The sequence below is a fragment of the Nitrosomonas sp. genome (assembly GCF_040240425.1).
Classification (GTDB): domain Bacteria; phylum Pseudomonadota; class Gammaproteobacteria; order Burkholderiales; family Nitrosomonadaceae; genus Nitrosomonas.
Window position 1 is genome coordinate 1 of sequence record NZ_QPHG01000009.1, and the last position, 57,142, is coordinate 57,142.

The 57,142-nt window shown below is 50.1% G+C and carries 57 protein-coding genes, 2 tRNA genes and 1 other RNA gene (1 of these 60 cut by a window edge); 30 read left to right on the forward strand and 30 right to left on the reverse strand.

Annotated elements, in window-relative coordinates; translation table 11 throughout:
• Positions 1–146 precede the first annotated feature (146 nt).
• Positions 147–299: a hypothetical protein gene (locus DU481_RS15560; RefSeq protein ID WP_502889914.1), complete on the forward strand. Its 153-nt coding sequence runs from the start codon at positions 147–149 to the stop codon at positions 297–299.
• Positions 300–431: 132 nt separating this feature from the next.
• A complete protein-coding gene (locus DU481_RS04785; protein ID WP_350133052.1) occupies positions 432–647 on the forward strand; it encodes a hypothetical protein in 216 nt (71 codons plus the stop codon).
• Positions 648–789: 142 nt separating this feature from the next.
• Here the strand turns inward: DU481_RS04785 and DU481_RS04790 are convergent, their stop codons facing one another.
• Positions 790–3,540 (reverse strand): multicopper oxidase domain-containing protein, encoded by a 2,751-nt coding sequence (locus tag DU481_RS04790; RefSeq protein WP_350133054.1) that lies wholly within the window; start codon positions 3,538–3,540, stop codon positions 790–792.
• Between the two features lie 32 nt (positions 3,541–3,572).
• On the reverse strand, positions 3,573–4,616 hold the full coding sequence (locus tag DU481_RS04795; RefSeq protein ID WP_350133056.1) for a multicopper oxidase domain-containing protein: 1,044 nt from the start codon (positions 4,614–4,616) through the stop codon (positions 3,573–3,575).
• Positions 4,617–5,109: 493 nt separating this feature from the next.
• Here DU481_RS04795 and DU481_RS04800 point away from each other — a divergent pair, with 493 nt between their 5' ends.
• The 6 genes from DU481_RS04800 to DU481_RS04825 all read left to right on the forward strand — a co-directional run bounded on the left by DU481_RS04800 (position 5,110) and on the right by DU481_RS04825 (position 9,956).
• Entirely contained in the window at positions 5,110–5,268 is a 159-nt protein-coding gene (locus DU481_RS04800) for a hypothetical protein (RefSeq protein ID WP_350133058.1), read from the forward strand.
• Positions 5,269–5,329: 61 nt separating this feature from the next.
• Positions 5,330–6,520 carry an ADP-forming succinate--CoA ligase subunit beta gene (gene sucC, locus DU481_RS04805; RefSeq protein ID WP_350133060.1) on the forward strand — a complete coding sequence of 397 codons (1,191 nt, stop codon included), beginning with the start codon at positions 5,330–5,332 and terminating at the stop codon, positions 6,518–6,520.
• Positions 6,521–6,538: 18 nt separating this feature from the next.
• Entirely contained in the window at positions 6,539–7,414 is an 876-nt protein-coding gene (sucD, locus tag DU481_RS04810) for a succinate--CoA ligase subunit alpha (RefSeq protein WP_350133062.1), read from the forward strand.
• Between the two features lie 29 nt (positions 7,415–7,443).
• Positions 7,444–7,776: a hypothetical protein gene (locus DU481_RS04815; protein WP_350133064.1), complete on the forward strand. Its 333-nt coding sequence runs from the start codon at positions 7,444–7,446 to the stop codon at positions 7,774–7,776.
• A complete protein-coding gene (dacB, locus tag DU481_RS04820; protein WP_350133066.1) occupies positions 7,709–9,241 on the forward strand; it encodes a D-alanyl-D-alanine carboxypeptidase/D-alanyl-D-alanine endopeptidase in 1,533 nt (510 codons plus the stop codon). The genes DU481_RS04815 and dacB overlap by 68 nt, the downstream gene beginning before the upstream one ends.
• Positions 9,242–9,365: 124 nt before the next feature.
• Positions 9,366–9,956, forward strand: a complete 591-nt coding sequence (locus DU481_RS04825; protein ID WP_350133068.1) for a CBS domain-containing protein — start codon at positions 9,366–9,368, stop codon at positions 9,954–9,956.
• 94 nt (positions 9,957–10,050) lie between these two features.
• On the opposite strand, the gene trpE is transcribed toward DU481_RS04825, so the two are convergent.
• From trpE to rpe, 3 genes are read right to left on the reverse strand one after another with little or no spacing between them, the layout of a single operon-like run.
• Positions 10,051–11,523, reverse strand: coding sequence for an anthranilate synthase component I (gene trpE, locus DU481_RS04830; protein WP_350133070.1), 1,473 nt, complete (start codon positions 11,521–11,523; stop codon positions 10,051–10,053).
• 10 nt (positions 11,524–11,533) lie between these two features.
• Entirely contained in the window at positions 11,534–12,262 is a 729-nt protein-coding gene (locus tag DU481_RS04835) for a phosphoglycolate phosphatase (RefSeq protein WP_350133072.1), read from the reverse strand.
• A gap of 30 nt (positions 12,263–12,292) precedes the next feature.
• Positions 12,293–12,970, reverse strand: coding sequence for a ribulose-phosphate 3-epimerase (gene rpe, locus DU481_RS04840; RefSeq protein ID WP_350133074.1), 678 nt, complete (start codon positions 12,968–12,970; stop codon positions 12,293–12,295).
• A gap of 158 nt (positions 12,971–13,128) precedes the next feature.
• Here rpe and apaG point away from each other — a divergent pair, with 158 nt between their 5' ends.
• Entirely contained in the window at positions 13,129–13,512 is a 384-nt protein-coding gene (gene apaG / locus DU481_RS04845; protein ID WP_090320560.1) for a Co2+/Mg2+ efflux facilitator ApaG/CorD, read from the forward strand.
• A gap of 58 nt (positions 13,513–13,570) precedes the next feature.
• Entirely contained in the window at positions 13,571–14,275 is a 705-nt protein-coding gene (locus DU481_RS04850) for an SAM-dependent methyltransferase (RefSeq protein WP_350133076.1), read from the forward strand.
• 41 nt (positions 14,276–14,316) lie between these two features.
• On the opposite strand, the gene gloA is transcribed toward DU481_RS04850, so the two are convergent.
• Together gloA and DU481_RS04860 are read right to left on the reverse strand one after the other, a co-directional pair.
• Entirely contained in the window at positions 14,317–14,712 is a 396-nt protein-coding gene (gene gloA, locus DU481_RS04855) for a lactoylglutathione lyase (RefSeq protein ID WP_107802462.1), read from the reverse strand.
• Positions 14,713–14,901 (reverse strand): rubredoxin, encoded by a 189-nt coding sequence (locus DU481_RS04860; protein WP_350133078.1) that lies wholly within the window; start codon positions 14,899–14,901, stop codon positions 14,713–14,715.
• A 52-nt stretch (positions 14,902–14,953) separates the two neighbouring features.
• On the opposite strand from DU481_RS04860, the gene thiD reads away from it, so the two are divergent.
• From thiD to hemL, 3 genes are read left to right on the forward strand one after another with little or no spacing between them, the layout of a single operon-like run.
• Entirely contained in the window at positions 14,954–15,802 is an 849-nt protein-coding gene (gene thiD, locus DU481_RS04865; protein WP_350133080.1) for a bifunctional hydroxymethylpyrimidine kinase/phosphomethylpyrimidine kinase, read from the forward strand.
• Between the two features lie 3 nt (positions 15,803–15,805).
• Entirely contained in the window at positions 15,806–16,435 is a 630-nt protein-coding gene (thiE, locus tag DU481_RS04870; protein WP_350133082.1) for a thiamine phosphate synthase, read from the forward strand.
• A gap of 56 nt (positions 16,436–16,491) precedes the next feature.
• Positions 16,492–17,772 (forward strand): glutamate-1-semialdehyde 2,1-aminomutase, encoded by a 1,281-nt coding sequence (gene hemL, locus DU481_RS04875; protein WP_350133084.1) that lies wholly within the window; start codon positions 16,492–16,494, stop codon positions 17,770–17,772.
• An 87-nt stretch (positions 17,773–17,859) separates the two neighbouring features.
• On the opposite strand, the gene DU481_RS04880 is transcribed toward hemL, so the two are convergent.
• On the reverse strand, positions 17,860–18,513 hold the full coding sequence (locus tag DU481_RS04880; RefSeq protein ID WP_350133086.1) for a c-type cytochrome: 654 nt from the start codon (positions 18,511–18,513) through the stop codon (positions 17,860–17,862).
• 131 nt (positions 18,514–18,644) lie between these two features.
• Between DU481_RS04880 and DU481_RS04885 the strand changes: the two genes are divergently transcribed.
• The 4 genes from DU481_RS04885 to rdgB all read left to right on the forward strand — a co-directional run bounded on the left by DU481_RS04885 (position 18,645) and on the right by rdgB (position 21,472).
• Positions 18,645–19,238, forward strand: a complete 594-nt coding sequence (locus DU481_RS04885) for an SPOR domain-containing protein (RefSeq protein ID WP_350133088.1) — start codon at positions 18,645–18,647, stop codon at positions 19,236–19,238.
• Between the two features lie 68 nt (positions 19,239–19,306).
• Complete coding sequence (gene map, locus DU481_RS04890) at positions 19,307–20,113, forward strand: type I methionyl aminopeptidase (RefSeq protein ID WP_090320534.1); 807 nt, start codon at positions 19,307–19,309, stop codon at positions 20,111–20,113.
• 37 nt (positions 20,114–20,150) lie between these two features.
• Entirely contained in the window at positions 20,151–20,873 is a 723-nt protein-coding gene (gene rph / locus DU481_RS04895) for a ribonuclease PH (protein WP_292666411.1), read from the forward strand.
• The gene (rdgB, locus tag DU481_RS04900; RefSeq protein ID WP_350133090.1) at positions 20,870–21,472 is read left to right on the forward strand and encodes an RdgB/HAM1 family non-canonical purine NTP pyrophosphatase; all 603 of its coding nucleotides are present in this window, start codon (positions 20,870–20,872) and stop codon (positions 21,470–21,472) included. Before rph ends, rdgB begins: the two co-directional genes overlap by 4 nt.
• 68 nt (positions 21,473–21,540) lie before the next feature.
• On the opposite strand, the gene DU481_RS04905 is transcribed toward rdgB, so the two are convergent.
• The 11 genes from DU481_RS04905 to DU481_RS04955 all read right to left on the reverse strand — a co-directional run bounded on the left by DU481_RS04905 (position 21,541) and on the right by DU481_RS04955 (position 30,487).
• Positions 21,541–23,166, reverse strand: coding sequence for a formate--tetrahydrofolate ligase (locus tag DU481_RS04905; protein ID WP_350133092.1), 1,626 nt, complete (start codon positions 23,164–23,166; stop codon positions 21,541–21,543).
• Positions 23,167–23,257: 91 nt separating this feature from the next.
• Positions 23,258–23,476 (reverse strand): type II toxin-antitoxin system HicB family antitoxin, encoded by a 219-nt coding sequence (locus DU481_RS04910; RefSeq protein WP_350133094.1) that lies wholly within the window; start codon positions 23,474–23,476, stop codon positions 23,258–23,260.
• 8 nt (positions 23,477–23,484) lie between these two features.
• On the reverse strand, positions 23,485–23,673 hold the full coding sequence (locus tag DU481_RS04915) for a type II toxin-antitoxin system HicA family toxin (RefSeq protein WP_350133096.1): 189 nt from the start codon (positions 23,671–23,673) through the stop codon (positions 23,485–23,487).
• Between the two features lie 83 nt (positions 23,674–23,756).
• The gene (locus tag DU481_RS04920; RefSeq protein WP_350133098.1) at positions 23,757–24,158 is read right to left on the reverse strand and encodes a hypothetical protein; all 402 of its coding nucleotides are present in this window, start codon (positions 24,156–24,158) and stop codon (positions 23,757–23,759) included.
• 179 nt (positions 24,159–24,337) lie between these two features.
• Positions 24,338–25,180 (reverse strand): S-formylglutathione hydrolase, encoded by an 843-nt coding sequence (fghA, locus tag DU481_RS04925; RefSeq protein ID WP_350133100.1) that lies wholly within the window; start codon positions 25,178–25,180, stop codon positions 24,338–24,340.
• Positions 25,181–25,182: 2 nt separating this feature from the next.
• A complete protein-coding gene (locus DU481_RS04930) occupies positions 25,183–26,289 on the reverse strand; it encodes an S-(hydroxymethyl)glutathione dehydrogenase/class III alcohol dehydrogenase (RefSeq protein ID WP_350133102.1) in 1,107 nt (368 codons plus the stop codon).
• 5 nt (positions 26,290–26,294) lie between these two features.
• Positions 26,295–26,795 (reverse strand): low molecular weight protein-tyrosine-phosphatase, encoded by a 501-nt coding sequence (locus DU481_RS04935; protein WP_090318689.1) that lies wholly within the window; start codon positions 26,793–26,795, stop codon positions 26,295–26,297.
• 237 nt (positions 26,796–27,032) lie between these two features.
• Positions 27,033–28,343: a S8 family peptidase gene (locus DU481_RS04940; protein ID WP_350133104.1), complete on the reverse strand. Its 1,311-nt coding sequence runs from the start codon at positions 28,341–28,343 to the stop codon at positions 27,033–27,035.
• Complete coding sequence (locus DU481_RS04945) at positions 28,343–29,056, reverse strand: zf-HC2 domain-containing protein (protein ID WP_350133106.1); 714 nt, start codon at positions 29,054–29,056, stop codon at positions 28,343–28,345. The genes DU481_RS04940 and DU481_RS04945 overlap by 1 nt, the downstream gene beginning before the upstream one ends.
• A 3-nt stretch (positions 29,057–29,059) precedes the next feature.
• Positions 29,060–29,662, reverse strand: a complete 603-nt coding sequence (locus tag DU481_RS04950) for an RNA polymerase sigma factor (RefSeq protein ID WP_350133108.1) — start codon at positions 29,660–29,662, stop codon at positions 29,060–29,062.
• Between the two features lie 99 nt (positions 29,663–29,761).
• Positions 29,762–30,487 carry a TorF family putative porin gene (locus DU481_RS04955; RefSeq protein ID WP_350133110.1) on the reverse strand — a complete coding sequence of 242 codons (726 nt, stop codon included), beginning with the start codon at positions 30,485–30,487 and terminating at the stop codon, positions 29,762–29,764.
• Positions 30,488–31,184: 697 nt separating this feature from the next.
• On the opposite strand from DU481_RS04955, the gene DU481_RS04960 reads away from it, so the two are divergent.
• Positions 31,185–31,493, forward strand: a complete 309-nt coding sequence (locus tag DU481_RS04960) for a hypothetical protein (RefSeq protein WP_350133112.1) — start codon at positions 31,185–31,187, stop codon at positions 31,491–31,493.
• A gap of 110 nt (positions 31,494–31,603) precedes the next feature.
• On the opposite strand, the gene DU481_RS04965 is transcribed toward DU481_RS04960, so the two are convergent.
• Together DU481_RS04965 and tadA are read right to left on the reverse strand one after the other, a co-directional pair.
• Positions 31,604–32,092 (reverse strand): L,D-transpeptidase family protein, encoded by a 489-nt coding sequence (locus DU481_RS04965; protein ID WP_350133114.1) that lies wholly within the window; start codon positions 32,090–32,092, stop codon positions 31,604–31,606.
• A complete protein-coding gene (gene tadA, locus DU481_RS04970) occupies positions 32,082–32,600 on the reverse strand; it encodes a tRNA adenosine(34) deaminase TadA (RefSeq protein ID WP_350133116.1) in 519 nt (172 codons plus the stop codon). The genes DU481_RS04965 and tadA overlap by 11 nt, the downstream gene beginning before the upstream one ends.
• A 109-nt stretch (positions 32,601–32,709) precedes the next feature.
• Between tadA and prmB the strand changes: the two genes are divergently transcribed.
• From prmB to DU481_RS04985, 3 genes are all read left to right on the forward strand, one after another.
• Positions 32,710–33,609 (forward strand): 50S ribosomal protein L3 N(5)-glutamine methyltransferase, encoded by a 900-nt coding sequence (gene prmB / locus DU481_RS04975; protein ID WP_350133118.1) that lies wholly within the window; start codon positions 32,710–32,712, stop codon positions 33,607–33,609.
• A gap of 382 nt (positions 33,610–33,991) precedes the next feature.
• Positions 33,992–36,814: a methyl-accepting chemotaxis protein gene (locus DU481_RS04980; RefSeq protein ID WP_350133120.1), complete on the forward strand. Its 2,823-nt coding sequence runs from the start codon at positions 33,992–33,994 to the stop codon at positions 36,812–36,814.
• Positions 36,815–36,832: 18 nt separating this feature from the next.
• A complete protein-coding gene (locus tag DU481_RS04985) occupies positions 36,833–38,341 on the forward strand; it encodes a chemotaxis protein CheW (RefSeq protein ID WP_350133122.1) in 1,509 nt (502 codons plus the stop codon).
• Positions 38,342–38,538: 197 nt separating this feature from the next.
• Here the strand turns inward: DU481_RS04985 and rluB are convergent, their stop codons facing one another.
• From rluB to ffs, 4 genes are all read right to left on the reverse strand, one after another.
• Positions 38,539–39,369: a 23S rRNA pseudouridine(2605) synthase RluB gene (gene rluB, locus DU481_RS04990; protein ID WP_350133124.1), complete on the reverse strand. Its 831-nt coding sequence runs from the start codon at positions 39,367–39,369 to the stop codon at positions 38,539–38,541.
• Positions 39,370–39,621: 252 nt separating this feature from the next.
• Entirely contained in the window at positions 39,622–39,945 is a 324-nt protein-coding gene (locus tag DU481_RS04995) for a YbaB/EbfC family nucleoid-associated protein (protein ID WP_350133126.1), read from the reverse strand.
• A 14-nt stretch (positions 39,946–39,959) separates the two neighbouring features.
• On the reverse strand, positions 39,960–41,552 hold the full coding sequence (gene dnaX / locus DU481_RS05000) for a DNA polymerase III subunit gamma/tau (protein WP_350133127.1): 1,593 nt from the start codon (positions 41,550–41,552) through the stop codon (positions 39,960–39,962).
• A gap of 75 nt (positions 41,553–41,627) precedes the next feature.
• Positions 41,628–41,726, reverse strand: an RNA gene (ffs, locus tag DU481_RS05005) — signal recognition particle sRNA small type.
• 150 nt (positions 41,727–41,876) lie between these two features.
• On the opposite strand from ffs, the gene DU481_RS05010 reads away from it, so the two are divergent.
• From DU481_RS05010 to DU481_RS05030, 5 genes are all read left to right on the forward strand, one after another.
• On the forward strand, positions 41,877–43,004 hold the full coding sequence (locus tag DU481_RS05010) for an HD domain-containing phosphohydrolase (RefSeq protein WP_350133129.1): 1,128 nt from the start codon (positions 41,877–41,879) through the stop codon (positions 43,002–43,004).
• A gap of 115 nt (positions 43,005–43,119) precedes the next feature.
• Positions 43,120–44,553 (forward strand): TM0106 family RecB-like putative nuclease, encoded by a 1,434-nt coding sequence (locus DU481_RS05015; RefSeq protein ID WP_350133131.1) that lies wholly within the window; start codon positions 43,120–43,122, stop codon positions 44,551–44,553.
• A 134-nt stretch (positions 44,554–44,687) separates the two neighbouring features.
• Positions 44,688–45,749, forward strand: a complete 1,062-nt coding sequence (gene aroG, locus DU481_RS05020) for a 3-deoxy-7-phosphoheptulonate synthase AroG (RefSeq protein ID WP_350133133.1) — start codon at positions 44,688–44,690, stop codon at positions 45,747–45,749.
• Positions 45,750–45,824: 75 nt separating this feature from the next.
• Positions 45,825–46,781 carry an NAD-dependent epimerase/dehydratase family protein gene (locus tag DU481_RS05025; RefSeq protein ID WP_350133135.1) on the forward strand — a complete coding sequence of 319 codons (957 nt, stop codon included), beginning with the start codon at positions 45,825–45,827 and terminating at the stop codon, positions 46,779–46,781.
• A 12-nt stretch (positions 46,782–46,793) separates the two neighbouring features.
• On the forward strand, positions 46,794–48,017 hold the full coding sequence (locus tag DU481_RS05030) for an aminotransferase class I/II-fold pyridoxal phosphate-dependent enzyme (protein WP_350133137.1): 1,224 nt from the start codon (positions 46,794–46,796) through the stop codon (positions 48,015–48,017).
• Positions 48,018–48,125: 108 nt separating this feature from the next.
• Here the strand turns inward: DU481_RS05030 and DU481_RS05035 are convergent, their stop codons facing one another.
• The 3 genes from DU481_RS05035 to DU481_RS05045 form a co-directional block, all read right to left on the reverse strand.
• The gene (locus DU481_RS05035) at positions 48,126–48,380 is read right to left on the reverse strand and encodes a hypothetical protein (protein WP_350133139.1); all 255 of its coding nucleotides are present in this window, start codon (positions 48,378–48,380) and stop codon (positions 48,126–48,128) included.
• Between the two features lie 78 nt (positions 48,381–48,458).
• The gene (locus tag DU481_RS05040) at positions 48,459–49,151 is read right to left on the reverse strand and encodes an OmpA family protein (RefSeq protein ID WP_090318768.1); all 693 of its coding nucleotides are present in this window, start codon (positions 49,149–49,151) and stop codon (positions 48,459–48,461) included.
• Between the two features lie 36 nt (positions 49,152–49,187).
• On the reverse strand, positions 49,188–49,580 hold the full coding sequence (locus DU481_RS05045) for an exosortase system-associated protein, TIGR04073 family (RefSeq protein ID WP_350133141.1): 393 nt from the start codon (positions 49,578–49,580) through the stop codon (positions 49,188–49,190).
• A 1,170-nt stretch (positions 49,581–50,750) separates the two neighbouring features.
• Here DU481_RS05045 and DU481_RS05050 point away from each other — a divergent pair.
• From DU481_RS05050 to DU481_RS05065, 4 genes are read left to right on the forward strand one after another with little or no spacing between them, the layout of a single operon-like run.
• Positions 50,751–52,808: a DEAD/DEAH box helicase family protein gene (locus DU481_RS05050; RefSeq protein WP_502889915.1), complete on the forward strand. Its 2,058-nt coding sequence runs from the start codon at positions 50,751–50,753 to the stop codon at positions 52,806–52,808.
• A 20-nt stretch (positions 52,809–52,828) separates the two neighbouring features.
• Positions 52,829–55,357 (forward strand): N-6 DNA methylase, encoded by a 2,529-nt coding sequence (locus DU481_RS05055; RefSeq protein ID WP_350133145.1) that lies wholly within the window; start codon positions 52,829–52,831, stop codon positions 55,355–55,357.
• On the forward strand, positions 55,354–56,379 hold the full coding sequence (locus tag DU481_RS05060; protein WP_350133147.1) for a hypothetical protein: 1,026 nt from the start codon (positions 55,354–55,356) through the stop codon (positions 56,377–56,379). The genes DU481_RS05055 and DU481_RS05060 overlap by 4 nt, the downstream gene beginning before the upstream one ends.
• On the forward strand, positions 56,379–56,813 hold the full coding sequence (locus tag DU481_RS05065; protein ID WP_107802420.1) for a type II toxin-antitoxin system death-on-curing family toxin: 435 nt from the start codon (positions 56,379–56,381) through the stop codon (positions 56,811–56,813). Before DU481_RS05060 ends, DU481_RS05065 begins: the two co-directional genes overlap by 1 nt.
• 172 nt (positions 56,814–56,985) lie before the next feature.
• Here the strand turns inward: DU481_RS05065 and DU481_RS05070 are convergent.
• Both DU481_RS05070 and DU481_RS05075 read right to left on the reverse strand, forming a co-directional pair.
• A tRNA-Glu gene (locus DU481_RS05070) sits at positions 56,986–57,061 on the reverse strand.
• Positions 57,062–57,104: 43 nt separating this feature from the next.
• Positions 57,105–57,142 (reverse strand) — tRNA-Ala (locus DU481_RS05075); it runs 38 nt beyond the window's last position.

Sequence of the window (57,142 nt, forward strand, 5' to 3'; positions counted from 1 at the left end):
GTATCTGCATAATCTGGCTTTCCGTAAATCGCTGCTTCTTCATCAGTAAAATTCCTCTTCGTCTACGATAGAAAATTCTACTGCTTTACTCGGTTAATTTTGGGGAGGATTACCATTGGACCAAGGGGAATGGAAGATAATGTTATCTGGGTCTTGAGGAAATCGGCCGTTTTGAGGATCATGAGGGATTCGACGGTGTGATGCTGGGAAAGCCCGGATTGGATCATCACTTGGAATTTACTTACTGCCGCCATCATCCGGTTGTTCCAGCGCCGATGCCGGAAGATTTGCTGGTTTGAATCGCCTCGGATTTTCCGGAAATAGAATGACTCGAGAGGAGGGGAAGATGAAGAATCAATCAGTTATTTACTGGAAGTACGGGAACGAGCGGTTAGATTGGTATTAGAGCGGCAGAAAAAGTGTGAATTGCAATGGCTGACGATAAAGTCGATTGCATCGAAGATCGGCTGCGCAGCGGGAAAATTGCGGACGTGAGTAAGAAGAGCGGAGACAGATCGGGGAGTTCGAGGCGGTATGTCGACACCGGATTGGGAACTGCTCAAGGAACTGGAACGGGAAAATCCGGGGAGATTCGCCATTTACCGCTAAAAACTATCGCGATAAACCTCATTGGTGCAGTAGATTAGCCACTCAGTCTTGGTGGATTCTTTGTGTCGTGCTGCACTGTGGTATTTTGAGTGGATGGAGATAGTTGCAAAATAAAACCGCTGGACCGAATATGGTCAGCGGTTTTATCGTTGAAATACAGTGTTATCTTTACTTCATTTATTATGGAACAGGATTAAGCTGAGAAGCGGTCAAATTTGTTTTCCACGAATCTGGCAAGTTTTGAACCCATCCATTATAAATATTTGGAATTGCATAAACACCCTGACCGCCAGTACCTGCCAGCTTTGTGACGGTATCATCGGTCGGCACGCTCTTGTCAGCAACCAACGAGATCCGCCCGGCTATTTTTGAATTGGCGGGATTATCCAAATCCACATCGACAACAATCAACTGATTTGAGAACTTGCTTGTCACATAGGCATAGTAACCTCCGCCCAATTTCGCACCGAAATTGGCTCCATGACACCCTGGATCACAAGGCAGCATCGCAACAACTTTGTCCAATTTAGTATCAATGATTGTGATTGAGCCGCCGGTATTGGCAGTTACTACCACACGGCCGGTTGGATCGACCGGTGTTTGGATAGGAAGTACGCCAACTGTGGCCAAACCATCGCCATCACGATCTTTGACGGTATCAGGACCGGTCGGACTGATAGGATCATAATCAGCGATAAGATTGATAGTTTTCAGTAGCTTTCCATTTAAGTCGCTAACATTCATGGAATGGTCTAACAGATTAGTCGTGTAGACTTTATCCACGCTGACTCCAACAGCAAGCGGGTGAGGTGCTGCAGGAAAAATACCACCCGCAGGTGTTCTTGCAACGATACCACCGGTGGTTGTATCGTAGAGACCAATGTCAGAGGTATTCACATTAGGTGTCACAATCAACTTACCATCCGGTGTAACCCAGTGACCATGCGGTCCTGCTGCTGTTTGACCTGGAAGCTGGGTCATTATCATAGGTTGAGGAGACATTGTTCCTGCTGGAATGATTCGAACTCCATTTTCACCGTTGATAGCTACAGTAAGATCATCATTAGTAGGTAGAGTCACGACATGCGATGGAGTGTTTCCAATCTGAATGTTATTGATTAATTTTCCATCTTCGCGATTAATAAATGTCAGTTTATTATCAAACCATTGTGTTTGAAAGACAATGGTTTGATCGCTGTTACTCCACATATTGTGGGGATGATTCATATTAATTTCAGGCAAAGCGATTTTTCGCTTGATTTTCCAAGTCGAAGCATCCAATACCGTAATCGTGCCCGGTTTAGTTTTGCCGGCAGTTTTCTCAAACTGTGTATTGATCCATACTTCTCCGACACCCGGCGTAGTTGGATTAAAGAGACTTGCTAACTTTATGTCCTGCCCGTACCGGCTCTCCAGGACCGTTTTTAAGTTTGCTACAGCTCCTCCGGTGATACGAACATCGACACTCGGATATTCCAGATGCCAAGGGTTGGGCGAAGTTAAATCTTGCCAATTTTCTTGAGTAGTGGCGACAAAGAAAGTTCTGAGTAAACGCGTTGCTAGATCACTACTGGTCGGAAGGTTGTTGATACCTGTCACGATATCGATCGATTCTCCCAAGTCCAATCCATCTGTTGCAGGATCATCGACGATCACAGCACCGAACATGTAAGGATGTACCTTGCAGGTAAATACATATAAACCCGGCACATCCAGCTGCAAAATAGCCCCACCTTTATAAGCCTTGGTTTGACTGAATGGTATAACACGATGATCACCATGATCGGTATCATTGGCATCACTTGGCCAGAGTAACGATGTAATTGTATGCACAGCGTTAGTATCCGACATAATGAAGTGCACACTGCTACCTGGAGGAATAATCTCCAGTGATCGAGTCTTGGTAATGGGGCTCAGTATATCGCTGCGGACACTTCTGAAAAATTGACCCGGTTCATCGGAGACCTCAAAGGTAACAAGACCAGGTCCGCTGGCAGTCGGATTAAGAAAAATCTTGCCGCTAGGAGATGCGCCAGCAAGACTTTCACCCGATTCACCTTTAGCAGCTACATGAAATTTTCCAGCCATTCCAGCTTCCATATGCGAAACCAGATGACAGTGATATTGCCAATGCCCGGTTCCAACCCCTGCACCCGCTTTGATCGTGAACGAGTGGGTGTCTAAAGTATCTTTCAGTAATTTCACATCAATAATTGAATCGCTGTTATTGTTATCAGGCCAGCGATGCGCGTGCAAATGCCAAGTATGGCCCGGACCTACAGAAAGAATATGAAACCTGACAATGTCATCTTGCACTGCTCCAAGAGTAGGATTGGTCCATAATGGTCTTTGTACGCCATTGACAGTTTCCGATCCCCAGAACGTCGAGCCGACCATGAACATTACAAATTCTTTATCCACATCGCTGCGCTTTACAGCAACGCGATTGCCGATTTCATCGACTAAGTCTTGTACCGAACCATCAGCATGATCAACAATGAGTGCGCCGAATAATCCAAGTAGATGCGAAGATTCGTCACCGTAAGCAAAGGTGCCCACATCATTTGCGGTGTAAGTGTAGGATCTTGTTTCACCATAGGCAACTTCAATGCTGCCAACTGTTAATCCTACTTTGAATTGCGCGCCACCCGGCAGTTGTATATTGTTGGTCAGTGTTACGTTAAGGATGTCGCCTTTTTTTACAAATACGGTTGGGCCTGGAATCGTTGCTTCAGCCGGGTATAACGGGGTTGCGCCGTCACTGCTGGTATGCTTTTCCATTTTAAAAGCATACTGTCCATTGGGGAGAGTGTTTGCGGATAGATGAATGTCATGCGTAGCTGCAAATGTGTTACAGGCAAACCATAAGACAGAAAATAACACAAGCGTCATCATGGTTTTAAAATTTAATCCTGAAATATTTAATTTCATTATTTTATCCTTTGAATTGAGAAATGTGCTTTTTAGGGATTAACAGTGAAACTACCGATCATGTTTTGTGCTATACCCGCAAAAGATGCATCCATGTAGCTGGAATTAGCGCCAGCTGTAATAGCAAAAACATGTTTCTCAAGTGGACCAATTGCTTTTTCCTCAACAATGGTCCGAGTTGCTGGATCAGGCCAGCTATAACCTGGCAGTTTGAATTGATGGAAGTTAGTGCCCATTGCGATCAGATGAAAGCGGACATTTGTTCCAGCCTGAGCCGATAGCGCCGGATTAACCCAAATTGGCGTTTGTTGACCTGTGCGATTGTCAATTTCTGTTCCAACAAAGGCATCGTCTATGACGTATAAAATGTAATCTTTAGCAATACTTGAAAGTGGAACACTGGTAATACCCCCGTCTTGACCAATAGATACGGTTCGCGATGCTGAATTGACAATCAGAGCACCGTATAGACCTTTGTCTTCTGCGCCATTATGGGTGTGCATATTGTGATCATGGTATGCCCAGGTACCGGCTGTGCCGAACGCAGCATCCCAGCGGTATGTATATGACTGAACTAGTGTTGCACCTTCATCTTTAAACAAATTGATGTACTTAAGCGTGCCGTCACTGACGATATCGTAGTGCACACCATGCACATGGAGACTGACGTTTTCATGTAGATCGGGATGATCGACGTTCTCAGGGATAGGAACTTCGCTATAGAGTGTAATCTCGGCTACATCACCTTCATCCATGATAATAGTCGGGCCGGGAATGATAGGAGCCGTACTATAACGGGAGGTAATGTCAGTGGTCAGACCATTTTTATCTGTAATTTCGTGCCGTATCATCCCATAAGCAAGATATTCATAATCTGGATGAGGTTTTTTAGCGTACATCTCGATACGATGGACATTCTGCGCTGCAACATTGCCGATACAAAAGAAGCATGAGATCGCCAGCAGTAAGCCAAAAATAGTAGTCCGCTTTGTATAGCCATTCGATTGAATTTCTACGGGGGTACACAATGAGCTATCTACATTCGGTGGAAATTCTTTATGACACTTACCTTCCATTTTTATAATCCTCCATTATCATCGTTCCTGACTAACATCCATTTGCAGTCAATAAGCCAAATTTTCCCAGCGTTAAATTTGCTTTGTATTGAAGTACACGAAGAAAGTTATGAATTCATCTATCGATATGCTCAAGACACACAGCTGTTCTAGTTACCTTCAGAGCAAGCTTGCTGAAACAGGAATTTTGCTTATCCAGCCCTTTGACTGCTATCAAAGAGAAAGAACCTAAATTATTTCGTCTAACATTTTACAGAGTATTGCATAGTGAGAATTAAGTCATATGTCCCTAATTATATGGATTCTTATGGGTAAAATGTCCCGTCTGGGTGAGTGGCTAGTAAGCAGCTATTGCTACAACACATTGAGAATTCGCATGAATTAAAGGGATCAGAAAATTCCAGAGTGCATTATTTCTTCCTATCAAAATCCGAGGGAATCAAGGAAAACTTAGAGGCCGGTTGATGACTTTTTCCATGCTTGATTAGACTAGATGATTGAGCGGCACCACTTCATGGCGGTGCTGCTCAATGAGTTTGAAATGGCGTCACTCAAGTACTACTGGCAGTATTGCAACCGTGCATTCGAAGTCATGACAATTATCGTGTCGTGCTACCGCAAGCGGCTTGGAGGGTATGTTACAAAATCCTGATCAATGGCAAAGATATACTGCTAGTATTACGGCTTGAAGCCATACTGACAAGGATGTCTACATGAAAATCCACGAATACCAAGCCAAGGAAATTTTACGACAATACGGTGTCGCAACGCCGCAAGGCATCGCGTGTTTTAGCATCGACGAGGCGGTGAATGCCGCCAAGCAGTTAGGTGGCGATGTGTGGGCGGTGAAGGCGCAGATTTACGCCGGGGGGCGCGGTAAGGGCGGCGGTGTGAAGGTGGCGCGGTCGCTGGACGAGGTGCGGCAGCGTGCGGGTGAGATTTTGGGCATGCGGCTGGTGACGCATCAGACCGGGCCGGAAGGGCAGGTGGTGCACCGGCTATTTATCGAGCAGGGTGTGAAGATCGACAAAGAATTTTATGCCGGTATGGTGGTCGACCGGCGGCAGCAGCGCGTGTGTTTGATGGCGAGTTCCGAAGGCGGCATGGAAATCGAAAAAGTAGCGGCGAAAACCCCGGAGAAAATTCATAAAGTGTTTATCGATCCGGTTGCGGGGTTGAGTCAGCAACAAGCCGAGGACATCGCGCAGAAAATCGGCATTCCGGCGCACAGCCTGCCGCAGGCTGTGTCGTTACTGCAAGGGCTGTACCGGGCGTTTGACGAGACCGATGCATCGTTGTTGGAGATCAATCCGCTGACGTTGACTGCGGAAAAACAAATGATCGCACTCGACGCCAAAATGAATTTTGACGACAACGCGTTATTTCGTCACCCCGAAGTCGTCGCGTTGCGCGATCTGGACGAAGAAGATCCGGTCGAGATCGAAGCATCGAAACACGAATTATCGTACATTCCGCTCGACGGCAATATCGGTTGCCTGGTGAACGGTGCGGGGTTGGCGATGGCGACGATGGATATCATTAAACTGTACGGTGGCAACCCGGCGAATTTTCTCGATGTGGGCGGCGGTGCGACGGCGGAAAAGGTCACCGAAGCGTTCAAGCTGATGCTGCGCAATCCCAAATTGCAAGCGATTCTGGTGAATATCTTCGGCGGCATCATGAAATGCGATGTGATTGCGCAAGGTGTGGTCGCTGCGGCGCGCGAGGTGCAATTGAACGTGCCGCTGGTGGTGCGTTTGGAAGGAACCAACGTCGATCTCGGCAAGCAGATTCTCGCTGATTCCGGTTTGCCGATCATCTCGGCGACCGATATGGCCGATGCCGCGCAGAAAGCGGTCAACGCGGCGAAGTCGAAGCCGTCTTCGTGCGGTTGTCAGAGTTAATCATTTCAGGAGCAAAATATGTCTATTCTGATCAATCGCAATAGCCGTGTCATGACGCAAGGCATTACCGGAAAAACCGGACAATTTCACACCCGCATGTGCCGCGACTATGCCAATGGCAAGGAATGCTTCGTTGCGGGGGTGAACCCACGCAAGCCGGGTGAGGATTTCGAAGGCATTCCCATTTATGCCACCGTCAAGGAAGCCAAACAACAAACCGGTGCCAACGTTTCCGTTATTTATGTGCCGCCGCCGTTTGCCGCCGCAGCGATCGACGAAGCGGTGGAAGCTGAGCTGGATCTGGTGATTTGCATCACCGAAGGCATTCCGGTGCGCGATATGATCCGTACGCGCGACAAAATGAAGGGCAAGAAAACCCGCTTGATCGGCCCGAACTGCCCCGGCATCATCACGCCGGATGAGCTCAAGATCGGTATCATGCCCGGTTATATCCACAAAAAGGGCCGTATCGGCGTGGTGTCGCGTTCCGGCACGTTGACCTACGAGGCGGTGGCACAATTGATGGCGCTCGGACTCGGGCAATCCACTTGCATCGGCATCGGCGGCGATCCGGTGAACGGTCTGAAGCATCTCGATGTATTGCAATTATTCAATGACGACGACGAAACCGATGCCGTGCTAATGGTCGGAGAAATCGGCGGCAGCGACGAGGAGGATTGCGCGCGCTGGGTCAAAGATAATATGCGCAAACCGGTGGCCGGATTCATCGCCGGTGTCACGGCGCCACCGGGTAAACGCATGGGACATGCCGGTGCGATCATTTCCGGCGGCAAGGGTACGGCGCAGGAAAAGCTCGATGTGATGGAGTCCTGCGGTATCAAAGTCACGCGCAATCCGGCTGAAATGGGTAAATTGTTGAAATCGGTTTTGTAGTTTATTGAGTAATGAGCAAAGGTACATTCATGCATTTTCGTTTATCGTTTTTCGTCATTTTTTTCACTGTCATCGTTTCCGCGTGCAGCACAATGCCTGATAAGCAGCATCCGTTGTCCGATAAGCAACTTCCATTGCCCGGTAAGAAGCCGGAGCGCCCGGCAGGTCCGCTGCCGGAAAGCGCCAAGCCCAAATACAACCTGACCGGCTATCCGGAAAATACGCAGCAAGGCTATATTGACGGCTGCGAGACCGCGAAAAGAACCAGTTGGGCTTTTAAAGACCTGAGCCGCTATGAAAAAGACGGACAATACCGGATGGGTTGGGACGATGGTTTTGCCTTGTGCACCGGGAAGAAATAATTCCGCACGGTCATTAAGCCGGATGCCGCGTTTTTATCTTTGCCTCAGCCTGCTGATCCTGCAGAGCACGTTGCCTGGCGTTGCTTTTTCGCAAGGATTGCCAGCGGCGGTGAAGCAAAAGTTGCAGCAACTGGCTATTCCAGAGACGGCGACCGGTGTTTACGTTCAGGAAATCGGCAAGAATCAGCCGATGGTGGCGGTCAATGCTGATGCGGCGATGAACCCGGCATCGGTGATGAAATTGCTGACAACGTACGCCGGGTTGGAATTGCTGGGGCCTGCGTATACTTGGCCGACCATGCTGTATGCCAATGGCAAGATCATCGACGGCGTACTGCATGGCGATTTGATCATCAAAGGGTATGGCGATCCCAAGCTGGATCTGGAGAATTTCTGGTTGTTGATTCATCGCCTACGACAAACCGGGTTGCACGAAATCAAGGGCAATCTGATACTTGATCACTCGCATTACGATATTCCGCCCGACGATCCGGGCGAGTTCGACGGTCAGCCCTATCGCACCTATAACGTGCTGCCGGAAGCGCTGCTGGTGAATTACCGCACATCGACCATTCATCTGTTTCCGGAACCGGAAAAAAATGCCGTGCGTGTGGTGGTCGATCCCTTACCGGAATCTTTGCGCGTGCAGAATAATTTAAAGCTGACTCAGGGCAAATGCGGCGATTGGCAGAATTTGCTGACGATCGACGTGACTGCGGACAAGGAAGACAAAAATAATTTTACCGTGGCTTTGAACGGGAGTTTTTCCCGGCAGTGCGGCAAACAGTCGTATATGTTGAGCTTGCAAGACAGCGCCGTGTATACCCGTGATTTGTTTAAGCGCCTATGGGGGCAGCAGGGCGGTGTGTTTCATGGCGATGTCATGTCTGGGCAGACGCCGCAGAGTTTATCGCCCTTGAAGATTTATCAATCCCCGCCGCTGGCGGATATCATCCGCGGTATCAATAAATTCAGTAACAATATCGCTGCGCGCCAATTGTATTTAACGCTGGGAATCGGCGATGTGGTGATCAATAATTCACCGGCCACGCTGGCCAAATCCGAGGTGGCGATCCGCCGATGGTTGGCGAGCAAACAACTCAACTTTCCGGAATTGGTCGTGGAAAACGGCTCCGGGTTATCGCGCAAGGAACAGATTAGCGCGCGGCACATGGGGCAATTGTTGCTGGCCGCGTTTAACAGTCCGGTGATGCCGGAGTTCATTTCGTCACTGCCGATCGCGGCGGTTGACGGCACGCTGAAGAACCGCTTTACCGATACGCCGGTGAAAGGGCTGGCGCATATGAAAACCGGCGCGCTCAACAATGTGCGCGCCTTGGCCGGTTATCTGCTGGATAAATCGGGACGGCGCGTCATCGTGGTCTTTTTTGTCAATCACGAACAGGCTGGACAGTCCCGCGCTGCCATGGATACGCTGGTGCAGTGGGTATATAACCGGCAATAAGCTTTTCCCTACGGTAAATAGGCCTATTGCTTCAGATGCTTTTTCGGCGTAGAGTTTCGACTCAAAGTAGATGATCTATCTTGTAATCAGGTGTTTCCCATCAACCCTTCAGGGAGTGCACAAAATGATGAATGAATATAAATCTCTTTCGGTACAGTACTTAACAGGCACTGTGCAGATCTCTAAGCCCGCTGCACCCAATCTTGTAGCATTCGACTCACCCGCACTTGAAGTCATGACCGATTTACGCCAGATACAAGCGGCCGTAATTACCCCAAGCACGACGATGGAAGTTGCCAATACTTATATGATGCAACGTGGAGTGCGGACGTTGTTAGTCATGAACGACGATAATTCACTGGCTGGCATTATCACAGCCACCGACATTCTGAGTGAGAAACCGATGCGTTTTATTCAGGAAAGAGGTGTCAAACACAGTGAAATTCTGGTGATGGATATGATGACGCCGCTGGATAAGCTGGAAGCCATTCCACTGGAAGAAGTGTCACACGCCCGGGTTGGCAACATTGTCGCCAGTTTGCGCGAAAGCGGCCGGTTGCATGCCCTGGTGATCGACGAAAACACCCTCGGATTACCCCGGATTTGCGGTATTTTTTCCTGGACGCAAATCGAGAAGCAGCTCGGTACTGTTATTCCACCCAACAATGTCGCGAAGAGTTTTGCCGAAATTGAATCGACATTGATTGCCAGTTAGATTCGGAATTCATTCAAGCAAACGAAGAGGCCACGTGATTTGATTCCGTTTACGGCTACTGGAATGGAGCCATGAACGGAATCCCATTTTCTGTTTAGACTTTACTATCCAAGCCATTCTCGGCAATTTCCGCCGCACGAACAATGGCTTTGGCTTTATTCTGTGTCTCAATCCATTCGTTTTGCGGCACCGAATCGGCAACGATTCCCGCGCCTGCCTGAACATGCAGTGTGCCGTCTTTGATAACAGCGGTGCGGATGGCGATGGCTAAGTCCATATCGCCGTTGAAACCGAGATAGCCGACCGCGCCTGCGTAAACACCGCGTTTGGAGACTTCCAGCTCGTCGATGATTTCCATCGCGCGTACTTTCGGCGCGCCGCTGACGGTTCCGGCCGGGAAGGTCGCGCGCAGCACGTCGATGGCGCTAAGCTCAGGTTTTAATTTACCTTCCACGTTGGACACGATGTGCATCACGTGCGAATAGTTTTCGATTTGCATTTTTTCCGTCACTTTAACCGTTCCGGTTTGCGCGACGCGGCCGATGTCGTTGCGGCCTAAATCCATCAGCATGACGTGTTCGGCGATTTCTTTCGGGTCGGCTAACAGATCGGCTGCTAATTCGGTATCTTCCTGTGGATTTTTGCCGCGTGGACGTGTGCCTGCAATCGGGCGGACGGTTACGTTACCGCTTTCAAGGCGCACCAGAATCTCGGGTGAAGCGCCGACGACATGGAAATCGTCGAAGTGATAAAAGAACATGTACGGTGATGGATTGAGGCTGCGCAAAGCGCGGTACAGCGCCAGCGGCGATGCGCCAAAAGGCTTGCTGGTGCGTTGCGACAGCACGACTTGCATGATGTCGCCATCGTAAATATAACGCTTTGCCCGTTCCACCGCGGCTTTGAAATCCGCTTCGGGAAATTCGGGAACGGCCGCAGCGGAAGCAACCGCTTGTTCGGTCGGAATCGTAATCGGCTGACGCAGTTTGGCCAGCAGTGTTCTTAAACGGTTTTGCCCGTCCGCATAAGCGTTTTTATTTTCCGGGTTCACATAGACGATCAAGTACAGCTTGCCGGAAAGGTTGTCTACCACTGCGAGTTCTTCCGATAGCAGCAACAGTATGTCTGGCGTATTCAGAACATCCGGTTTAGCGTGGCCTTGCAATTTGTGCTCGATGTAACGCACGGTATCGTACGAAAAGTAACCAGCCAAGCCGCCGCAGAAGCGCGATTTTCCAGCCGGGCAGGGTGCCGCCTTGAACTGTGCCAGATAGGATTCAACAAAAACCAAGGGATTACTGACAGTAACTGTTTCCGACGAGTCCGGACTGATCGTGGTAACCGAATTTTCACGTGCTTCAATACGCGTTGTCGCCGGTAAGCCGATGATCGAAAACCGGCCGAAACGCTCACCGCCTTGCACCGATTCCAGCAAATAAGAATAAGGCCGGTTCGCCAGCTTCAGATAGATGGAGAGCGGTGTATCGAGGTCGGCAAAAGTTTCCAGCACAACCGGAATGCGGTTGTATCCTTGCTGTGCGAGCTGATCGAATTCGGCTTCGGTCATGTGCGTACAGTCAGGGCAGTTTTGTAATCAATTTTGATGCATCCACCAGCGACTCAACGATGGCATCGCAATCCAATTCATACACGTTACGCCCTTCGTTATACCCGTAGGTCACGCAAAACACGTGGCAACCCGCCGCGCGGGCGGCTATGGCATCATTGAGCGAATCGCCGATCAGCAGTGCTTCGTGCGGTTGGGCGTTGAAGTGCTTGCAGATATGTGTCAGCGGCAGCGGATCCGGTTTTTTCTTCGGTAGGCTGTCGCCGGACAGAATGATCTCGAATTTGTCGAACAATCCGGTGGCGCGCAGCAGCGGGAGTGTGAATGCTTCCGCTTTATTGGTGATGCAGGCCAGCCTAAAACCCGCTTGCTGTAGTGCTTCCACGCCTTCAACCACGCCGGGATAGGGGCGCGTGTTCCGGCTCAGATTGTTGGCATAATGCTGTTCATAAATTGGCAGCGCTTTGGCAAACAAGGCGGCATCCGGTTCGCCGTCGAGCTGGCCGGTCAAGGTGCGTTTGACCAGCTTTTGTATGCCTTTACCGATATATGAGCGGATCGTTGCCGTCGATTGCTCCGGCATATTCAGATCTTTCAACATCAGGTTCGCGGATAATGCGAGATCATCGGCGGTGTCGAGCAGCGTGCCATCGAGATCGATCATGATGACTTGGACCGCTAGCGGAAGCTCGATTTTCCTTGCCGGGGCGTTTTCGTTGCTAGTGAGACTTGGGTTCATTTGAATGCAGGAAACAGATGTTTCAGTGAGTTAAACTTTTGCCAATTCAGCGCGGAATGCAGCCAGGATGGAATCGTAACGATGCGGATCGGCGTCTTTGCCAGCTTGATAAATAGCGGATCCGGCGACAAAAGTATCGGCACCAGCGCGAGCGATTTCGGCAATGTTGTCAACTTTCACGCCACCGTCGATTTCCAGCAGGATGTCTCTGCCGCTGGCGTCGATGAGTTTTCTAACGGCGCGTAGTTTGTTCAGCGCTTCGGGAATGAATTTTTGTCCGCCAAAACCGGGGTTGACCGACATGATCAGAACCAGATCCAGTTTGTCGAGCACATGATCCAGATAATGCAGCGGTGTGGCCGGGTTAAATACCAATCCCGCTTTGCAACCTTGTTCCTTGATCAAGCCAATGGTGCGGTCGATATGGTTGGAAGCTTCCGGGTGAAACGAAATGATGTTGGCGCCGGCTTTGGCGAAGTCGGGAATAATTCTATCCACGGGTTCGACCATCAAATGCACATCGATCATGGCATCGGTAACCGGGCGAATGGCTTCACAAACTAATGGACCGATCGTCAGATTCGGAACATAGTGATTATCCATCACGTCAAAATGAACGATATCCGCACCCGAATCAATCACATCGGTGATTTCTTGACCAAGTTTGGCAAAATTGGCGGAAAGGATACTGGGGGCAATGCGATACATGGAAAAAACCTCTCAATTAGCAAATCCGGTATTTTAACCGCAAATGACAAGCTGCGCGTAACAGAGTGAAAATTATTGCGTAAATTATTCCCATCGATACGCCTTAAACTTTTTCTTGGTAAACTACTGCCAAAAGCAAAAACAACCTGGACTGTGAGATGACCGAAGAGAAGAAGTACGAAATCGATGTTACTGTACGCACGCTATACTTGCCCGATCAATCGGATGAAGAAGCGGACCGGCATGTGTTCGCTTATACCATCACCATCGCCAATAACGGTACGGTGGCTTCCCAGTTGATCAGTCGGCATTGGATTATCGACAATGGCGACGGTACTACCCAAGAAGTGCGCGGACTCGGTGTCGTGGGCGAACAACCCTTGCTGAAGCCAGGTGATAGCTTTGAGTACACCAGCGGAACGGTCATTTCGACTTCGGTCGGATCGATGAAAGGAAGCTACCAGATGGCGGCGGAAGACGGCTATCACTTTGACGTTGCGATACCGGAATTCATTCTGAGCGCGCCGAGAATATTGCATTAGCGCGGCCGGACTTTTCGTTCAATTTCATGTTTGATATTTTCATGCTACCGGTATTTTGATGACCGGAAAACTGTATTTAATCCCAACCCCGATCAGTCAGGAAAATATGGCTTGGGCTTTGCCTGCGGCAGTGCAGCAATGTATCGAGGAATTATCCTATTTCATCGTCGAGCACCCGAAAACTGCGCGGCAGTTTCTGAAACAACTGAACTGCAAATTGCCCTTGCAGGACTTGCATATGCAAACTTTAAACGAACATACGCCCGCAAAAGATGTGCGGGCGTTGCTCGATCCATTGCTGACCGGACATGATGTTGGTTTATTGTCGGAAGCGGGATGTCCGGCGGTGGCCGATCCGGGAGCTGAATTGGTTCGCCTGGCGCACAAAAACAATATTGTCGTGACGCCGTTGGTCGGCCCTTCAGCCATTTTGTTGGCGCTGATGGCTTCAGGTTTGAACGGACAGCGATTCGCCTTTCATGGCTATTTGCCGGTGGAAAGTGTAGCACGGGCAAACAGGATTGTTGAGCTGGAAAAATTATCGATCAGTTTGCAGCAGACGCAGATTTTTATCGAAGCGCCGTACCGCAACCAGAAATTGCTGGAACAGCTGGTTAGCGTGTGCCGTGACAGTACGGATTTATGCGTGGCAAGTCATCTCACCTTTTCCAGTGAGTTGGTTATGACCAAACCGGTCAAGGAATGGCGGCGTTCGCTGCCGGACATCAACAAGATACCGGCCATTTTTTTACTGCACGGATAAAATTTACTGACAGGATAACGTTGAATCGCGGTTCGCGGGAATTACTGACCGGGTTGTTTTTTCTGAATGAATTCGATTTTGTATCCGTCGGGGTCTTCGATGAATGCAATCACCGTTGTGCCGTGCTTCATCGGACCCGCTTCGCGGGTTACTTTGCCACCCATCTTCTTGGTATTTTCGCAGGCTTGGTAAGCATCGTCCACTTCGACGGCAATGTGACCGAAGCCATCACCCAGGTTGTACGATGGTGTGTCCCAGTTGTGCGTCAGCTCCAGAACAGTGCCGCTGGCTTCGTCCTGATAACCGACGAAAGCAAGGGTGAATTTACCGTCGGGATAATCTTTGCGCCGAAGCAGTTTCATACCCAAAACCTGGGTATAAAACTCAAGCGATTTATCTAGATTGCCAACCCGGAGCATGGTATGCAAAATTCGCATTTATAATTTTACCATCTCAAAATCTTCTTTGCGTGCACCGCATTCTGGACAGGTCCAGTTGATCGGTACATCTTCCCAACGTGTGCCTGGTGCAATGCCTTCATCTGGAGATCCCAAGGCTTCATCATAGATATAGCCGCAAATTAAGCACATGTAACGATTGAATTCACGATTCTCTTCGGTAGGCATGATAGATAGCAGTTTCCTTTTAGGTTAAAATGATATTTTACGGTATTAATGTATGTTACAGCCACCCCCAATCGTACTTTCTTTTGCAGCCAATGACCCCACCGGCGGAGCAGGTTTGCAGGCTGATCTGCTAACCATTGCTAGTATGGGGTGCCACCCGTTATCGGTGATGACCGCTATTACGGTGCAAGATACCACCGGCGTGGATGATGTCATGGCGCTGGATCCCGAATGGATTGCCGACCAGGCCCGGGCGGTATTGGAAGATATGCCCGTGCATGCATTTAAAATCGGTTTATTGGGCAGTGTTGAGATTATCGCAGCGATCGCCGAAGTGATTTCCGATTATCCGCATATTCCGCTGGTTATGGATCCGGTACTGACCTCCGGGCGCGGGGATGAGCTGGCGAACGATGAAATGATCGATGCGATGCGGGAATTATTGTTGCCGCAAGTCACCATATTGACGCCCAATAGCCTGGAAGCCAGGCATCTCGCGCAGCAGGATAATGATAGCAGCGAAAAGAAACTGGATTTAAGTCTTTGCGCGCAGCGATTACTGCATATGGGGTGCGAATATGTGCTGATAACCGGCACGCACGAGAATACCGCCCAGGTGACGAACACGCTCTTTGCCGCGGATGGCATCGTGCGTGCGGATCATTGGGAAAGGCTGGAACATACCTATCACGGTTCGGGTTGCACGCTGGCTTCGGCGATAGCGGCTTCATTGGCCAATGGATTATCCATTAGCGAAAGCGTGCTGGAAGCACAGGACTATACTTGGCATACACTGCAAGCAGGATTCCGTCCCGGTATGGGGCAATATATCCCCAACCGGCTTTTTTGGGTTAGAGATGTCGAAGACGACCATGACCACGATCATGATGAAAAGAGCTAGTCGTTGAGAAACCCTAGAATTAGCGGGCTGTACGCGATAACGCCGGATCTGAGCAATACAGACGATTTGCTGAATAAAACGCAGCAGGCGTTGGAGGGTGGCGCGCGGCTTGTGCAATACCGCAATAAATCAGCGGATAAGATGTTGCTGAAGGCACAAGCTAAGTCATTGCTGCAACTGTGCAAGTCGTACGAAATTCCCTTGATTATCAACGATCATGTTGATTTGGCGATGGCAATCGATGCGGATGGCGTGCACGTGGGGCTGGGCGATATACCGGTTAGTGCTGCACGCGAACGGTTTGGGCCAGGAAAAATTGTCGGTGCATCGTGTTATAACAATCTGCACCTGGCGCTTCAGGCAGAAGAATCGGGTTCGGATTATGTGGCTTTCGGCGCATTTTTTCCTTCGGAGACTAAAACAGATACAGTACCGGTTTCAACCAATCTGGTTGATTATGCCAAACAGAAAGTAACGGTTCCCATTGTAGGGATCGGCGGTATCCGGTTAATCAATGCAGCGGCGGTTATCGACAGCGGATGCGACGCGATAGCCGTTTGCAATGATTTGTTCGGTACAGGAAATATCACGGCAAGAGCGCTGCAATACACGCAGTTATTTGCAGAAAAATAAAAACATAATGTAATTTAAACAGCAGTATATCGATTAATTTTTTTAAGAGCGGCTAAATGACATCACGCAATCATCAGTTATTTGAACAATCCCAGCAATATATTCCAGGCGGCGTTAATTCTCCGGTGCGCGCTTTTAAATCGGTCGGCGGCGAACCGGTCTTTTTTCAACGCGGCGAGGGCGCTTATTTTTGGGATGCGGATGGTAAGCAATATATCGACTATGTCGGATCGTGGGGGCCGCTGATTCTCGGCCATGCTCATCCGGATGTGGTCAAGACCGTTCAGGCGGTAGTACAAAACGGTCTGACTTTCGGTGCACCGACCGAAGCGGAGCTGGATATTGCGAAATTGATTTGCCAGCTGCTTCCATCCATAGAGCAAGTCCGGCTGGTCAGCTCCGGCACGGAAGCTGGGATGAGTGTCATCCGCTTGGCGCGTGGTTTTACGGGCAGAAGCAAAATCATTAAATTCGAGGGTTGTTATCACGGTCATGATGATTCCTTGCTGGTTAAAGCGGGTTCGGGCGCATTGACTTTCGGCAATCCGAGCTCAGCCGGTGTTCCGGCGGAAACAGCAGGGCATACCATCGTACTGGATTTCAACGATATCGCCGGAGTGGAAGAAGCTTTCAACAAATGGAGCAAGGAAATTGCGGCGGTGATTGTGGAACCGGTGGCCGGTAATATGAATCTGATCGCTCCCAAAGGGGATTTTCTCGCCAAACTGCGGGCATTGTGCACGCAAAACGGCAGTGTGCTGATATTTGATGAAGTGATGACGGGATTTCGTGTTGGCTTAGGCTGTGCGCAAGGCTTGTACCAGATTAAACCTGATTTGACGGCTTTAGGCAAAGTCATCGGCGGTGGTATGCCGATGGCCGCATTCGGCGGACGCCGCGATATTATGCAGTATCTTGCGCCGCTTGGCCCGGTTTATCAAGCAGGCACGCTATCCGGTAATCCGGTGGCAGTTGCGGCTGGATTGGCTACACTGAAGCTGATTCAAGCCCCCGGTTTTTATGACCGGTTAGCGGACAGAACACGGCAATTGGTCGATGGCCTAAGCGCCGCAGCAAAGAATCACGGCATCGATTTTTGCGCGCAATCGATTGGGGGTATGTTCGGACTGTATTTCAGCAAGGATATTCCCACCAGTTTCGCCGAAGTGATGCAATGCGACAAAGTGGCGTTTAACCGGTTCTTCCATGCCATGCTTGAGGAAGGGGTCTATTTTGCTCCGTCGGCCTTTGAAGCTGGTTTTGTGTCGTCCATGCATGGCGACGCCGAGTTGAACAAAACGTTGTCCGCGGCGGAAAAGATTTTCAAGAGCTGGTGAGAATAAGACATTCACCGAGTTACAGTAACAGCAGAAATAAAAAAGGCGGCATGGCCGCCTTTTTTATTGGTTTCAAACCGGATGCGATTAACGCATGGTAGAAATATAAGCCGACACGGCGCGTTTTTCAGTTGCACTCATGCGGTGAACAACTTTTTGCATGACTTTGTTATCGTTCCCGCGATCGCCGGTATTAAACTGATTTAACTGTGTCAGCGTGTATTCCGCATGCTGACCGGCAACGCCAGGATAGCGCGGCACAATACCAGCTCCGGACGGGCCGTGACAGCTCGCACAGGCAGGGATGCCATTTTCGATGTTACCGCCGTGGTAAAGAATTTTTCCTGTATCCAGCAGTTTTTCGTCAGCGGCTATTTGGCTTGGCACAGTTTTTTGCTGCGCATAGTATTCTCCCAGTTTTTTCATGTCTTCCTGAGAGAGTGCGGCAACCATCGAAGACATTACCGGGCTGTTACGCTTAGCCGGCTCGGTTTCGCTGGCTTTAAAATCCATTAACTGCTTGGTGATATACTCCGCTTGCTGTCCGGCCAGAATAGGATTCATCGGGATGACGCTGTTACCATCCGCATTGTGACAGCCGGCGCAAACGCCGGAAGCGATTTCTTGCGCGCTGGCTGGAGCAGCAGGAGCGGCGCTGGAGTCAGCAGCTGTTTCTTCAGCTGCCAAAGGCGCAGCCATTGCAAGTGCTGCGAGCATTACCATATGTTTAATCATTTTCATATTTCGTGTTCCGTTTAAGAGCATTCAAAAGTTGGTAGATGTGTTGAAAATTAACGCTGTATTTTAACAAGGCGTAAGAGCATTAACAACAAAATTCAAATGGTCTTCATTATTTAATATTTTATTTTTCAATGAAAATAATCTTTGTGCTGTTATTGATTGCTAACATCGCCTATCTGGTTGGCACGCAGCTTTATTTTGACAGACAAAAGGGGGATGCGCCGGTATCGATCAATCCTGAAAAAATCGTGTTGGTTCCGGCGCAGGAAGATTGTTTGCTGTGGGGTGATTTTTATGAAGAGCAGGTACACTACGCCGAAACCGTGCTGACCGATTTATTCCCCGATCTGCTATACGATGCCGAGGAATCCAGTCAAACCACTATGTACTGGCTGTATATTCCACGTTATCCGAATAAAGAAGCAGCCAATCGTGAGATCAACAAGTTGAGGAACCTGGGCATCGTCAGTTTCCGTGTCAAAGACGACAATCAATGGCAGAATGCGGTATCGCTCGGCATGTTTTACGATCAGCAGGATGCGCTCAAGCAGTTACGGGAGATCGAAAAAAAAGGCATTATCAATGCTAAGATAGAAGAACGTAGCGTTATGCTTAAGAAAATTGTCATTCATAATCCGGCGCACATGGTGAAAGAGCAAATGCAAAAACTGGTCGAGCAATTTGACGATACCCGTTTGGCTCAAGGCAAATGTGAACGTTTATAATAGACAGCACTGCTGTAAAGCGGAATAATCAACGCTATCCTTCCATCACGAATAATAACTAAACAATAATGACGGTATCCATCAAAACACCGCAAGAAATAGAAACAATGCGTATTGCCGGCCGGTTGGCATCGGAAGTCCTGGATTACATCACGCCGTATGTTGTAGCGGGCGTTACTACAGAGGAACTGGATACGCTATGCCATCGTTACATGGTGGACGTGCAAAAAACCATTCCCGCGCCGCTGAATTATGCCCCATCCGGGCACACGCCTTACCCCAAATCGATTTGCACTTCGGTCAATCATCAGATTTGTCATGGCGTTCCCGGACCGAAGAAATTAAAGAACGGCGACATTGTGAATCTGGATATCACCGTGATTTATGAAGGTTATCACGGCGATACCAGTCGGATGTTTTATGTCGGCGAGCCGTCGATTCAAGCCAAGCGCTTGTGCGAAGTAACCTACGAAGCCATGTGGCGCGGTATTGATGAAGTGAAACCGGGCGCTCATCTGGGCGATATCGGCTTTGCCATTCAAAAGCTGGCTGAGGGTGTTGGCTATAGCATTGTGCGAGAATTTTGCGGACACGGCATCGGCGCCAAATTCCACGAAAATCCTCAGGTGCTGCATTACGGGCGGCGTGGCACCGGCATGGAGCTCAAACCCGGTATGATTTTTACCATCGAACCGATGATTAACGCCGGTAAAGCAGCGATCCGCCATTTACCGGATGGCTGGACCATCACCACTAAGGACGGCAGTCTGTCGGCGCAGTGGGAACATACCGTTCTGGTGACCGGCGACGGTTACGAGGTGCTGACCGTATCGGCAGGTTCTCCCCCCAAACCGGTTTATCGCTTCGGCAGCTAACCAGTTAAATTCTCTCTTTATCCTGGAATTTCTTACTATGACACGAAGTCATCATCGTACCGCTGCGCAAATCCGCCCGGTCAAAATCACCCGCCGCTACATCAAGCACGCCGATGGTTCCGTGTTGATCGAATGCGGCGATACCAAGGTCATCTGCACCGCCAGCATCAGCGAGCAGATTCCGCCGTTCCTGAAAGGTCAGGGGCAGGGCTGGCTGACCGCGGAATATGGAATGCTGCCAGGTTCGACGCATAGCCGCATGCAGCGCGAGGCGGCTAAAGGCAAACAAACCGGGCGCACCATGGAAATCCAGCGTCTCATCGGACGCGCCTTGCGCGCCGCAGTGGATCTGAAAAAACTGGGCGAGCGCACCATCCAAATCGATTGTGACGTTATTCAGGCCGATGGCGGTACTCGCACCGCCAGCATCACCGGTGCTTTTGTCGCGTTGCACGACGCGATCCAGAAATTACTCGATCAGAAACTCATCGAAGCCACGCCGATCATCGACCACGTTGCGGCGATTTCGGTCGGTATTTTTGAAGGCACTCCGGTTCTGGATTTGGATTACGTGGAAGATTCCGCCTGCGATACCGACATGAACGTCGTCATGACCGGCAGATTGCATCTCATCGAAGTGCAGGGAACCGCCGAAGGCAATGCCTTTAGCCGCGCCGAATTGAACACCATGCTCGACATGGCGCAACAGGGCATCGAAGAACTGATCGCCATCCAGCGCAATGTGCTAATGCAACCATGAGCACGCTGAAAAAACTGGTCATTGCCAGCAATAACTCTGGCAAATTGCGCGAAATCGGCGAATTGCTCGCGCCGCTGGCGATCAATGTTGTGCCGCAATCCGAATTCAACATCAGCGAAGCCGACGAACCGCACATTACATTTGTCGAGAATGCCCTCGCTAAAGCCCGCCACGCCAGCCGCTGCTCGGGTTTGCCTGCTCTTGCGGACGATTCCGGCATCTGCGTCAGCGCGCTCGGCGGCGCACCCGGTGTGAATTCCGCGCGTTACGCTGGAGAACCCAAATCGGATGAGCGCAACAACCAGAAATTGGTTGCAGCGCTGCAAAACCAAGCCGACCGCCACGCCTATTATTACTGTGTGATCGTGCTGGTTCGTCATGCCGACGACCCGCAACCGATCATCGTTGACGGCTCGTGGCACGGCGAAATCATCGATCAGCCGCGCGGCAGCGGCGGCTTCGGCTACGATCCGTATTTTTATCTGCCGGAATTCGGCAAAACCTCCGCCGAACTAACTGCCGAACAGAAAAATCAAATCAGCCACCGTGGCCAGGCATTAGCGAAGTTGGTGGAAATTCTACAAGCTGGGAAGTTTTAAACCGGTACTGCCGAATGCATTGACGTGAGATCGAGCATAAAAAATGCTCGATCTCATAAATCCATCATTCAAACACCCATAATGTCACCATCATCACTCAAATCGATGCGATACGCAGCCGGATCATGCGGTAATCCCGGCATCGTGACGATGTCGCCGGTCATCACCAGCAAGTAGCCCGCTCCTGCGGCAATGCGCACCGATTCCACCGGCAGAGGGAATGCCTCGGGGTGGCCGACTTTGGCGGGATCGCTGCTGAGCGACAGATGGGTTTTGGCGATGCACACGGGTAACCGGTCGTAACCTAACGCGCGGATTCGTTCCAGATCTTTCTTCGCTGCCCGGCTGAATTCGACTTCGCTGGCGCCATAAATGGTGCGGGCAACGGCGGAGATCTTGTCTTCGGGCGAATCGTTTAGATCGTACAGATAACGCACGGGCGGCTGCGGCCGGGTGGTTGCAGCGATCACTGCATCCGCTAGTGCTTCGGCTCCCGCGCCTCCGTCGGCGAAGCCGGTGAACAGGGCGGTGCGCAATCCAAGCCCGGCGCAGTATTGTTCGATGGCGCTCAGTTCAGCATCGGTATCGCCTACGAAGCGATTGATGGCAATGACTGGTTCAAAGCCGAAAGTCCGCACGCTTTCCACGTGATGTTCTAAATGCGCCAAGCCGCGCTCGATTTCTGCGATATCGCCGGGGCGGGAAGGATCGCCGCCGCCATGCACGCGCAGCGCCCGCGCGGTGACGACCAGCACCACCGCGCTCGGCCATAACCCGGAACTGCGGCATTTCAGATCGAAAAATTTCTCCGCGCCCAGGTCGAAACCGAAGCCCGCTTCCGTCACTACCCAATCAGCGCAGGCCGCAGCAGTCTTGGTGGCGATTACACTGTTGCAGCCGTGCGCGATATTGCCGAAAGGCCCGCCGTGGACAAAAGCCGGTACGCCTTCGGTGGTTTGCACTAGATTCGGCAACACGGCATCGTGCAGCAAAGCCGCCATCGCGCCTGTCGCCTGGAGACTTTGCGCCGTGACCGGATTGCCGGAGCGGTCGAACCCAACCAAGATGCGCCCCAAACGCGCTTTAAGATCGGCGAGATCTTCGGCCAGACACAGAATGGCCATGACTTCGGACGCTGCGGTAATGTCGAAACCGGTTTCCCGCGGCACGCCGTTGAGTCGCCCGCCCAATCCGATCACCGCTTGTCGCAGCGAACGGTCGTTCATATCCAACACGCGACGCCAGAAAACCTGGCGATGCTCCAGATCCAACCCGCTGCGGAAATGAACGGCGTTGTCGAGCAAAGCGGCGAGCAGATTGTGCGCCGCGCCGACGGCGTGCATGTCACCGGTAAAATGCATATTGATGCGCGCCGATGGCTCAAGCTGACAACGCCCGCCGCCAGTTCCGCCGCCTTTAATGCCGAAAATAGGCCCCAAAGAAGGTTCGCGCAACGCCAACGCAACACGCTGCCCGATGCATGCCAAGCCTTGCGCCAGCCCAATCGAAACCGTCGTTTTTCCTTCACCCATGCGCGTCGGATTAATCGCCGAAACCAAAACGATTTTACCTTTGGGTTGCGTGCCTTTTTCCGGCAAAACACTCAACCGCAGTTTCGCCATATGCTCACCGAACAGCATGAGGTTATTTGGTTGCAAACCAAGCTGTGCGGCGATGTTTAGTATGGGGCGCATGTTAGAAATCCGGAATCAATGGATCGACAACAAGATTAATCGCTGGTGCGATGAGTGAAAATTTTATGTGATGGAAAATTTTAAAAAGTATTTAAACTTGAACTTGAACTTCAACAAACGAGCTTGAACAATGCGGCACCGGGATTTTCTGGCCTTCTTCTTTAAGGCCTTCAATATGAAATTCGATGGCTTCCTGAATAAGTTGCAATACTTCTTCTACTGATTCGCCGACAGCGATGCAACCCGGGAGATCGGGAACGTAGGCACCAAAGCTCGTCGGACCTTCTTCGATAACAACCATATAACGCATACACACCTCTACTTTTTCAGTCCTGCTTGTTTTAACACATTGATAAGTGTGCCAGACGGAACATCGACGCTGGGTTTTCCGGCAACTGTGACTGTACCGGACTTGACGGGATGATGAAACTGGCGATGACTACCTTTTTGCCGCACTTTCTGCCAACCATCCGATTCAAGTAACGCGATGAGATCTTTAATTTTCATGCCGCGAGTTTAGCATGGCATGTTATTGATTGTGGCGTAAGCTTGTCGAGCTATGGATGTAATCAACTTATCCAGAATTTCCTTTAAAGGTGGGGTAATAAAAAACGCTCAACTAGCCACCCACCAATAATCCAACCGCCAAAGCGAGCGGTTATCAGAATGACATGCGGGTAACCTTGACCTTCAGCGATATTTTGAATTTTCAATTCTTTAAATTTCGATTCGGCAGCATCCTTAACCGTGATGTCCTGACCTTCAATACGTTTTTCGAGTGCTTGGATGGCAGCGAATAGGATTTCGGATTGATTTTCATTAAGAGTATCGCTTTGCAGAAAATAGACTTCGATCATGAACGCCAGCAGCAGAAGGGCGAGTGCAAAAAAAGTTTTTTCAGCGACACCAAACGAAGAATGAAACAGTGCTGTAAATGCACTTATTCCAATTATTATGTCAACAATGAAGATGTATCGACGGAGATAAGTCATTGAAGATCCCATTAATGTAATGTATACGACTAGAATATCTCATAATGTGCAATGATTTACTTGTTGAAAACAACCATGGAGTTAGGTTGCGAATCAGGAATATTATCGATGATTCTTACTAGTAGCGTGAGGATACAAATAATCTTTCCCCGATTCATTTTTGGAATGTAACACACAAGCTACTCAAGCTGCTCTCGATGATAGCTCAAATGCTCTCCAACAAAGGTACTGATGAAGTAATAACTGTGATCGTACCCTTGATGATAGCGCAGCGTCAGCGGTTGACCGGCATCACCACAGGCTTGTTCCAGTGCTTCGGGGAAGAGTTGCGTGGTTAGGAATTGATCGTTGAGTCCTTGATCGACGAGCAGATCCGGTGCGCCGTGTCCGGCTTGGAGCAGCGCAGTGGTGTCGTAGGGTTGCCAGTCTTGCGGGTTTTCGCCGAGGTAGTGGCTGAATGCTTTTTGTCCCCACGGGCAGCGCATCGGTGCGCAGATCGGCGCAAATGCGGAGACCGAACGGAACAATTCGGGGTAGCGCAGCGCCAGAGTCAGCGCGCCGTGTCCACCCATCGAGTGGCCAAAGATGCCGATGCGGTTTTTGTCTGCTGGGAATTGTTCGGTGATGATGTTGCGTAGTTCCTGCGTGATGTAGCTTTCCATGCGGTAATGCTTCGACCACGGCGCTTGCGTTGCGTCGAGATAAAACCCGGCACCGGCGCCGAAGTCCCACGCGTCGGTTTCTCCGGGAATGCCGGTTTGGCGCGGGCTGGTGTCCATGGTGACCAGCATCAAACCGAGCTCGGCGGCGTAGCGCTGTGCTCCGGCTTTGATCATGAACGTTTCTTCGGTGCAAGTCAGTCCGGCGAGGAAAAACAGCACCGGCACGGCGTGGTCTTTGGCTTGCGGCGGCTGATAAACCGAGAAGCGCATCGGCAGGCCGATTACCGTGGATGGATGCTGATAATAGCCTTGAATGCCGCCAAAACAGTGATGCAGGCTGCGGGTTTCGAGTGCCGTCACGATCAGTAAATCACCACGGAGCGAATCGATTCACCGGCTTTCATCAGGCGGAAGCCTTCGTTGATGTTGTCCAGCGTCAACGTGTGCGTGATCAGCGAGTCGATGTCGATTTTGCCTTCCATGTACCAGTCGACGATTTTCGGCACATCGGTGCGGCCGCGTGCGCCGCCGAATGCAGAGCCTTCCCATTTGCGCCCCGTAACCAATTGGAACGGCCGGGTGCTGATTTCTGCGCCAGCCTCAGCCACGCCGATGATGATGCTGCGTCCCCAGCCTTTGTGCGTGCATTCCAGCGCATGGCGCATCACTTTGGTGCTGCCGATGCACTCAAAACTGTAATCCGCGCCGCCGTCGGTCAGTTGCACCACGGCGTCGACGATGTTCGGTACATCGTTCGGGTTGATGAAATGCGTCATGCCGAATTTGCGCGCCATCGCTTCGCGTTCGGGGTTGATGTCGATGCCGATGATTTTGTCCGCGCCGACCATGCGCGCGCCTTGAATGACGTTCAAACCGATGCCGCCCAAACCGAACACGGCGACATTCGCGCCAGCTTCGACTTTGGCGGTATAGATCACCGCGCCGATGCCGGTGGTGACACCGCAACCGATGTAACACACTTTATCGAACGGTGCATCTTCGCGGATTTTCGCCAGTGCGATCTCGGGAACGACGGTGTAATTGGAGAAAGTCGATGTGCCCATGTAATGAAACAGCGGCTTGCCGTCAATGGAAAAACGCGAAGTGCTGTCGGGCATCAGGCCCTTGCCTTGGGTGCTGCGGATGGCCTGGCATAAATTGGTCTTTTTCGACAGGCAGAATTTACATTCGCGGCATTCCGGCGTGTACAGCGGAATCACATGATCGCCCTTGCGCAGCGATTTGACGTTAGGACCGACATCGACGACCACGCCTGCGCCTTCATGACCGAGAATGGCCGGGAACAAACCTTCCGGATCGGCGCCGGACAAGGTGTAATAATCGGTGTGGCAAATACCGGTAGCTTTGATTTCGACCAGCACTTCGCCGGATTTTGGGCCGGTCAGGTCGATTTCTTCAATCGTCAATGGTTGACCGGCTTTCCAGGCGACAGCGGCTTTTGTTTTCATGGGAATTATCCTTGTTGTGTATTGATAGTACGCAGATGCGCCAGCAGACCCTGACTGGCTTCCTCGACCATATCCAGCACCAGCTCAAATCCTTGCTGCCCGCCGAAATACGGGTCGGGGACTTCGGTGTCCGCCTCGGCGCTGGGCGCATATTGCATGAATAATTGGATCTTGTTGACATGCTGCCGCGGGCTGCGTTGCAGCAGTAACGTGAGATTTTCCTTGTCCATTGCCAGAATATAGTCGAATTCCTCGAAGTCGCTGGACTCTACCGCGCGGGCGCGCAGTTCGTGCATTTTGTATCCACGCTGTAATGCCGTGCTTTGCGCGCGATGATCCGGCGGGTCACCGATGTGGTAGGCGTGCGTTCCGGCGGAATCCACGTGAATCAGATGATCAACCCCGGCGGCTTTGACATGGTGCCGGAATACCGCATCTGCCGTTGGCGAGCGGCAAATATTGCCCATACAGACAAATAATACTTTTATTTTTTTATCCTTGTTCATAACCCATCAATTCAAATCAGATTGCAAAAGCAGCAAGTCCAAACGGAATCGTTTGAAAAATGCAGCGCAGAGATTAACACGACACCGCGCAAAACGAAATTCGGCTGCGTTGCGAAGCGCGGAAATACGTTCAGTCTGCTGTGGTTGATTTTACCGGGTGAAGTGGGGTTGTGAAACCGGATGCGGAATGAAATGCTCCGGCGCTGCCGTGCGGAAGCGTTATTTCAGAGGATGAAATTAACTTCCCGTTTGCTGTTGATGGGTTCTTGAGGTTTTTACGCTGATGGTGCTGAACAGTTTGTTTTTGTTGAATAATTGATAGAAAGTGGGCTCGTTGGCTTTTTCCAGCAATTTGGAGATATCTTGATGCGTCAGATTGCGATTGATTTGCAGCAGCAAGGCGGTAAGGCCGGAAACGTGCGCCGTCGCGAGGGAGTTGCCGGACACAAAATCGTACGTGCCCTTGGGTAGCGTCGTCAGTATTTCCTGCCCTGGCGCGGAGATGGTGAGGACATCACTATCATGGGACGATGGCGTGATGGTGTTATGCGTGCTGCGAACCGCGATAACGCCCGGTTGCTGCGCTGGGAACCCGGACTTGCTATCGTTTCTATCCGCTTGCGAAGCGATGATGATCATGCCTTTTTGCACGGCTTTTTCGATTAATCGGGCCAACAGCGGATCATGTGGTCCGGTTAAGCTGAGATTGAGCACATCGACTTTCATTTGTATGGCGGTGTTGAGCGCGAGCGCCAAGGTAAAACTATTGCAAGCCGCTTCGAAACTGCCGGTTTTGATTTCCCAGCAGGCTTTCAATCCGATCACGTGGCTATCCGGTGCGATACCGACGATGCCTTGTCCATTGTTCGGTTTGGCCGCAATGACACCCGCTATGGCGGTGCCATGCAGATCGTTGAGCGATTCCGGAGATTTCCGGGTGACAAAATCTTTAGTCTGCTGAATTTGGCCTTGCAAATCGGGATGTGTCGCGTCGATTCCGGTATCGATAATGGCGATGGTTACATTTTTACCGGTTGCATGATTGTGTATTTCGGCCAGATTCATCGACTGGATATTGAATTGCAGGCGGTAATAAGGATCGCTGTAACTATTCGCCATGACCTTGAAAGTGCTCATCGTTTGAACATTATCAACACGGTCGTCCTTGCTTAAGGCCTTGATGATTGCGTCCACGGATTGGTCTTCATGAATCAGATAGACGACACAGTGCTCACCGATTTCCCGGATTGGCCACTGCGACAGGATCGTCAGTTTGTAATCCGCTTCGATGCTGGAGGCGACTCTTTTTCCCCAGGTTGAACTGCTGTATTCGCCTCGGCGGCGATAGGATTGGTTTGCCACGCCAACGGGGGTGCGGTCGATGTGCTTGTCGGTGTATGTGACTAAGATAATCCGGTCGGCTTGCGTGCTATCGAAAAGCTGAGGATCAACAAAAAATTCCTGCTCGGCACTGGCGGGTAAAACAACCAGCATCGCCATGAGCAACGAAAAGAAAAATGCGTAGATGTGCACGCGCTTAGTTTGCATTAGCGTATATCCTGACCGGCTGGTTGCAATCCTTGAACCAGTTCGGCAAAAATGACCTGAGTATTGTTACGTAAATAGGCGATGGCATCGTCGATCTCTTGCGGGCGCGTATGCCGGTTACCGATTTGAATTTCATAAATGCCATTTTCCGAAGGCCCTTTAACGATGCGGCCCGAGACGCTGTGCAAGATGGCTCCAATTTGTTTGGGATCCGGTTGATCTGCAAAGACGATGCGTACCCGATTCTGTGCCGGTGTATTTTCCGGTGCGCTGGCGAGTGTTCTGTATTCCGCTGTCAAGGCAGGTTGATCTGCCGGTAAATGCAACATGAACGGCATGGCCAGCAATAATAAACTCGCTGCCAAGGCGATGTGTTTTACAAAGCCGAGGGATTGGCCGGAAGAAAGTTTGGATGCTTCGCTGGGCTGGTTATGCTGAGTAAAAGGGCGGATGATAGATTGCCGCTCAATGCGCTTTCTCAGTTGTGCGAAAGCAGCTTGCGAAACCTGCCGCAGAAGATCCGTTTGTTGCATTTCCTCAAAGAGTTGCTGCTGCTGTTGCAGCTCAATTCTACAGGCTATGCACGTCCTTACGTGATTTCTCACCCGATCTTTCTCAACAGTGTCCAGGGAGTGATTAACATACCAGGGAAGGAGATTCCATACTTTCTGATGCTCGTTTTTACCCGTGACATTGATCATTGTAGAGGACATCGTTTAACTCCTGCCTTTAAGCTCTGGAAGTAATTTCGCTAAAATTTTTCGTGCATGAAACATTCTGGTTTTTACTGTATTCTCAGGGCATTGCATGATTTCTGCAATCTCATTGTAATGCAGCCCTTGATAATAGGTCATCTCTACCACAGCACGCTGTTCCGGAGATAAATTATCAAAGCCCGCTTCCAGCCAGTTACTGATCTCCAGCTGCGAAACCCATTGCGCTGCGGGATTGGGAAAGTAATCCAGTTCATCGTTAAATTCAACGGAGCGGTCTTCTCGAATCAGGCTTTGTTCGATACTTTTTAACGCTTTGAAATACGCAATACCGAGAATCCAAGTGGACGGACGGCATGTTTGATCGTAGGTCGATGCTTTTTCCCACACCACATACATCACGTCATTAATAATTTCTTCAATGTAATCATGCCGCCGGGTAATATGGAAAATGAACTGGTACAAGCGGTCAAAATAACGTTGATATAGCTGTTCAAAAGCTTTTCCATTGCCGCCCGCAGCTTCGGCGATCAGATTCCGTTCCTTAACTTGCTGTTCGTTCGAATTAAAAGATTTTCTTGCTTTAGACTCGGGCAATTCACTCATGGTGTTTCATAATCGCTATGACTATTGATTAAGTCTCGGTAAATTTGCCCTGTTTATTCCGCGCGGCGGCTTAAAAGTTCATTGCGGCAGAAATAAAAATCAAAATCCGACGGTGATAGAGAATAAAACCCGGTTATCAACCACATGCGGCCGAAATTGCCAGCCTGCAATATGTTCTTTTTCAGCACCTAAATCCAATCCGGAATAGTAGCGGACATCGACGCCGATATTCGGAGAAAAATGCCAAGTCACACCGGAAGTCCAATACAGGTAATCATAGTGCAGCACTTTCTTCTGCTGGCTGTAGCCGAACGTGCCTGACATTTCGATGGAACTGGTGATCGGGTAGCGTCCGGTGATTTCATAATTGAATGACATATGGTTTTGTTGGTAGCCGTTTTCGGAGAAACTAAAGTTGGCGGATAGCAAATCGCGGAAATGCGTATGCAAGTAAAATTCATTGTAATCAACATTCTGGCCGAATATTTTGCCCGTGAAGATATAACGGGTCCATTCCGCATTAAAGCGCCAGTCATCCGATAGCTGATAGGCCCAACCGGCATAGGGTTTGAATTCCGCATCGGAACGCGCGGCGAATCCCTGATCGGCAAAATTGACCGTCGACGCAAAAGTGCCGAGATAAAGTCCCGATTTAAACCCGTAGTCTATATTGAGCTGCGCGGCGGGCTTTCCATCGCTTTTGGAGTAACCGCGCCAAATATAATCGGTCGTGCCGGTTACGCTGGCGCTTAGCTGAGCATAAGCGCTGCTCGGGTAGCCCAGAATGAACAGCAATCCTAGCAGTCGATGGTTTTTTATTTTCATGGATTATGGACGCGAATGATTAAACCATCGACTGTTTTAAAGTGATCTAGTGCCGGGTGATGAGAACGGGAGTTTAGTGGATAAATTAAAATTCAAAATGGATTTCCGGTCGGAAATTTTAACATCATGGCGTAGTAATATTTGTGATCAATTAATTCATGTGTAATTCAAATAATTGATTATTATTGAATTAATTGCATATTGTTGTGTGTCCATAAGCACACTCCAACCCATGCAGCAAAAAATCTTTAGCAACGTTGAACCTTTTGTTGTTCTGCCAGAATAAACGCACAGAAGAAAAATTATTTTAAGTAGGTTACCTCGTTAGGAGATTTAAAGATTGAAAATACTTTACGGAACACCGGCGCTTATAAGGTTTGATTTGATCATCGCATCAAATGCCTATGAGCAGGGAATGGGAGGTACCGGTTAACTTTTATGAAAATATCTGCTTTGTGAAGTGCACGTTATTTCAATTGAGCTCGATTCTGCTCTCAGGTCATACAGTATAAAAAAATATTTTAAAAATTGACTCAGATAATTCCTACAGTTTGCCGTTATATATAAAAAATTGAGACGTGAGATTCCTGTGTTTTTTATAGAAGAATCCGTAATTCCAGGATATTAAGCTGGGATGAGTCCAATTTTTCAGCTATCAATGAATAATTTATATTGGAAAAGCGTAAGGAGTACTGACATGCCATTAAAAAATTCAATTAAAGGATTTAAAGCTTATTTAGGCGATAAAGAATCGCTACTGGATACGAACTACAAAAGAATTGCGGATATGATCGAACTGCATTGGGGATACAAGGAATTTTATCAGCTCATCCAGAAATTGCTGGTTGTTGAAAAAGACCAGAACAGACAAGGATTTCCACTGGAAGTGCTGCAGGAGATCTATACCTTGCAGGAGTTGCATCAAAAAGAGTTTCCTGCACTCAAGATTTTAATCGATGATGGCACTGCTGCGCGAGCCAGAAACAAGAGCTCGTTGTTGGTATAAGCATTTGCAAAAATGAGAATAACAAAGACGGGGCTGGTGTAAATACTCGATCTATTGCGCTGCGCTTAACGCCAGCAGGTTGCAAAAGTGCGGCGCCCCGTCTCAGGCTGTTACCGGTGAATATTCACTTCGGTTCCCTCCGTTCCTGCGCTGACCCTGTCAAACAACTCCAATAACTCGCTGTTACGCATGCGGATACACCCGATCGATCCGGGTTTACCCATTTCCACGCTATCCGGTGTGCCGTGAATGTAAATATAGCGGCGCATGGTATCGACCGTACCGAAACGGTTAAAACCGGGCTCACAGCCGCATAGCCATAAAATACGCGTCAAAATCCAATCCCTTCTGGGGAATTGCGCGGCAAACTCCGGCGAATAGATTTCACCGGTCGGACGGCGCTTGATAAAAACCGCGTTGACCGGCTGACCAGCGCCGATCTTGGCGCGGATGATGTGTTTCCCGAGTGGTGTGCAAAAACTGCCATTTTCCTGACCGGTGCCGTTCTTGGCCGAGGAAATACGGTATTGCCGCACGATTTGTCCGTGTTCATCCAGTAAATCCAGTTGCTGGGTTGCAATCGTAATATTAATTTTCATGGTTGTTCCGTTCGCTTGCTTTGCGTTTTTGCGCAAAAAACTGTTTCAATAACGTGCTGGCTTCCGCTGCCATCATGCCGGCTTCCACCTGCAAATGATGGTTTAACCGGGTTTCCGTCGGAAGATCGATGACGCTGCCGCACGCGCCGGTTTTCGGGTCGGTCGCCGCATACACCAGACGTTGAATGCGCGCGTGAAAAATCGCGCCGATGCACATTACGCATGGCTCCAATGTCACGTACAAGGTGCAATCCAGCAAACGGTAATTGCCCAGATGCAGCCCGGCTGCGCGCATCGCCATGATCTCGGCATGCGCGCTGGGGTCGGCGGCGGAAATCGGGCGGTTATAACCGCGCCCGATGATGACGCCATTCTGCACTACTACCGCGCCTACCGGTACTTCGCCGCAATCCTGCGCTTTCTGCGCTAATTCCAATGCGGCCTGCATGAAATCGGCATCGGTGGCGGCTTTCGAATCCGCCTCGGCTTCGTGCGCGATGACCGGCATTGTATGATCCTTTCTCTTCACAGTTTTTATGCTACATTGCATCCCGTTTTGATCGAATATGCTGTTTTTCCGGTTGCCTCAACATCACTTTCACTTTTAACCACTATCTATGATCGCCCAAGCACAAGCGCAACTTTATACCATCCGTGATCTTTTACGTTTTGCCGTCAGTCAGTTTAACAAAGCCGGTCTGCATTTTGGCCACGGTTCCGCCACGGCTTACGACGAAGCGGCGTATCTTATTCTGAAAACCCTCTATTTGCCACTGGATCAACTGGAACCGTTTCTGGATGCGCGCGTCACGGATAGCGAATGCCAACAGGTGCTGGAAATCATCGAGCGCCGCGTCAAAGACCGCATTCCCGCGGCTTACCTGACGCACGAAGCATGGCTCGGCGATTTTAGTTTTTATGTCGACGAACGCGTCATCATCCCGCGCTCGTTCATCGCCGAACTGCTGCAAACGCAACTGGCGCCGTGGATCGCCGAGCCCGATCACGTCACTGCGGCGCTCGATCTCTGCACCGGTTCCGGCTGTCTGGCCATCCTGATGGCGCATGCTTTTGAGAACGCAGACATCGACGCCGCCGACATCTCCTCGCAAGCGCTCGCCGTGGCGCACAAGAACGTGCAGGATTACGGCCTGCAAGACCGCATCGGCCTGGTCGAATCTGATCTGTTCTCAGCGTTGCAAGGAAAACGCTACGACCTGATCATCAGCAATCCGCCGTACGTCAACGCCGAATCAATGCAACAATTGCCGCAGGAATACCGCCACGAACCGCAAAACGCATTGGCCAGCGGCGACGATGGTCTGGAAGCAACCCGGAAAATCCTGCAACAAGCCGCGCAGCATTTGACCGATGACGGCATTCTGATCGTTGAAATCGGCCATAACCGTGCCGAATTGGAACAAGCCTATCCGAATTTACCATTTACTTGGCTGGAAACCAGCGCGGGCGAGGAGTTTGTTTTTCTGCTGCAAAAGGACCAACTGCAGAATTGTTAGATTGGCGCCGCGAAAGCGCAGTTTACAATGGGTAATAAGCCTGTTGAGCTGCTTTCAACATAGCATGGTCAAATGCAGTAGTTTTCCAGAATTATCTGCCGAGAAATTACCATCCTATTTTTTCGTAATTATTTTTGAATAATTTACGATCGCACAGCTTTGCACCGGTATTTTTGTACCGTGTTTCACAAATCCATTCCACTTTTTCTCTCCTTAAACAACTTCTTACTGAAGCAGCGAGTGGATTAGATAGGTAAAGACCCTTCTAATCGGTGTTCAACTGAAGAATATTTTTTCCGTAATTGAAATGAACAGCGCTGTCAGAGTATGCCACCTGCCAGCTGCCGGAGTAATACTACTCAATTAAGGAGATTTACAGAGAATGTCAGCGTTACCGTCTATCAAAGCAAAGAGTCCGTCTGAAGCCGATCAACAACAATCGATCAATATTTATCAGGCGATAGAACAAAATCAGGCCATCATCGAATTTAATCTCGATGGAACTATACTGACGGCCAATTCTAATTTTCTTAAGCTATTTGGATATTCACTAGAAGATTTGGCGGATAAGCATCACAGTCAACTTTGTCCTCCCGGTACCGCCGATAGCGAGGAATATAAGAACTTATGGGCAGATTTGCGTACCGGAAAAACTACCTCCGGTGAATTTCGCCGTGTTGCCGCGGATGGACATGACATATACATCTGCGCCATTTACATCCCGGTACTGGATGGCAGCGGAAAACCTTGTAAAGTCGTTAAAGTAGTCAATGACATTACGAAGAACAAAATCAAATCGCTCGAAGATGATGGAAAAATCGAGGCTATCAACCATACGCAAGCAATTATCGAATTTGATCTCGATGGTTATGTGCTGACAGCCAACAAAAAATTTCTGGAAACGTTGGATTACACGCTGCAAGAAGTTGTACGTAAGCATCATCGTATATTTTGTGAAGAGGCTTATGAGAAAAGCCCGGAATATCAAGTTTTCTGGGACGACTTACGCGCCGGTAAACATAAACATGGGGAATTCATGCGGTTAAACCGCCAAGGCCGGCCGGTATGGTTGCAGGCGACTTATACACCGATCCTGGATGTAGATGGAAAACCCTGCAAAATCATCAAATTTGCGAACGACATCACTGGCGCAAAATTGGCATCCCTGTCTAATGAAGGCAAAATCGCAGCCATATCACGTTCACAAGGTGTCATTGAATTCGATTTGGCCGGTAATGTGCTGGACGCAAATGAAAATTTCCTCAAACTGATGGGCTATACGCTGAAAGAAATCAACGGGCAGCATCACCGTGTTTTTGTCGACAAAGAGGAAGCGGCTAGTGGCGCTTACCGTGTTTTCTGGCAGAAACTGGGCGAAGGTGAATTTTATTCAGGTGAATTTCTACGCATAGGTAAGAACGGTAAGCGGATATGGATTCAAGCCACGTATAACCCGATTCTTGATCTGAACGGACAGCCGGTGCGGGTAGTAAAGTATTGCAGTGATATCACCGCGTCTAAGCTGCTGGGAATGGAAATGTCAGCGCGAATGGAGGCTGTATCGATCAGTAGCTGTATTTTGGAGTTATCCGCCGATGGTCATATCCTGAGTGCTAATGAGAAGATGCAGAATGCGTTGGGTTTCGGACTTGAAGACCTCGTCGGCAAATCAGAAAGTCATATTCAATTTGAAGAAGACACCCGTAGTACCATCACTACTAATATTTGGCGTTCCATGCGTGAAGGACATGCAAAGAATATTGAAGTTAGGCGCAAGGGCGCCGGCGGAATAGAGCGCTGGTTTTTGGCTAATTTCAGTCCGGTTATGGGGCTTGACGGGCACTTGGTGAAGGTGTTGATGCTTGCTGACGATGTAACTGATGCCAAACTGAGTCGATTGGATGCTGAAGGTAAAATGAGTGCAATTGATCGTTCGCAAGCGGTAATCGAGTTTGATATGAGCGGTAAGGTTCTGACAGCCAACGAAAACTTTCTCAAGTTGACGGGCTTGAGTTTGGACGACATCAAGGGGCGGCATCATCGCATGTTTGTCGATCCGGAAGAAGCTGCAAGCACGGAATACCATGCGTTTTGGGAGCGCTTGTCTCGAGGGGAATTTGAGTCGGGTGAGTACAAGCGGATCGGTAAAAATAATCGCGAAATCTGGATTCAAGCAACCTATAACCCGATTCTTGACCCACAAGGAAATCCAGCCAAAGTAGTGAAGTTTGCTTCCGATGTCACGGCCAGCAAACTGCATACCTCGGAATTTGAAGCGAAAGTAGCGGCAATCGATCGCGGACAAGCGGTTATCGAATTCGATTTGAATGGCCATGTGATCAATGCCAATCGCAATTTCCTGACGGCAATGGGTTATACATTGCGCGAGATACAGAATCAGCATCATAGTATTTTTTGTTCCGGTGAATATACTCAGAGCAAGGAATACCGCGATTTCTGGTTGCGGTTGAGTGAAGGTGAATTTATCAGCGGCCGTTTTCATCGTGTCGGTAAATTCGATCGCGATGTCTGGATACAGGCAACCTATAACCCGATCTTCGATCTCAATGGGAAAGTGATGAAAATCGTGAAATATGCGCACGATGTCACGAACGAAGTGAAATTGGAAAAACGTATCGCATCAGGTGCTGCGGAAATGAATATTCAGGTTCGTAAACTGATTGAAAGTGTCGATGCGATTGCTGCCAATTCAGGTGTGGCAGCGGAATTGGCGCATGATTCTTCCACGGCGGCGCAATCCGGTTTTGATGCATTGCAAAAATCAATCGCAGCGATTACGTCGATTCAGACCAGTTCTGCGCGTGTATCGGAAATCGTGGGTGTTATCGGGGATATTTCCAATCAAACCAATCTGCTGGCATTCAATGCGGCCATCGAAGCAGCGCGCGCCGGTGAACATGGTGTCGGTTTCTCTGTGGTAGCCGATGAGGTGCGTAAACTGGCTGAACGCAGTTCAGTCGCCGCGCGCGAAATCACCAAACTGATCGACGAGTCGGCGCAGCAAGTCGAGAAAGGAGCGGAGGTGAGTCGGGAAGCGTCGCGCAGTTTTGAAGGCATTATGTCCGGTGTTGCTCGAACCAGTAAGAGTGTGGCGGAAATCGCCGAATCGGCGGAAAGTCAAAGCACAATGGCTAAAGAAGTCAGCTTGTTGATTGAACAAATCGCCAGCACCAAGGCGGAATAAATAGCGATGGTGCATTCGATGATTTCGACAAAGCAAGCGGGATACGGCGGGTTTCGCATTGCCGGTATGGATCTCGCTTTGCCAATGGACATCTTGCGTGAAGTGATTCCCTGCGGCGTATTGGCGGAATTGCCATGCGCCGCGCCGTATGTGATCGGGGGTATTGATTTACGCGGCATCATGGTGCCGGTTGTTGATCTGCGCATCGTGCTTGATTTGGCAGTTACTGATATTTTGTTTCCGAATGTCATTATCATGGTGCACGAGAACAAGCTTCTGGGCTTGCTCACAGAAACAGTAACCGGAATATTCACGGGTGATGAACAGAATACCAATGCTGTCAGCTTTGCTGCGGCCGATCTGCCGATATACTGCGGTTGTATCCGGCGTAACGATGATGGTGTGCTAGTTAATTTGCTATCGCCAGCAGCGTTGATCATGCTGAAAGATGTGCCCATGACCGAAGATCCCGAGTCAATGCGCTTACATAGTGCAACTAGCGTCAAAGATGAAGTTCAGAATGATAAAGCGCAGCCAGTGCTGCTGATGCGCTGCCATTCCATTGCATTTGCTATCGATGCGATGGCGATTCATACGACGCTGTCGGACTTTACGATTGAGCACTCGGCGATAGCAATGGGCGATTGCCGTGGTGTGATTGATTTCAGTGGTAGCAAGGTGCCTGTACTCGATTTGATGAATCTGTGCGGACTCGGAAAGTTGGATTCGACGGCGCATTTACAAGCTTTCCTGATTCTCTTGCCGCAAGGAATGGTCGCTTTTCTTGTGAGCAAAGTCATTGATGTTGTCCGTATTCGCACAAGTGAAATTATCAGTATGCCGGCTTATACCGTACCGAAGCCTTCCTTGTTTCGCGGTGTTTTACCAGGCACCGCTACGCTACATAAATCGGATATGGCATCACACTATTTTGTTTTGGACGATGCAGCGCTTAAAACCGATACGCAAGTGGCTAGCCTAGCGGGCGCCAATACATCCGGCCAATCAGTTGCCAGCCAGCGCTCTGTGCAGAAACATGCGCTGCCCGGCGGGCAATCGGAAAAACGGCGCAATATGATTACTTACCAGCTCAGTGGTGAAACAGCCTCGCCCTTCGAGCAAATAAAAGAAATTTTGCCGTTTACGGATGATATTCCGGTATTTGACCATGGCGGCCCCATGCTGGGAATGGCGGTCGTGCGTGGACACAGCATTCCGGTAGTTTGTCTGAGCCGGCTGGTGACTGGAAAATCCATGCAAAGAACCGTTGCGGCCAGCGTACTGGTTGTAGAAGTCGATAACGAAGCGATGGGATTTGCAATCCCCGCGCTCGAATCAATTGAACCGGCGCAATGGGAACCGGAATTGCCTCAACTGGGCGGAGCTGAGCGAGGCAGCCTGATGCATGCGATACATTCCAACAAACTGGCCCAGATCGGGATAAATGATTCGATCCGCATGCTACCGGTTCTAGATCTGGAAAAAATTGCCAGAGCTTTCCGTGCAAAGCGCTTGGCATCAGCTTGAGGAAACGCTAAAAAATTGTGATTAGTGACTGGTCGAGGTGAGATCGAACGAGAAAAGCGTCACTACAAGCAATTTGAGTTTGATTTCAACGCAGCATGACTGGGTGTGGTAGTTTTTCAGCGCTTCCTAGTATTACTTTCTGGGCAATTGAAGTTTGCTCATGAAAATAAAACAAAAGCAGCGGCCAATAACACACTCTATCCAATCAAACTCAACAACCGCCGCGTTTCCTTTTCATCCAATTCCAGCCACTGTCCGCGTTTGATGCGTGGTGGCAGATTGACCGGGCCGAAACGTACGCGCATCAGGCGGCTGACCGTCAATCCAATGGCTTCAAACATACGCCGTACTTCGCGGTTTTTGCCTTCTTTCAGGATGACGCGGTACCAGTGATTCGAGCCTTCGCCGCCTTGGTCGGCCAGGTAGGTGAATGCCGCTTCGCCGTCGTCCAATGTCACGCCGGTGGTGAGTTGTTGCATTTGTTCTTCGGTTAATTCGCCGAGTATGCGCACGGCGTATTCGCGTTCCATCTCGAAACGCGGGTGCATGAGCCGGTTGGCCAATGTGCCATCGTTGGTGAAAATCAGCAGCCCGCTGGTGTTGAAATCCAGACGCCCGATGGCGATCCATTTGGATGATCGCAGATGCGGTAGCCTGTCGAAAACGGAAGGGCGGCCTTCCGGGTCGTCACGGCTGACGATTTCGCCTTCGGGTTTGTGATACAGCAGCACTTTGGGCAAATCCGCTTCGGCATGAACGCGAATCACGCGTCGGCCAATACGGATCACGTCACCCGGCCCGGCGCGGTCGCCGAGTGTGGCGGTTTTGCTGTTTACGCTGACTGCGCCGGTCGCAATCAGCTCTTCCATTTCCCGCCGAGAGCCCAGTCCTTTTTGCGCCAGCAGCTTTTGCAGCTTGAAGGTGGCCGATGGCGGTTCGTCACGAGCTGTGACCGGCTTCTGGCGCGGCGCGTGTTCAGCGGGCGGTCTTTTTTTCGTTGCCGGTCTGAGCGGTCTCTTAACTTTCATGGATAGTTGGCCTGCGATGTGTGCTGACTGTGAAATGAGTAATAATGCGCGCAAGGGCGGATTTTAAACTATTCCGGCGCCGATCATGCTTGTTCTTTGAATTCATGGCAAAGCATCGCCACATCCGGCGATAATTTGCCTATCAAAGGCTGTGAGATTGTTTGCCGCAAGTGTGTGGCACCCCTGCGGCTTTCTATCGATATCCTGCTGTTCTCTATGCCCGCTGCTTTGCAGTGCGATAACAGAGTACTCTTAAAAGGGAAATTTTATTCCCGGCGGCAGTCCCATTCCGCTGGTCAGCGCCGACATTTTCTCCTGCGTGGTTGTTTCGACTTTGCGGACGGCGTCGTTGAAAGCCGCAGCGACCAAGTCTTCCAGCATTTCTTTGTCGTCACCGATCAAGCTGCTGTCAATGTGGACGCGTTTGACATCATGACGACAGGTCATCGTGATTTTTACCATGCCAGCACCGGATTGGCCTTCGACTTCGATGCTGGCGAGATTTTCCTGCATTTGCCGCATGTTTTCCTGCATCATTTGCGCTTGCTTCATCATGTTTCCGATATTGCCTCTCATTTCTTTTGTCTCCTTTATTTTTCAATGGGTTTAATGGAAGGAACGATCAGTTTTGCGTCAAACTGCTCAATCAATTCTTGTACGACCGGATCCTTCTCAATGGCTGCAATGGCATTGGTCTGCTTCTCTTCTTCTTCGCGTTGTTGCAGTGCCACCGGTGTTAATCCGGTGATGCTGCCGACGGAAAAATTCAAGGTAACGGGCTTGCCAAAATAGCTATTCAGCGCTGCTTGGATTTTATCCTGATATTTTTTTTCCAGCAGGTGCTTATGCACATCCGGTACGCATAATTCTATTTTCTCCCCGGTGATGGTTTTGGCTTCGCTGTGATGCGCCAGCATTTTTGCCATGCCGGTCAGCTTCAATTGCTGGCTCAGTTGCGGCCAATCCAGCAGGGGAGCGGTGGTGTTTTCTGGCGGGGTAGTTTGTTCTGGCGCTGCTTGCGGTTTTTTCTCCGCGGTTACGGACGGTTTGCTGCTCACAGGTGCGGCCTGCGGGCTCTGACGATTTGTTGCCAGATCATCCGGCATGAACGTCAGCATGCGTAACAATGTCATGGTAAAACCGGCATATTCATCGGGCGCCAGACTCAGATCGCCGCGCCCGTGCAATGCGATCTGATAGAACAGCTGCACATCATCGGGCGCTAAGGATTTGGCCAACGCAATGATACGTGCGTATTCCGGAGTATCCTCGCTGATCGCCTGCGGCACGGTTTGCGCCAGTGCGATGCGATGCAATAACGCGGCCAGATCCTGCAAGGCGGAATCGAAGGAAAGGCACTGCGCTTCCATTTCATCAGCCAGCGACAAGAGCTTCGCGCCATCTTGCCGCGTTAAAGCTTCGAGCAGATCGAACAGATAGCTCTGATCGATGATGCCGAGCATATCCCGCACACCGGCTTCCTCGATTTTGCCCTCGCCAAAGGCGATGGCCTGATCCAGCAGGCTGAGCGCATCGCGCATGCTGCCTTGCGCGGCGCGCGCGACCAGCTGCAACGAAGGGATGTCGCAGGGAATGTTTTCCTGTGCCAAGATATGCTTGAGGTGTGCGGCAATTTGCGTTTGCGGAATTTGTTTCAGGTTGAATTGCAAACAACGAGACAAGACCGTGATGGGGATTTTCTGCGGATCGGTGGTCGCCAGCACGAATTTGACATGCGCCGGAGGTTCTTCCAATGTTTTTAACATAGCATTGAACGCCGATTTGGACAGCATGTGCACTTCGTCGATGATGTAAATCTTATAACGCGCGCCGGTGGGCGCATACAGCGCATTTTCCAGCAGTTCGCGCATGTTATCGACTTGCGTGTTGGACGCCGCATCCAATTCGATCAAATCGATAAAGCTTCCCGCATCGATTTGCAAACATGCCGCGCAAGCGCCGCAAGGTGTAGCGGTCACACCGGTTTCACAGTTGAGCGACTTAGCCAGAATGCGGGCGATGGTGGTTTTGCCGACACCGCGCGTGCCGGTCAGTAAATACGCATGGTGTAAACGGTTTTGCTCAAGCGCATTGGTCAATGCTCTGACCACATGCTCCTGTCCAGTCAATTCGGAAAAATTTCTCGGGCGCCACTTACGCGCAAGGACTTGTGTTTGGGACACGTTTTTGATTGGAAAAGCGAATTAGATCCTGTTAAACCAGTAAAAATCCGGAAAGGCAGATCCCAGTTCGTGTTGGGTGGCGAGCCCGACCCCCGGCACTCGCAATAAATAGCTGTGGCTGCTTCCTTCCGGACCTGACCAGATTGACTACCTTGCAATGCGGGGAGGCCCGCCATAAAACTCAATGTGGCGGAAGTATACCAGTTGATGATGGATTACTCCAATTTCAATCACAGCTGAAGTGCGCATTTGCCGGTAAAAGAAAATAAATTCAAACTCAAATTTGATCTGGCCGTTATGTTATTTTTCCCCGGGAATTGCAAAATGTTCCATCATCGCGATCTACTCGACGACTTGAATAAACCATTACCGCTGAAGGATAAAATGATCAGCGCGCATCGTTCTGTTCAGAACAAGTTTCCGTTTATTTCACGGATTGCAATCGCGCTGTATGATCCCGATACGCGCGTGCTGAAAACGTATCTGAATAGCAGCGATGGAGAAAACCCTTTGCTGCACTATCAAACGTCATTGGATAACGCGCCGTCGTTAAAGGAAATCCTTGTCCAAGGCTTGCCGCGAGTGGTCAATAACCTGGTGACTTTTGAGAGCGGTACGCACGAACATACCCAGCGTATCGGCCGCTCCGGTTATGCCGCGAGCTATACCATGCCGATTTTTCATAGTGGTGAGTTTGTCGGATTTTTGTTTTTTAATTCGCATGAAACCGAAGTATTCACTGAGAATGTATTGAGCATTCTCGATATCTACGGCCACCTGATCGCACTGATGATTGTCAATGAGCTGGCCACATTGAAGGTCATGAACGCTGCGCTGAAAACAACCAGCGGCATTACCCATTTCCGCGATCCCGAAACGGGCAGTCATTTGGATCGTATGTCACGCTACAGCCGCATCATTGCCGAAGCACTCGCCGACCGATACGATCTGGACGATGCATACATCGAGCAAGTTTTTATGTTTTCGCCGCTGCACGATATCGGCAAGATCGCCATACCGGACAGTATCTTGCTGAAACCGGGGCCGTTGAATGAGGAAGAGCGAGCGATCATGAATACGCATGCACGAAAAGGTAGGGAAATGATCGACGATATCGTGATGAATTTTGGCTTCGGTAGCATCCATCACATTAATGTACTGCGCAATATTGCTGAATTTCACCATGAAGCGGTGAATGGCAGTGGTTATCCTGCCGGTAAGTGCAATGATGAGATTCCGCTGGAGGCGCGTATTGTCGCAGTCGCCGACGTGTTCGATGCGCTGACTTCGCGCCGCCCGTATAAGGAAGCCTGGAGCAACGAAAAAGCATTCGCCATGTTGCAACAGCTCGCCGGTGAAAAACTCGATGTCGATTGCGTGAATGCGTTGATTGAAAACCGGCAGAAAGTGGAATCGATTCAACAACAGTTTAAGGAAGATATCTACGGCTAGCGGCGCTTGACCGTGGCACCGGAATCAACTAGATTTTTCCCGCAAAATCCAACCAATACGTATCGTTTAAATCCGCTAAAATCAGCAGTTTTATGAGAAGCTCATCAGTAGAGCGATGACTGCCGGTAATTTTTCTCCTATTCTGATCAAACCCAGTGACGCCAGCGCATGGATGACTTGTATCCGGCGTGTCTGGCTGGATAAACATCAACCCGTTGCAGCGGAGCTCGATGGATTTAATCGGCTGCTCAGCGATCTTGGCCTGGAACATGAAGCCGCCATGCTGGCCAAGCTGGGAGATCAATATGCCGTCAGCAAAGCGGTTTCCTTTGAGCATACGCAAGACTTGATGCAACAAGGTGTACCGGTGATCTATCAGGGTCGTTTGCTGGATGAGCAGCAGGGGCTGGTGGGTTATCCCGATTTCCTGATCCGGCATGAAAGCGGGTACTATCAGCCCGCAGATGCGAAGCTTTCCTTGAGTGAAAATAAAAAATCGATTCAGATTCAGCTGGGAATCTATCGCCGTCTACTGGCCAACGATTTACCGGCGATGGTTTTTTTGGGCAATGGCCGTGTTGCGCAATTGGGCGATGAAGTCGAGCCATTGGTCGATGAATTTATTACCAGCATGAGAGCACTGCTAGACTTGCCGCAACCACCCGCAGTCCGCTATAGCCATAGTAAATGCCGTATTTGTCCGCACGAAGCGGCTTGTCGCTCGGAATTCGAAGCCAGAGAGGATATTTCGCTGTTGTACGGCGTGCACGGCAAAGCCGCGGATCATTTGGCGCAAGCCGGAATTGCAACGATCTCGCAGCTTGCCAGGGAGTCGGCCGAATCCCTCCCGGATGTACCGCATCTCAAGGGTAGTAAACGCAAGCACCGCGCCATTTTGCAGGCTCGCTCGATGTTGAACGGTGAAGTATTTCACCTGGATAAAGCCGTTCTACCGCAAGGTACTTGGGTACATTTCGATATCGAAGACAATCCATTAACTCCGAATCGCGAGCGCCATGTTTATCTGTGGGGATTTTTGGTCCCGCCGTATGACCGGGAAAGCTTTGAATACGTCTGGACCGATGATGAGGCCAGTGATTATGCAGGCTGGCTGGGTTTCTTGCAGAAAATGGATGAATATCGTTCGCAGTATCCGGCCCTAGTGCTGGCGCATTATTCCAACCACGAAAGAGCGACGATCGGCAAGTACGCCGAGCGTTACGGTATGGGAAATCATGCCACGGTGAAATGGTTGCTGGGCGCGGATAGCCCGCTGTTTGATATGCAAAATCCGGTGCTGGATTGTCTGGTGTTGCCGCTGCAAGGCTATGGACTGAAGGATATCTGCAAACATCCGGGGTTGGTGAATTTTCAATGGGAAAATGAGGAATCCGGATCGCAGTGGTCGGTGGTGCAATTCAACCGTTTCCGCGCGGAGACAAGCTTGGCCGAGAAGCAAAAACTGCAAGCCGCAATACTGGGTTATAACCGTGATGACGTGATCGCCACGCGCAGACTGGAAGTCTGGCTCCGGGAGTTATTTTCCTGAAATACCGCTCAATCATTTCTTCGGTTCTGATGAAATTCCCTGCTTAGGTTAAAATACGCTTTTTTCCGATCCGCGTTGTGTATTGCAAGGCGAATCTTTGCTGTTAGACCAGAAAGTCTATAAAAGGAATTGTTATGAAATACCAGACCGATGATTTACGTATTGTCGGCGTGCATGAGTTGACTCCGCCGGTTGAGTTGCATCGTGAATATCCGATGACGGAGAATGCGACGCAAACCGTTTATGCCGCGCGGCAAGCCACTCATCGCATTCTGCACGGCGAGGATGACCGCTTGCTGGTTGTGGTCGGCCCTTGCTCCATTCACGATGTCGACGCCGCGCTGGAGTATGCCGCGCGTTTGAAGCATTTGCGCGAAACGCTGAAGCAGCAGTTGCATATCGTGATGCGCGTGTATTTTGAAAAACCGCGCACCACCATCGGCTGGAAAGGGCTAATCAACGATCCCGATCTGGATAACAGTTTTCATATCAACAAAGGTTTGCGGACGGCTCGCCGGTTGTTGCTGGATTTGAATACCATCGGCATGCCATCGGCTACCGAATACCTGGACCTGATTAGTCCGCAGTATTTATCGGATTTGATCAGCTGGGCGGCGATCGGCGCACGCACGACCGAAAGCCAGGGGCATCGCGAACTCGCTTCCGGCGTGTCTTGTCCGATTGGCTTCAAAAACGGCACGTATGGCAATTTGAATATCGCGATTGACGCGATTGCGGCCGCTTCCCGCCCGCATCATTTTCTGTCGGTCACCAAAGAAGGGCATACCGCGATTTTTGCTACCAAAGGCAATGAAGACTGCCACATCATCCTGCGCGGCGGACGTAAACCAAATTACGATGCGGCGAGTGTCGCCTCGGCGGTGGAAGAATTGAAAAAAGCCAAACTGCCGCCGCATTTGATGATCGATTTCAGCCACGCCAATAGCCACAAGGATTACCGCCGTCAAAATGATGTGGCGGCCGATGTGGCGGAACAGATTGCAGGCGGTAGCCATGCCATTTGCGGCGTGATGATCGAAAGCCATCTGGTGGAAGGTAACCAGAAAGCTGACGGTAAAAAACGCGAGGAATTGGTTTACGGGCAGAGCATTACGGACGGCTGCATCAATTTTGAAGCGACCGAGCACGTGCTGCAACAGCTGGCAAACGCGGTTGAAAAGCGCAGAAAGAAATAGCGAAGCTTTCTGATTTCCCTCTGCAAGGCGCTGTAAAGCAGAAGGCTGACAGAATATCGAAGCATGGAGGTGGGAATGCCTAAAATTCTGGTAACCGGCGCGACCGGTCAAATCGGTACGGAATTGACGCTGGCTTTGCGTGAGCGTTACGGCGTGGAAAGCGTCGTTGCCGCCGGATACCGCCGTGAATCTTCCGGCGGCTTGACGCAAGCGGGACCGTATTGCAGTCTCGACGTGCGCGATGCGGCCGCACTGGATGAAGTGATTGCTGGGCAGAGTATTACGGTGATTTATCATCTCGCCGCGATGCTTTCCGCAGTGGCCGAAGAACAACCACTGCAAGCCTGGGATATCAATATGAACGGCCTGCTGAATGTGCTGGAAAGCGCGCGCCAGCACCGTTGCCGGGTGTTTTTCCCCAGTTCCATTGCTGCATTTGGTCCCGGCACACCACCGTACAATACGCCGCAGGATACCGTGCAGCATCCTTCGACGATCTATGGCATTACCAAAGTGACGGGTGAATTGTTGTGCGATTACTATCATCGCCGCTACGGCGTCGACGCACGCGGCTTACGCTATCCCGGACTGATTTCCAATCAAGTGCTGCCGGGCGGTGGTACGACCGATTATGCCGTGGATATTTTTTACGCTGCGGTCAAGCAGCGGCATTACGACTGCTTTCTGCGCGCCGATACGCAGCTGGATATGATGTATATGCCCGATGCCATTGCAGCCGCAATGCTACTGATGGAAACCGATCCCGGTAAATTGACGCATCGCAACGGTTTTAACGTGACTGCGATGAGTTTTACCCCAGCACAGTTGGCAGCGGAAATACAAAAGCATCTGCCCGGTTTTACCATCGGCTATACGGTCGATCCGCTGCGGCAAGCGATCGCCGATTCTTGGCCACGGCATATGGATGACAGTGCCGCGCGGGCCGAATGGGGCTGGCAGCCGAGCTTTGATTTGCCCGGCATGGTGGCCGATATGCTGGCGCACATCAACGCCAAATTACGTAACGGTTAATGGGAGATCTCTATGTCGCTATCGAAAGTGGAACCGCTATTCCTGGCAAAGTTAAACCAATTGCAACAGCAGGGAGTCCGCAAGGGCGATGAGAAAATCATTACCGGCATTCTTGCGCCGGAAGATGGATTTGGGCCGCGCTACCAGTTGCACGGTTACGGCGGACGCGCATTTTTGCGCATGAACTCGAATTCCTATTTGGGATTGGCGCAGCATCCCGCCGTGATCGAAGCGGAAGCGCGGGCGGTGGAACAGTATGGCGCTGGTCCCGGCGCGGTGCGTTTTATCAGTGGCACGTATGCGCCGCATGTCGAACTGGAGCGCAGGCTGGCGGCGTTTCATGGCCGTGAAGCGGCGATGTTGTTCAGCGCGGCCTATGCCACGATGGTTGGCGTGCTGCCGCAATTGATTTCTGAGCAGACGCTGGTGGTCAGTGATGCCCTGAACCACAATTGCATCATCAACGCGATCCGTCTCGCCCATCCCGCCGGAAAAGCGATTTATGCACACGGTGATATGCATGATCTGGAAAAAATCCTGAGCACCAATCGTGACCGCTATCAACGGGTTTGTGTGGTCACCGACGGTGTTTTCAGCATGCGCGGCGATCATGCGCCGTTGGATGAATTCGATGCCTGTTGCGCCAAGCACCAAAGCGATTATCCCGAAGGCATTGTCACGATAGTGGATGACTCGCACGGCATTGGCGCTTTCGGCAGCACCGGGCGCGGTACTGAAGAAATTACGGGAGGGCGGGCGGATGTGTTGGTCGCCACGCTCGGTAAGGCGTTCGGCGTCAACGGCGGTTACGTTGTTGCCAGCGCTACGGCCATCGCTTACTTGCGGGAAACCGCGCCGTCGTATATCTATTCCAATCCGATCACGCCCGCCGAAGCGGCCGCTGCACTGGCGGCGCTGGATGTACTGGAAAGTGCAGAAGGCTTGGACCTGCTGGATCGATTGCGCAGCTTAAGCACTAAACTCCGATCCGGATTGCAACAGCTCGGTTTTGAAACGTTGCCCGGAGAGCACCCCATCGTGCCGGTATTTATCCGCGACACCGCCAAAACCGCCGCATTGGTTGCGCATTTATTCGATCACAACATTCTTGCCACCGGTTTGAATTATCCGGTCGTGCCACAAGGCGATCAGGAAATCCGCTTGCAGGTTTCCGCCGGACATACTGAGCGGGATTTGGATTATTTGCTCAATGCGTTGGCGGATTTTCGTCAGTAGCGGCTGATTTTAGGGGGTTCGGTTTCAGGCCGTTTGAGTGCGCGGACGGAAAAAGGAACAAATGCTTCAGCGATTTGGAAATAAAAAAACGACAGAACTCGAACTGAGTTATTTCACAGCATCTTCAGTTTTATTCTTGATTTCTTTAGCGATTTCTTCCATTTTTCCCTGAGCTTCTTCAGAAGCATCCTTCACCGCACTCGTGATATCTTCGACGGCATCGCGCGCTTTTTCGTTAGGACGCCGGTCTAGCGCGTCGTTGACTTTGTCCATTACCTTTTCTGTGGTTTCCGTTGGTTTTTGTCCGCAGGCGGATAAAGTCGATAGCACTATCGCAATCATAAAAAGGTAGCGTAATTTCATGTTTTTTCCCCGTATTGATTAGAACTAAGATTCTAACTCACCGGGCTGGTTTTTATTCAGCCAAGTGAGTGCTTCACGTTATTTTACGTTGGGACAATCCATGTAAACGGGGTGCGATGTAATCACAATCGCCACGCGATTTTCCTGATCGGGTGTGTTGTCGGCACCGGGAACTTCACCAATTGCTTTAGTGATTAATTGACTGGGCCGTGCACCGCTTGCTACCAATCGTTGTATCACCGCTTGGGCTCTTCTTTCCGATAAATCCTGATTGTAGGCTGGTTTGCCGACAGTATCCGTTGATGCAGTGACGGTTGCAGTCGCATCGGGATGGGCTTCCAGCCAGTTGCCTACTTTGCCGATGGTTTCGTCTTTGGTTTTAAAGGGGACAGCGCTGCCTGTTTTGAAATAAGCAACGGTATCGTGAATCGATTCTTTTTTATGATGGTTATGGCCATGTACTTCTGTCAGCCACAGACACATTTCCTTCTCCGCTTCCAAGCGATGGCGTGCGGCTGATTTGGCGGCATCCAATGCCTTTTGCTTTTCGTTGATATTCCAATAGTGATTTTTTTCAAGATGACCCAGAATCTCATTGGCGGTTTCCAGATCTTCTTCGGATTGTTCTTGATGCCACATGGCTTGCCCGTAGTGGCCCGATCTGGCGGCTTTGATCTCGGCCTTCAAATCTTCCGTATCGGTTTTTGGCGTGGCGCAGGCAGTCAGGAGCAGTATCAGAATTGCTAGCGGTAAGTAATGATATTTTTTCATGATGATATCCTTATGATCGAATGGGTCGCAGCAGGCTTATTCGCCATCATCCAATGGGCCGTAACTGGTCCAGTAGCCGGGGTAATGCAAGCCAAAATAACGGCTGTCTTCACTGAAACGATTCCAAACATAAGCTGGCGAGGCAAATTCACTGGATGGAACCGGTGAGGTGATGACTTCCACGCCGCCTACCAGTGTCCGGCTCACACCATGCACGATGCCGCGGATAACACCCCACGTCAGACCTAGAAAAATATTTTGATCGCTGGTGATATTGATCACGTTTTTGGGAATTTCGATAAAGCCGAAGGCAATGTTTGCAATACCCTGGCTTAGTTTGTCGATGAAATAGCTTTCTGCTTTGGCTGTCGATGTCATCATCAGCGCGCAGGTTAGAATGCAGGTAGCCAGAATTTTATTTTTGCTCATGAGTAGCTCCTTATTTTTTGAATTGAAACTACGCGAGACCCTACACAGATACCCAAAAGTGCAGACCCCACAACGATCTTTACCTTGATGACTGATTTGTCTGGGAATTTTATTGCCGCCCCAGATTTTTTCATCATAAAGCTGCTGGTTGGATAAATAAATAAGCTTTTGCTTATTTCTATCTAAGCGATTTGCTTATAAAAATGCAGAGATGATTGAGAATCAGCGCAAAAATCGGGAGAAGGCGAGTGATTCTGAGTGCTGTGGGCTGATCATAAGCGCCTGCTTTGGATGCTTGCCATTCGGATCAGTTACGGCCTGTACGCCCGCACAGCTGCCGCCAATTTTTGGGCATAGCAGGGATTCTATGGGTCAAAGTAATCAGGGACATCGGTAGCCGTCGGAAAGTAAAAAACTGTTTAGATACCTCTACTCGAGACTCGGCAAGATCGATTCAAGAAAGCTGCCTTAGCAAGGTATTCGTCATGTTTCAGAAAGAATTTTTGGTTAGATAGTACCGGGTCTAAGTTTTCTCATTTGTTAGATATTGACTCGTTCTATCTATTGGATTAGCGAAGATTTTACTGTACATTGCGGCATATTGTTATAAGCATATCTATGCTTAGGATAATTCGCTCTAACGGCTAATCAAGTTGAGCAAGAATAAAAAAGGATTTCGCACAATTCATGGCCGCTAAAGAAGCCAAAGCCCGAATCAAAATCAATAAGCTACTTGAAGAATCCGGTTGGCGTTTTTTTGACGATGCCTCTGGCAAAGCCAATGTCGTGCTGGAACCCAATGTCAAGCTGACCAAAGCCGGTATTGATGCAATGGGTGAGAATTTTGAGAGCGCGCACAACGGTTTTATCGATTTTCTGTTATTAGATGCACAAAGTCATCCGCTGATTGTGCTCGAAGCGAAAGCGGAAGATAAAAATCCCCTGATTGGAAAGGAACAAGCGCGCGGCTATGCCAAATCCCAGAACTGCCGCTTTGTGATCCTCTCCAATGGGAATTTGCATTATTTTTGGGATTTGGAACAAGGCAATCCGCATATCATCACGCGCTTCCCAAGTCCGGATTCAATCAAGGGATACCAGCGCTTTCAACCAAATCCACATCGCCTGATTACCGAAATAGTTTCAAAAGACTATATTGCGCTGACGCAAATGCCGGGCTATGCCAATGAGGCAGGCTGGAAAAGCGAAGCCGAGCGTCCTGCTTTTATCGCCAAGAACCGGCTGCGCTTCCTGCGGGATTATCAAAAACGTGCAGTTCAAGCATTGCAGAATGCTGTGGCGGAAGGGAAAAGCCGTTTCCTGTTTGAAATGGCCACCGGCACCGGTAAGACACTAACCGCTGCCGCAGTGATCAAACTTTTCCTGCGAACGGGAAATGCGCAGCGCGTGTTGTTTCTGGTGGACAGGCTTGAATTGGAAGACCAGGCTAACAAGGCATTTGTTGCCTATCTGAAGAATGATTACACCTCGGTCCTATATAAGGAACGCCGTGACGAATGGCGCAAAGCCGAGATCGTTGTCACGACGGTACAATCCTTGTTGTTCAATGACAAGTACCAGCGTTTGTTTTCACCGACGGATTTCGATCTAGTCATTTCCGACGAAGCGCACCGTTCCATCGGCGGTAATGCCCGTGCTGTATTTGAATATTTTGTCGGCTACAAACTGGGACTGACCGCAACGCCCAAGGATTATCTGAAACAATTCGATAGCAAAAAATCCAATACCCGTGATCCGCGTGAATTGGAACGGCGTCTGTTACTCGACACCTACCGTACCTTCGGTTGCGAGTCCGGCGAACCGACTTTCCGTTACTCACTGCTCGATGGCGTGCGTGAAGGATTTCTTGTCAATCCGCTGGTAGTGGATGTGCGCAGCGACATTACCACCCAATTGCTGTCCGACAAAGGCTATGCGGTTGCCGTAGTGGACGACGATGGAAAAGAAGCAACCGAAAGTTTCTACCAAAAAGACTTCGAGAAAAAATTCTTCTCCGAAGCGACCAATCGATTATTTTGTGAAACGTTCATGCGCAATGCGCTACGCGATCCGATCAGCGGCGAAACCGGCAAAAGCATCGTGTTTGCCGTGAGCCAGAATCACGCCGCCAAACTGACGCAAATGCTCAATGAATTGGCCGATGCGCTTTTCCCCGGCAAGTATCAATCCGACTTCGCCGTGCAAGTGACGTCGCTGATTCCCGAAGCGCAGCAATATACCATCAACTTCGCCAACAATAATTTGCTCGGTTCGGCCAACTTCGAGGAAAACTACCGCACCAGCAAAGCGCGTGTTTGTGTCACCGTTGGCATGATGACCACCGGCTACGATTGCCCGGATATCCTGAACTTGGCGATGATGCGGCCGATCTTCTCACCGCAGGATTTCGTGCAGATCAAAGGGCGCGGCACGCGCAAGCAAGATTTTCTGGAGCAGCTTTTCGATCCGGCCATGAAACAGCAGTTGGAGAAACAGGAGAAAACCCGCTTTAAGCTATTCGATTTCTTTGCGAATTGCGAATACTTCGAGGAAAAATTCAATTACGACGAAGTGCTGAAACTGCCGCAACCGCAAAGCGGTGAAAAATCAGAATTGCCGCCGCTGCCGCCATCCGGCACATTCCAGTATGGTGGAGCGGATACGCTCGCTGCAATCGGGGAGCATCAAATCGGCGAGCATGGCATGAAAATCGACCGCATGTTTTTCAACAAATTTGAAGAACAAGCCCAAAGCGATATCGCGTTGAAAATGTTGGTTGAAAATGCGCAATGGGATCAAGCGGCCGATTACGTGCATCGCCATTTATTCGACAAACCGCAAGCGTTCTTCTCGCTGGAAACCTTGCGCCGCGCCGCCGGCGTGGATCGTCACCTGAGTTTGCGTGAACTGCTGGAGAAAGTGTTCGGATTGATTCCCGGATTCAAATCGAAGGATGAATTATTGGAAGATGAATTCCAGAAGCTCCTGCTCGATTTGTCACCGGAGGAGCTGGAACAGCACGTGGATGCCATTGTTGCACTGAAGAACTATTTCAAAGCATATGCCAGCGACGGTCATTTGCGTTATATCATCGATCAAGGAAAACTCACCGAGCTGAATGTCAATCCGAACTTCAACATGACTGATTTCATAGCCGTACCGGCGGCATGGCGCAACCGTATCCCGGAGTACGTCAAAAACTACCTTCCGCTCGATCAATTCAAGTAACCCGATAACCCAATAACCCAATGCTGGATTCCGAAACCAAACGCCGCATCGATTCCTGCCGTAATATGCTTGTCGGTAGGGTGCCCAACCCACAATCCCAGGTCGAGCAAATCACCATTGCGCTGATTTATAAGTTCATGGACGATATGGACGCTGAAGCCGAGGCATTGGGCGGCAAGCGCAGTTTTTTTACCGGAGAATTCGAGCAATACGGCTGGTCCAAGTTGATGGCGCCCGGCATCGGCGGCTTCGATATGTTGAACTTGTATTCCGAAGCCATCCAGAAAATGAACGAAAATCCGGGGGTGCCCGCGCTGTTCCGCGATATTTTCAAGAATGCCTATTTGCCGCACCGCGACCCGGAAACGCTGCGCAGCTTCCTGAAAGAGATTAACAGCTTCACCTACGATCATTCCGAACGGCTCGGCGATGCTTTCGAGTACCTGCTCTCGGTACTCGGCAGCCAGGGCGATGCCGGGCAATTCCGCACGCCGCGCCATATCATCGACTTCATGGTGGAAATCATCGATCCGAAAAAGGACGAATCGATTCTCGATCCAGCCTGCGGCACGGCCGGCTTTTTGATTTCGTCGTACAAGCACATCCTCAAGCACAATAGTAAGGGTTACCAAGAACAGCAGGATCTTGAGACGTACGATGAACAAGGCGTGCCGCTGGAATTGCTGACCCTCGACAGCCCGCTGCATTACAGGGGCGATCTGCTCACACCCGACGACAAAAAGCGCCTCGCTACCAATATTCGCGGCTACGACATCTCGCCGGACATGGTGCGCCTGTCGCTGGTGAATATGTATCTGCACGGCTTCGCCAGCCCGCATATCGACGAGTACGACACGCTCACCAGCGACGAGAAATGGAACGAACTGGCCGACGTGATCCTCGCCAATCCGCCGTTCATGTCGCCGAAAGGTGGCATCAAGCCGCATAAGCGTTTCTCCATCACCGCCACGCGCTCGGAAGTGCTGTTCGTCGACTACATCGCCGAGCACCTCACGCCCAATGGCCGCGCCGCCGTCATCGTGCCAGAAGGCATCATTTTCCAAAACGGCAATGCCTACAAACAACTGCGCGAAATGCTGGTAAAGCAGTATCTGGTCGCGGTCATTTCACTGCCCGCCGGTGTGTTCAACCCCTACAGCGGTGTCAAAACCTCGATCCTGGTGCTGGATAAACGCTTGGCGAAAAAGACCGATGCGATTCTGTTCGCGAAAATCGAAAATGACGGTTACCACCTCGGCGCACAACGCCGCCCGGTCGATAACAACGATTTACCGGCGGCGGTGAACAATATCAAAGGATGGCTGGGCAGTGTGCAAAACGGCGCAGCGTTTGATGTCGAGCACATTGCGAATCTGCACCTCGTGGCGAAGAAGACGATTAGCGAGAACGGCGACTACAGTCTGAGCGGAGACAGATTCCGTGATAACGCAAAACAAGCGAGTAAGCATGAAGTCGTGCCTCTAGGTGACGTAGTCGAAATATTGGATAGTCGACGAAAACCCATAACCAAAGGCGATCGCGAGCCCGGACCGTATCCTTACTATGGGGCGACTGGTGTACTTGATTACGTGAAAGACTACATTTTCGATGAAGTACTGGTTCTCATCGGAGAAGATGGAGCAAAGTGGGAAGCAGGTGAGAAAACGGCCTACGCGATCAACGGGAAAGTATGGGTAAACAATCATGCTCATGTCTTGAGACCAAATCGTGAGCTACTGCTCGATACTTATCTTATTGAGCTGATCAATGAAATGGACTTAACGCCGTACATTACTGGCGTAACCGTACCAAAGCTCAATCAAGAAAAGCTGCGCTCCATCAAAATCCCCCTCCCACCGCTGGAAGTACAGAAGGAGATCGTGGCGGAGATCGAGGGTTATCAGAAAATCATCGATGGCGCTCGTCAAGTCGTCAAAAACTATCAGCCCCGTATCTCCATCCACCCCGACTGGCCAATCGTGCGACTTGACGAGATTAGCGAGAAGATAACTGATGGTGATCACCAGCCGCCGCCAAAGTCGGCAACGGGTGTTCCGTTTATTACGATTTCAAACATCGAACCGGGGGCGGGTATAGATTTCTCAAAGACCTACTTTGTGCCGCGAGAGTACTACGATGACTTGAAAGAATACCGGAGGCCGAAACGAGGAGACGTACTTTACACAGTAACAGGTTCATTCGGTATTCCAGTGTTAATCGATTTTGATAAGGAATTCTGTTTTCAGCGCCACATAGGACTGATTCGTCCAGCCGATAAGCTACTATCTAACTATTTATATTTCTTTCTCCAATCACCAAACGCAATTGCGCAAGCAAATGCAGCCGCGACGGGTGTAGCACAAAAGACCGTGTCATTGGAGTCGCTTAGAGGATTCAAAATACCGCTGCCTGACCTCGACACCCAGCGCGCTATCGTCGCCCAAATCGAAACCGAGCAGCACCTCGTCAACGCCAACAAGGAATTGATCCGCATCTTCGAAGAAAAAATCAAAGCCGTCATCAACCGCGTCTGGGGAGAAACCGCATGAGCAAAGACCTGACCAATTCATCCATCGACCGGCAGAATATCCTCAACAATCCCTATGCTGTCGCTGAAATCGAGAAAGCCGCCGGAATTCAGGGGATTCCATTCGAGGGTAAGACGGTGGTGCTCAAGGAGCAGGTGGCATCATTCTTTGAAGTGACGCTTCGAACCATTGAGAACTATCTCGAGCAGCATGCTCAAGAGTTATCAAAAAACGGTTATGAGGTATTGCGAGGTAATCGTCTGAAATCGTTCAAAGAAGTGATTAAAGGTTTGGATGTTACCGAAACCGATTTCGGGAACATCGCCAAGACCCCCCAATTGGGTATCTTTGATTTCAGGGCGTTTCTTAATCTGGCCATGCTGGTATCGGAAAGCGAGCGGGCGAAACTGTTGCGTCAGGCGATTCTGGATATTGTCATCGATACGATTAATCAGCGTACCGGCGGCGGGACTAAGTACATCAATCAGCGTGACGAGGATTTTCTGCATTCCGCCTTTGTCGAGGAGAACTATCGCAAGCAGTTCACCGATGCGCTGAAGGATTGCGTAGCGATGGGAAATTTCAAGTATGCGGTTTATACGGACAAGATTTACGTCAGTATTTTTCGTGAAAAAGCGAGCGAATATCGGAAAATATTGAAACTCGACAATAGGGACAGCGTCCGCGCTACGTTTTATGCCGAAGTGCTCGATTTGATCGCTTCCTATGAAAGCGGTTTTGGCGACATGCTGCAACAGCAGGCGACCGTGAAAGGGCGCAAGCTTACGACCTGGGAAGTCGATGGTCTATTCAAAACTTTTGAATCGCAGGCGCACTGGAAACCACTGATCGAGAAAGCGCGTATGAAGATGGCCAGCCGCGATTTGGCATTCCGCGATGCATTACATCTCCAGCTCAAGGAATACATCACGCCGGTGCAGCGCGAGGATTACGAGCGCTTTCTCGGAGAAAAAAGCAAAGAACTGGCTGATCGGCTGGAAGACGCCAAGGATGTCATGAAACGCCTGAAGGAACGGGAATAGTGGCATTGATCTATCTGACTTTGGAACAGGTTATCGAGATTCATGCAAAAACAGTGGAAGTGAGTGGCGGCGGCACGCTGGGGCATTTGGATCTCGGTAAACTGGAAAGCGTGCTTCAGCACATTCAAGATGATGACTACTACCCGACATTTGAAGAAAAGCTGACACATTTGTTCTTTAGTGCCTGCAAGTTTCACTGTTTTCAGGATGGCAATAAAAGGATTGCCATTACGCTCAGTGCGCAGATGTTATTGTTCAATGGCTATCTGTATTGCGTGAGCAGTTTTCTAAGGGAAATGGAAAATATCAGCTATCACGTTGCTGCCGGAAATATCGATAAGGAATTGCTTCAGGAAATCATTACAGCTCATTTGATGGAAGAGGAAAACAGCGAATCGCTTAAGTTAAAGATATTGAATGCTATTTCAGGGTAAACACGATAATGGCAATTTGGTGTGCAGAAGGTATTGTTTATTGCAAAGAATTGAATCGTCTGCCAGTCGGCATGAGGATTTGGGGTGTCGATCTTAATTCAGCAATATTACGCACAGATTATGCACCGATAAAATAAAAAAGACCTGAATTTATTCAAGTCTTTATTTTATTTGGCGTCCCCAACGAGATTCGAACTCGTGTTACCGCCGTGAAAGGGCGATGTCCTAGGCCTCTAGACGATGGGGACAAAGTGATGTGTTGCTTATGGCACCGCTTAATCCAAGAGAAACTGGTGGAGATAAGCGGGATCGAACCGCTGACCTCTTGC

Excerpts from the sequence above, each read along its gene's own strand:
- sucC (WP_350133060.1), top strand. The coding sequence starts at position 5,330 with ATGAAAATCCACGAATACCAAGCCAAGGAAATTTTACGACAATACGGT.
- DU481_RS04910 (WP_350133094.1), bottom strand. The coding sequence starts at position 23,476 with ATGCGTTATATGGTTGTTATCGAAGAAGGTCCGACGAGCTTTGGTGCC.
- DU481_RS04915 (WP_350133096.1), bottom strand. The coding sequence starts at position 23,673 with ATGAAAATTAAAGATCTCATCGCGTTACTTGAATCGGATGGTTGGCAG.
- DU481_RS05060 (WP_350133147.1), top strand. The coding sequence starts at position 55,354 with ATGAGCAAAGACCTGACCAATTCATCCATCGACCGGCAGAATATCCTC.
- DU481_RS04945 (WP_350133106.1), bottom strand. The coding sequence starts at position 29,056 with ATGTCCTCTACAATGATCAATGTCACGGGTAAAAACGAGCATCAGAAA.
- rph (WP_292666411.1), top strand. The coding sequence starts at position 20,151 with ATGACACGAAGTCATCATCGTACCGCTGCGCAAATCCGCCCGGTCAAA.
- hemL (WP_350133084.1), top strand. The coding sequence starts at position 16,492 with ATGACATCACGCAATCATCAGTTATTTGAACAATCCCAGCAATATATT.
- gloA (WP_107802462.1), bottom strand. The coding sequence starts at position 14,712 with ATGCGAATTTTGCATACCATGCTCCGGGTTGGCAATCTAGATAAATCG.
- prmB (WP_350133118.1), top strand. The coding sequence starts at position 32,710 with ATGATCGCCCAAGCACAAGCGCAACTTTATACCATCCGTGATCTTTTA.
- DU481_RS05015 (WP_350133131.1), top strand. The coding sequence starts at position 43,120 with ATGACTGCCGGTAATTTTTCTCCTATTCTGATCAAACCCAGTGACGCC.
- DU481_RS05030 (WP_350133137.1), top strand. The coding sequence starts at position 46,794 with ATGTCGCTATCGAAAGTGGAACCGCTATTCCTGGCAAAGTTAAACCAA.
- tadA (WP_350133116.1), bottom strand. The coding sequence starts at position 32,600 with ATGCCGGTCATCGCGCACGAAGCCGAGGCGGATTCGAAAGCCGCCACC.
- DU481_RS05045 (WP_350133141.1), bottom strand. The coding sequence starts at position 49,580 with ATGAGCAAAAATAAAATTCTGGCTACCTGCATTCTAACCTGCGCGCTG.
- aroG (WP_350133133.1), top strand. The coding sequence starts at position 44,688 with ATGAAATACCAGACCGATGATTTACGTATTGTCGGCGTGCATGAGTTG.
- DU481_RS04985 (WP_350133122.1), top strand. The coding sequence starts at position 36,833 with ATGATTTCGACAAAGCAAGCGGGATACGGCGGGTTTCGCATTGCCGGT.
- DU481_RS05040 (WP_090318768.1), bottom strand. The coding sequence starts at position 49,151 with ATGAAAAAATATCATTACTTACCGCTAGCAATTCTGATACTGCTCCTG.
- apaG (WP_090320560.1), top strand. The coding sequence starts at position 13,129 with ATGACCGAAGAGAAGAAGTACGAAATCGATGTTACTGTACGCACGCTA.
- DU481_RS04955 (WP_350133110.1), bottom strand. The coding sequence starts at position 30,487 with ATGAAAATAAAAAACCATCGACTGCTAGGATTGCTGTTCATTCTGGGC.
- dacB (WP_350133066.1), top strand. The coding sequence starts at position 7,709 with ATGAAAAAGACGGACAATACCGGATGGGTTGGGACGATGGTTTTGCCT.
- DU481_RS05035 (WP_350133139.1), bottom strand. The coding sequence starts at position 48,380 with ATGAAATTACGCTACCTTTTTATGATTGCGATAGTGCTATCGACTTTA.
- DU481_RS04850 (WP_350133076.1), top strand. The coding sequence starts at position 13,571 with ATGACCGGAAAACTGTATTTAATCCCAACCCCGATCAGTCAGGAAAAT.
- DU481_RS04790 (WP_350133054.1), bottom strand. The coding sequence starts at position 3,540 with ATGAAATTAAATATTTCAGGATTAAATTTTAAAACCATGATGACGCTT.
- rdgB (WP_350133090.1), top strand. The coding sequence starts at position 20,870 with ATGAGCACGCTGAAAAAACTGGTCATTGCCAGCAATAACTCTGGCAAA.
- DU481_RS04885 (WP_350133088.1), top strand. The coding sequence starts at position 18,645 with ATGAAAATAATCTTTGTGCTGTTATTGATTGCTAACATCGCCTATCTG.
- DU481_RS04920 (WP_350133098.1), bottom strand. The coding sequence starts at position 24,158 with ATGACTTATCTCCGTCGATACATCTTCATTGTTGACATAATAATTGGA.
- DU481_RS04995 (WP_350133126.1), bottom strand. The coding sequence starts at position 39,945 with ATGAGAGGCAATATCGGAAACATGATGAAGCAAGCGCAAATGATGCAG.
- DU481_RS04980 (WP_350133120.1), top strand. The coding sequence starts at position 33,992 with ATGTCAGCGTTACCGTCTATCAAAGCAAAGAGTCCGTCTGAAGCCGAT.
- thiD (WP_350133080.1), top strand. The coding sequence starts at position 14,954 with ATGTTACAGCCACCCCCAATCGTACTTTCTTTTGCAGCCAATGACCCC.
- DU481_RS05010 (WP_350133129.1), top strand. The coding sequence starts at position 41,877 with ATGTTCCATCATCGCGATCTACTCGACGACTTGAATAAACCATTACCG.
- DU481_RS04940 (WP_350133104.1), bottom strand. The coding sequence starts at position 28,343 with ATGCAAACTAAGCGCGTGCACATCTACGCATTTTTCTTTTCGTTGCTC.
- DU481_RS04950 (WP_350133108.1), bottom strand. The coding sequence starts at position 29,662 with ATGAGTGAATTGCCCGAGTCTAAAGCAAGAAAATCTTTTAATTCGAAC.
- DU481_RS05025 (WP_350133135.1), top strand. The coding sequence starts at position 45,825 with ATGCCTAAAATTCTGGTAACCGGCGCGACCGGTCAAATCGGTACGGAA.
- DU481_RS04825 (WP_350133068.1), top strand. The coding sequence starts at position 9,366 with ATGATGAATGAATATAAATCTCTTTCGGTACAGTACTTAACAGGCACT.
- DU481_RS04880 (WP_350133086.1), bottom strand. The coding sequence starts at position 18,513 with ATGAAAATGATTAAACATATGGTAATGCTCGCAGCACTTGCAATGGCT.
- DU481_RS04795 (WP_350133056.1), bottom strand. The coding sequence starts at position 4,616 with ATGGAAGGTAAGTGTCATAAAGAATTTCCACCGAATGTAGATAGCTCA.
- DU481_RS04785 (WP_350133052.1), top strand. The coding sequence starts at position 432 with ATGGCTGACGATAAAGTCGATTGCATCGAAGATCGGCTGCGCAGCGGG.
- DU481_RS04860 (WP_350133078.1), bottom strand. The coding sequence starts at position 14,901 with ATGCCTACCGAAGAGAATCGTGAATTCAATCGTTACATGTGCTTAATT.
- DU481_RS04835 (WP_350133072.1), bottom strand. The coding sequence starts at position 12,262 with ATGAACCCAAGTCTCACTAGCAACGAAAACGCCCCGGCAAGGAAAATC.
- DU481_RS04800 (WP_350133058.1), top strand. The coding sequence starts at position 5,110 with ATGATTGAGCGGCACCACTTCATGGCGGTGCTGCTCAATGAGTTTGAA.
- DU481_RS05055 (WP_350133145.1), top strand. The coding sequence starts at position 52,829 with ATGCTGGATTCCGAAACCAAACGCCGCATCGATTCCTGCCGTAATATG.
- rpe (WP_350133074.1), bottom strand. The coding sequence starts at position 12,970 with ATGTATCGCATTGCCCCCAGTATCCTTTCCGCCAATTTTGCCAAACTT.
- trpE (WP_350133070.1), bottom strand. The coding sequence starts at position 11,523 with ATGACCGAAGCCGAATTCGATCAGCTCGCACAGCAAGGATACAACCGC.
- DU481_RS04815 (WP_350133064.1), top strand. The coding sequence starts at position 7,444 with ATGCATTTTCGTTTATCGTTTTTCGTCATTTTTTTCACTGTCATCGTT.
- DU481_RS04935 (WP_090318689.1), bottom strand. The coding sequence starts at position 26,795 with ATGAACAAGGATAAAAAAATAAAAGTATTATTTGTCTGTATGGGCAAT.
- rluB (WP_350133124.1), bottom strand. The coding sequence starts at position 39,369 with ATGAAAGTTAAGAGACCGCTCAGACCGGCAACGAAAAAAAGACCGCCC.
- map (WP_090320534.1), top strand. The coding sequence starts at position 19,307 with ATGACGGTATCCATCAAAACACCGCAAGAAATAGAAACAATGCGTATT.
- DU481_RS04930 (WP_350133102.1), bottom strand. The coding sequence starts at position 26,289 with ATGAAAACAAAAGCCGCTGTCGCCTGGAAAGCCGGTCAACCATTGACG.
- DU481_RS04905 (WP_350133092.1), bottom strand. The coding sequence starts at position 23,166 with ATGCGCCCCATACTAAACATCGCCGCACAGCTTGGTTTGCAACCAAAT.
- DU481_RS04965 (WP_350133114.1), bottom strand. The coding sequence starts at position 32,092 with ATGAAAATTAATATTACGATTGCAACCCAGCAACTGGATTTACTGGAT.
- DU481_RS05050 (WP_502889915.1), top strand. The coding sequence starts at position 50,751 with ATGCCGGGCTATGCCAATGAGGCAGGCTGGAAAAGCGAAGCCGAGCGT.
- sucD (WP_350133062.1), top strand. The coding sequence starts at position 6,539 with ATGTCTATTCTGATCAATCGCAATAGCCGTGTCATGACGCAAGGCATT.
- DU481_RS04960 (WP_350133112.1), top strand. The coding sequence starts at position 31,185 with ATGCCATTAAAAAATTCAATTAAAGGATTTAAAGCTTATTTAGGCGAT.